The organism is Corynebacterium casei LMG S-19264, from assembly GCF_000550785.1.
Classification (GTDB): domain Bacteria; phylum Actinomycetota; class Actinomycetes; order Mycobacteriales; family Mycobacteriaceae; genus Corynebacterium; species Corynebacterium casei.
In genome coordinates this window covers 1091842-1149512 of record NZ_CP004350.1, presented here as the reverse complement: position 1 = coordinate 1149512, position 57671 = coordinate 1091842, and the positions used below count along the sequence as shown (strand labels likewise).

At 56.1% G+C, this 57671-nt stretch carries 47 protein-coding genes, 1 tRNA gene and 1 other RNA gene; 25 read left to right on the top strand and 24 right to left on the bottom strand.

Annotated features, from left to right (window positions below):
* The first annotated feature begins 93 nt into the window (after window positions 1–93).
* Both CCASEI_RS05295 and CCASEI_RS05290 read left to right on the top strand, forming a co-directional pair.
* Window positions 94–795 (top strand): DUF3043 domain-containing protein, encoded by a 702-nt coding sequence (locus CCASEI_RS05295; protein WP_025387386.1) that lies wholly within the window; start codon window positions 94–96, stop codon window positions 793–795.
* A gap of 9 nt (window positions 796–804) precedes the next feature.
* Window positions 805–1809: a nicotinate-nucleotide--dimethylbenzimidazole phosphoribosyltransferase gene (locus CCASEI_RS05290; RefSeq protein ID WP_025387385.1), complete on the top strand. Its 1005-nt coding sequence runs from the start codon at window positions 805–807 to the stop codon at window positions 1807–1809.
* A 96-nt stretch (window positions 1810–1905) separates the two neighbouring features.
* Here CCASEI_RS05290 and CCASEI_RS05285 read toward each other — a convergent pair whose 3' ends face one another.
* Window positions 1906–3009 (bottom strand): branched-chain amino acid aminotransferase, encoded by a 1104-nt coding sequence (locus CCASEI_RS05285; RefSeq protein WP_025387384.1) that lies wholly within the window; start codon window positions 3007–3009, stop codon window positions 1906–1908.
* An 84-nt stretch (window positions 3010–3093) separates the two neighbouring features.
* On the opposite strand from CCASEI_RS05285, the gene CCASEI_RS05280 reads away from it, so the two are divergent.
* Window positions 3094–4575: a leucyl aminopeptidase gene (locus tag CCASEI_RS05280; RefSeq protein WP_025387383.1), complete on the top strand. Its 1482-nt coding sequence runs from the start codon at window positions 3094–3096 to the stop codon at window positions 4573–4575.
* A gap of 86 nt (window positions 4576–4661) precedes the next feature.
* Here CCASEI_RS05280 and CCASEI_RS05275 read toward each other — a convergent pair whose 3' ends face one another.
* Window positions 4662–5072 carry a hypothetical protein gene (locus tag CCASEI_RS05275; RefSeq protein ID WP_025387382.1) on the bottom strand — a complete coding sequence of 137 codons (411 nt, stop codon included), beginning with the start codon at window positions 5070–5072 and terminating at the stop codon, window positions 4662–4664.
* A gap of 357 nt (window positions 5073–5429) precedes the next feature.
* On the opposite strand from CCASEI_RS05275, the gene sucB reads away from it, so the two are divergent.
* The 9 genes from sucB (at window position 5430) to CCASEI_RS05230 (ending at window position 17068) form a co-directional block, all read left to right on the top strand.
* The gene (sucB, locus tag CCASEI_RS05270; RefSeq protein WP_025387381.1) at window positions 5430–7196 is read left to right on the top strand and encodes a 2-oxoglutarate dehydrogenase, E2 component, dihydrolipoamide succinyltransferase; all 1767 of its coding nucleotides are present in this window, start codon (window positions 5430–5432) and stop codon (window positions 7194–7196) included.
* Between the two features lie 341 nt (window positions 7197–7537).
* Window positions 7538–10396, top strand: a complete 2859-nt coding sequence (gene gcvP / locus CCASEI_RS05265; RefSeq protein ID WP_025387380.1) for an aminomethyl-transferring glycine dehydrogenase — start codon at window positions 7538–7540, stop codon at window positions 10394–10396.
* A 3-nt stretch (window positions 10397–10399) separates the two neighbouring features.
* The gene (gcvT, locus tag CCASEI_RS05260) at window positions 10400–11503 is read left to right on the top strand and encodes a glycine cleavage system aminomethyltransferase GcvT (protein WP_025387379.1); all 1104 of its coding nucleotides are present in this window, start codon (window positions 10400–10402) and stop codon (window positions 11501–11503) included.
* A gap of 263 nt (window positions 11504–11766) precedes the next feature.
* Window positions 11767–12087, top strand: a complete 321-nt coding sequence (locus CCASEI_RS05255; RefSeq protein ID WP_025387378.1) for an antibiotic biosynthesis monooxygenase family protein — start codon at window positions 11767–11769, stop codon at window positions 12085–12087.
* A gap of 91 nt (window positions 12088–12178) precedes the next feature.
* Window positions 12179–13333, top strand: a complete 1155-nt coding sequence (locus CCASEI_RS05250) for an NAD(P)-binding domain-containing protein (RefSeq protein WP_025387377.1) — start codon at window positions 12179–12181, stop codon at window positions 13331–13333.
* Between the two features lie 214 nt (window positions 13334–13547).
* On the top strand, window positions 13548–13937 hold the full coding sequence (gene gcvH, locus CCASEI_RS05245) for a glycine cleavage system protein GcvH (protein ID WP_025387376.1): 390 nt from the start codon (window positions 13548–13550) through the stop codon (window positions 13935–13937).
* A 66-nt stretch (window positions 13938–14003) separates the two neighbouring features.
* Window positions 14004–14816: a lipoyl(octanoyl) transferase LipB gene (gene lipB / locus CCASEI_RS05240; protein ID WP_025387375.1), complete on the top strand. Its 813-nt coding sequence runs from the start codon at window positions 14004–14006 to the stop codon at window positions 14814–14816.
* 262 nt (window positions 14817–15078) lie between these two features.
* The gene (lipA, locus tag CCASEI_RS05235) at window positions 15079–16140 is read left to right on the top strand and encodes a lipoyl synthase (RefSeq protein ID WP_035095828.1); all 1062 of its coding nucleotides are present in this window, start codon (window positions 15079–15081) and stop codon (window positions 16138–16140) included.
* Window positions 16141–16282: 142 nt separating this feature from the next.
* Window positions 16283–17068 carry a DUF4191 domain-containing protein gene (locus CCASEI_RS05230; RefSeq protein ID WP_025387374.1) on the top strand — a complete coding sequence of 262 codons (786 nt, stop codon included), beginning with the start codon at window positions 16283–16285 and terminating at the stop codon, window positions 17066–17068.
* Window positions 17069–17223: 155 nt separating this feature from the next.
* Here the strand turns inward: CCASEI_RS05230 and CCASEI_RS05225 are convergent, their stop codons facing one another.
* Window positions 17224–17694, bottom strand: a complete 471-nt coding sequence (locus CCASEI_RS05225; protein ID WP_025387373.1) for an RDD family protein — start codon at window positions 17692–17694, stop codon at window positions 17224–17226.
* Window positions 17695–17967: 273 nt separating this feature from the next.
* Here CCASEI_RS05225 and glnA point away from each other — a divergent pair, with 273 nt between their 5' ends.
* Window positions 17968–19404 (top strand): type I glutamate--ammonia ligase, encoded by a 1437-nt coding sequence (glnA, locus tag CCASEI_RS05220; protein WP_006823461.1) that lies wholly within the window; start codon window positions 17968–17970, stop codon window positions 19402–19404.
* A 922-nt stretch (window positions 19405–20326) separates the two neighbouring features.
* Here the strand turns inward: glnA and CCASEI_RS15010 are convergent.
* A complete protein-coding gene (locus tag CCASEI_RS15010; RefSeq protein ID WP_155894822.1) occupies window positions 20327–20500 on the bottom strand; it encodes a hypothetical protein in 174 nt (57 codons plus the stop codon).
* A gap of 207 nt (window positions 20501–20707) precedes the next feature.
* On the opposite strand from CCASEI_RS15010, the gene CCASEI_RS05210 reads away from it, so the two are divergent.
* Window positions 20708–22228, top strand: a complete 1521-nt coding sequence (locus CCASEI_RS05210; protein ID WP_025387371.1) for an MFS transporter — start codon at window positions 20708–20710, stop codon at window positions 22226–22228.
* Here the strand turns inward: CCASEI_RS05210 and CCASEI_RS05205 are convergent.
* The 5 genes from CCASEI_RS05205 to thrC all read right to left on the bottom strand — a co-directional run bounded on the left by CCASEI_RS05205 (window position 22225) and on the right by thrC (window position 26377).
* Complete coding sequence (locus CCASEI_RS05205; protein WP_025387370.1) at window positions 22225–23151, bottom strand: cation diffusion facilitator family transporter; 927 nt, start codon at window positions 23149–23151, stop codon at window positions 22225–22227. The two genes, CCASEI_RS05210 and CCASEI_RS05205, sit on opposite strands and share 4 nt — an antisense overlap.
* Before the next feature lie 88 nt (window positions 23152–23239).
* Entirely contained in the window at window positions 23240–23773 is a 534-nt protein-coding gene (locus tag CCASEI_RS05200; RefSeq protein ID WP_025387369.1) for an NUDIX hydrolase, read from the bottom strand.
* A 3-nt stretch (window positions 23774–23776) separates the two neighbouring features.
* Complete coding sequence (locus CCASEI_RS05195) at window positions 23777–24721, bottom strand: trypsin-like serine protease (RefSeq protein WP_025387368.1); 945 nt, start codon at window positions 24719–24721, stop codon at window positions 23777–23779.
* 36 nt (window positions 24722–24757) lie between these two features.
* Entirely contained in the window at window positions 24758–24913 is a 156-nt protein-coding gene (locus CCASEI_RS05190) for a hypothetical protein (protein ID WP_025387367.1), read from the bottom strand.
* A 9-nt stretch (window positions 24914–24922) separates the two neighbouring features.
* Window positions 24923–26377, bottom strand: coding sequence for a threonine synthase (gene thrC / locus CCASEI_RS05185; RefSeq protein WP_025387366.1), 1455 nt, complete (start codon window positions 26375–26377; stop codon window positions 24923–24925).
* 38 nt (window positions 26378–26415) lie between these two features.
* On the opposite strand from thrC, the gene CCASEI_RS05180 reads away from it, so the two are divergent.
* Window positions 26416–27738 carry an MFS transporter gene (locus tag CCASEI_RS05180; protein WP_025387365.1) on the top strand — a complete coding sequence of 441 codons (1323 nt, stop codon included), beginning with the start codon at window positions 26416–26418 and terminating at the stop codon, window positions 27736–27738.
* Here CCASEI_RS05180 and CCASEI_RS05175 read toward each other — a convergent pair.
* The 5 genes from CCASEI_RS05175 to CCASEI_RS05155 all read right to left on the bottom strand — a co-directional run bounded on the left by CCASEI_RS05175 (window position 27634) and on the right by CCASEI_RS05155 (window position 35427).
* On the bottom strand, window positions 27634–28611 hold the full coding sequence (locus CCASEI_RS05175; RefSeq protein ID WP_025387364.1) for an AAA family ATPase: 978 nt from the start codon (window positions 28609–28611) through the stop codon (window positions 27634–27636). The genes CCASEI_RS05180 and CCASEI_RS05175 overlap by 105 nt on opposite strands.
* A gap of 35 nt (window positions 28612–28646) precedes the next feature.
* Window positions 28647–29231, bottom strand: coding sequence for a hypothetical protein (locus tag CCASEI_RS05170; protein ID WP_025387363.1), 585 nt, complete (start codon window positions 29229–29231; stop codon window positions 28647–28649).
* Between the two features lie 160 nt (window positions 29232–29391).
* Window positions 29392–30756 carry a hypothetical protein gene (locus CCASEI_RS05165; RefSeq protein ID WP_025387362.1) on the bottom strand — a complete coding sequence of 455 codons (1365 nt, stop codon included), beginning with the start codon at window positions 30754–30756 and terminating at the stop codon, window positions 29392–29394.
* 189 nt (window positions 30757–30945) lie between these two features.
* Entirely contained in the window at window positions 30946–34077 is a 3132-nt protein-coding gene (locus CCASEI_RS05160; protein ID WP_025387361.1) for a bifunctional [glutamine synthetase] adenylyltransferase/[glutamine synthetase]-adenylyl-L-tyrosine phosphorylase, read from the bottom strand.
* Window positions 34078–34089: 12 nt separating this feature from the next.
* Window positions 34090–35427: a glutamine synthetase family protein gene (locus CCASEI_RS05155; RefSeq protein ID WP_025387360.1), complete on the bottom strand. Its 1338-nt coding sequence runs from the start codon at window positions 35425–35427 to the stop codon at window positions 34090–34092.
* Window positions 35428–35620: 193 nt separating this feature from the next.
* Here CCASEI_RS05155 and CCASEI_RS05150 point away from each other — a divergent pair, with 193 nt between their 5' ends.
* Both CCASEI_RS05150 and CCASEI_RS05145 read left to right on the top strand, forming a co-directional pair.
* Window positions 35621–36736: a DUF2786 domain-containing protein gene (locus tag CCASEI_RS05150; protein WP_025387359.1), complete on the top strand. Its 1116-nt coding sequence runs from the start codon at window positions 35621–35623 to the stop codon at window positions 36734–36736.
* 129 nt (window positions 36737–36865) lie between these two features.
* Complete coding sequence (locus CCASEI_RS05145; RefSeq protein WP_025387358.1) at window positions 36866–38680, top strand: CYTH and CHAD domain-containing protein; 1815 nt, start codon at window positions 36866–36868, stop codon at window positions 38678–38680.
* A gap of 102 nt (window positions 38681–38782) precedes the next feature.
* Here the strand turns inward: CCASEI_RS05145 and CCASEI_RS05140 are convergent, their stop codons facing one another.
* Window positions 38783–38995 (bottom strand): hypothetical protein, encoded by a 213-nt coding sequence (locus CCASEI_RS05140; protein ID WP_025387357.1) that lies wholly within the window; start codon window positions 38993–38995, stop codon window positions 38783–38785.
* 160 nt (window positions 38996–39155) lie between these two features.
* Between CCASEI_RS05140 and CCASEI_RS05135 the strand changes: the two genes are divergently transcribed.
* The 3 genes from CCASEI_RS05135 (at window position 39156) to CCASEI_RS05125 (ending at window position 42212) form a co-directional block, all read left to right on the top strand.
* Window positions 39156–40439, top strand: coding sequence for a galactokinase family protein (locus tag CCASEI_RS05135; RefSeq protein WP_025387356.1), 1284 nt, complete (start codon window positions 39156–39158; stop codon window positions 40437–40439).
* Window positions 40440–40614: 175 nt separating this feature from the next.
* Entirely contained in the window at window positions 40615–40983 is a 369-nt protein-coding gene (locus CCASEI_RS05130) for a GNAT family N-acetyltransferase (protein ID WP_225868445.1), read from the top strand.
* 122 nt (window positions 40984–41105) lie between these two features.
* Window positions 41106–42212: an HNH endonuclease signature motif containing protein gene (locus CCASEI_RS05125; RefSeq protein ID WP_025387355.1), complete on the top strand. Its 1107-nt coding sequence runs from the start codon at window positions 41106–41108 to the stop codon at window positions 42210–42212.
* Between the two features lie 11 nt (window positions 42213–42223).
* On the opposite strand, the gene CCASEI_RS05120 is transcribed toward CCASEI_RS05125, so the two are convergent.
* The 5 genes from CCASEI_RS05120 to CCASEI_RS05105 form a co-directional block, all read right to left on the bottom strand.
* The gene (locus CCASEI_RS05120) at window positions 42224–43624 is read right to left on the bottom strand and encodes a ribonuclease catalytic domain-containing protein (protein WP_025387354.1); all 1401 of its coding nucleotides are present in this window, start codon (window positions 43622–43624) and stop codon (window positions 42224–42226) included.
* Window positions 43625–43675: 51 nt separating this feature from the next.
* An RNA gene (rnpB, locus tag CCASEI_RS14555) (RNase P RNA component class A) lies at window positions 43676–44084 on the bottom strand.
* 9 nt (window positions 44085–44093) lie between these two features.
* Window positions 44094–45269, bottom strand: coding sequence for a bifunctional RNase H/acid phosphatase (locus CCASEI_RS05115; protein WP_025387353.1), 1176 nt, complete (start codon window positions 45267–45269; stop codon window positions 44094–44096).
* A 36-nt stretch (window positions 45270–45305) separates the two neighbouring features.
* Window positions 45306–46031: a zinc ribbon domain-containing protein gene (locus CCASEI_RS05110; protein WP_025387352.1), complete on the bottom strand. Its 726-nt coding sequence runs from the start codon at window positions 46029–46031 to the stop codon at window positions 45306–45308.
* Window positions 46032–46084: 53 nt separating this feature from the next.
* Entirely contained in the window at window positions 46085–47239 is a 1155-nt protein-coding gene (locus tag CCASEI_RS05105; RefSeq protein WP_025387351.1) for a Nif3-like dinuclear metal center hexameric protein, read from the bottom strand.
* A gap of 66 nt (window positions 47240–47305) precedes the next feature.
* Between CCASEI_RS05105 and CCASEI_RS05100 the strand changes: the two genes are divergently transcribed.
* Together CCASEI_RS05100 and CCASEI_RS05095 are read left to right on the top strand one after the other, a co-directional pair.
* A complete protein-coding gene (locus tag CCASEI_RS05100) occupies window positions 47306–47839 on the top strand; it encodes a low molecular weight protein-tyrosine-phosphatase (RefSeq protein ID WP_006822053.1) in 534 nt (177 codons plus the stop codon).
* Between the two features lie 11 nt (window positions 47840–47850).
* Entirely contained in the window at window positions 47851–48906 is a 1056-nt protein-coding gene (locus CCASEI_RS05095; RefSeq protein WP_025387349.1) for an SURF1 family cytochrome oxidase biogenesis protein, read from the top strand.
* A gap of 128 nt (window positions 48907–49034) precedes the next feature.
* Here CCASEI_RS05095 and CCASEI_RS05090 read toward each other — a convergent pair whose 3' ends face one another.
* Together CCASEI_RS05090 and CCASEI_RS05085 are read right to left on the bottom strand one after the other, a co-directional pair.
* On the bottom strand, window positions 49035–50630 hold the full coding sequence (locus CCASEI_RS05090) for a PTS ascorbate transporter subunit IIC (protein WP_006822051.1): 1596 nt from the start codon (window positions 50628–50630) through the stop codon (window positions 49035–49037).
* 41 nt (window positions 50631–50671) lie between these two features.
* Entirely contained in the window at window positions 50672–51487 is an 816-nt protein-coding gene (locus CCASEI_RS05085; RefSeq protein WP_006822050.1) for a PTS sugar transporter subunit IIA, read from the bottom strand.
* A 247-nt stretch (window positions 51488–51734) separates the two neighbouring features.
* On the opposite strand from CCASEI_RS05085, the gene CCASEI_RS05080 reads away from it, so the two are divergent.
* The 3 genes from CCASEI_RS05080 to CCASEI_RS14400 are packed head-to-tail and all read left to right on the top strand — an operon-like array spanning window position 51735 to window position 56807.
* Entirely contained in the window at window positions 51735–55151 is a 3417-nt protein-coding gene (locus tag CCASEI_RS05080; RefSeq protein WP_025387348.1) for an exonuclease domain-containing protein, read from the top strand.
* A 44-nt stretch (window positions 55152–55195) separates the two neighbouring features.
* The gene (locus CCASEI_RS14405; RefSeq protein ID WP_025387347.1) at window positions 55196–56068 is read left to right on the top strand and encodes a hypothetical protein; all 873 of its coding nucleotides are present in this window, start codon (window positions 55196–55198) and stop codon (window positions 56066–56068) included.
* On the top strand, window positions 56055–56807 hold the full coding sequence (locus CCASEI_RS14400; protein ID WP_025387346.1) for a helix-turn-helix domain-containing protein: 753 nt from the start codon (window positions 56055–56057) through the stop codon (window positions 56805–56807). Before CCASEI_RS14405 ends, CCASEI_RS14400 begins: the two co-directional genes overlap by 14 nt.
* Window positions 56808–56926: 119 nt before the next feature.
* Here the strand turns inward: CCASEI_RS14400 and CCASEI_RS05065 are convergent.
* A tRNA-Val gene (locus tag CCASEI_RS05065) sits at window positions 56927–56999 on the bottom strand.
* 109 nt (window positions 57000–57108) lie between these two features.
* Window positions 57109–57528, bottom strand: coding sequence for a DUF3052 domain-containing protein (locus CCASEI_RS05060; RefSeq protein ID WP_006822046.1), 420 nt, complete (start codon window positions 57526–57528; stop codon window positions 57109–57111).
* Between the last annotated feature and the right edge of the window lie 143 nt (window positions 57529–57671).

The window sequence follows — 57671 nt, the reverse complement described above, 5'->3', positions numbered from 1 at the left end:
AATAATCCAGGTACGGCAAAGGTTATTCAACATAACGCTTCTTTGCTCGAGGCTATTCCCACCTTTGCGATAAAGCCTTGTAACCTAAGGAATGTGAAGTTACCGTGGCAAAAAAATTCTAAGTCAGATGATTCCTCCGTCTTCGAGAACAAAAACTCAGGCCAGGACGGAGTAGAAGTCGAGTTCTCTGAGTTCGAGGAGAACGTTCCTAAGGGCTACACCCCTCCGAAGGGCCGCCCTACTCCAAAGCGCAATGAGCAAGAGATTGCTAAGGGCGTTAGGCGCGATCCGCGCGGCATGTCTTCTGCGCAGTTCGCACAGAACCGCAAGAAGCTCAAGCAGTCCATGACCAAGGAAGAATGGAAGGACTACAAGAAGCAGGAGCGCGAGGAGCGCCGCGAGCAAAACCGCATCACGCAGGAGCGTATGGCGTCCGGCGATGAGCGTTACTTAATGCCGCGCGACAAGGGCGAGGTTCGTGCCTTTGTCCGTGACTGGGTTGACTCGCGTCGATTCATCAATGAGTGGGCTATGCCCGCAGCGCTGGTCATGTTGCTCATTATGTTCTTGGGCACCGTGGCACCGTCCTTCGCCAACATTTCCGCAATGGCCGCGATGGTCTTCATTGTCGTCTTGCTTGTTGAGGGCGTTTACCTGGGTCGTACTTCTAACAAGGCAGTGCGAAGGGCATTCCCTGGCACCACCGAAGCCGGTGTTTCCTTGGGCTTCTACGCGTACTCCCGCGCTACTCAGCCTTATAAGTGGCGTACGCCGCGTCCTCGCGTGAAGCGCTAACATTTACCCATGGTTGATTTTCCCGCTGTACCGGCGCCAGATACCCAGGCGCAAGCTGCTGTCGCTACCGCTTTGCAGGCCACCCCGCGGGGTTTGAGCTTCGGTGGGTTCGCAGCACCAGCAATGTGGTGGGCTGGTTGCCAAGCAGAAGTCCCAGCGCGGCCGCTGCAGCGCGCGCGGGTGATTGTCTTCGCTAGTGACAATGCCATCGCGCAGCGCACCTTCCAGGGCCATGGGCTTTCGGCTTATGCCTCAGAGGCGACGGCCGAGCAGATAGCAGAAGTAAAAGACAACGTGGGACCTATACATCGGTTAGCAATTGCTGCCGATGCCAGTGTGGAGCTTGTTGAAACCGGAATTACTTCCGGCGCTATCGATGTTGAGAACGGTCTGACGCAGTCTGATTTTGATGCCGCGATGACGCTCGGCATTAAGATAGCTGATAGGGAAATTGATGCTGGCACTGACCTTTTAATCCCGGCTGATCTTTCGGTAGCGAATACCACCATCGCGGCTGCGGTAATGGGTGTGCTCACCCGCACGGAGCCAGTCGCCATCGTTGGCCCTGGCTCAGGTACTACCGATGCAATGTGGAAGACCAAAGTCGCTGCTATTCGCGACGCCATGTTTAGGGCACGTAATTTTGCCACGAGCCCACATGAGCTTCTCCAAGTCATTGGTAACGCTGACTTGGCCGCGGAAGCTGCTCTGATTGCGCAGGCAGCCTCCCGCCGCACCCCAATCCTAATTTCCGGCATGTTCACGGCTGTCGCCGCGGCACTAGCTGAGCGTCTCGCTCCTGGCACGCAAGCGTGGTGCTTTGCAGCTGATGTCACTGCAGAACCAGCTCATATTCTAGCCTTACAGGATTTGAGCCTGACTCCCCTGTTGAACATGGACATGTCTACTGGCCAGGGCCTAGGCGCATTGGCGGCGTTGCCGCTGATTCGCTCCAGCATCGAGCTGGTAGCCGATGAAGTTGCGTCGGTCTCTCACGCGCTCAACCAGGAATAGGCATAAAAATTATCCCGTGAAGCCAGTGAAGTTCATTGTCGAACTCCTGCTTCACGGGACTATTTTCGCTTAACCGAGGGGCATCAACTGCCCTAGTTACTTGGTGAGCGTGTACAGCCAATCGTGGGAGTCTTCAACGCTGCCGCGCTGAATGCCGGTGAGGCGTTCACGCAATGCCATGGTGATATCGCCTGGCTCATTGTTATTGACCTGGAATTCAACATCGGTGCCCAGGACCTTGCCCACTGGGGTAATAACCGCTGCGGTACCAGCAGCAAAAGCTTCCGTCATTGCGCCGGACTCAGCATCCTTTTGCCATTCCTCAGCGGTGATGCGACGCTCTTCAACCTTCAGGCCCATGTCCTGTGCTACCTGCAGCAAGGAATCACGGGTGATGCCTGGCAGCAAGGAACCGGACAATGCTGGGGTCACCAGAGTGGCGTCGTCACCGGAACCGTAGACGAAGAACAGGTTCATGCCACCCATTTCTTCGATGTACTTGCGCTCAACACCGTCCAGCCAAACAACCTGATCGCAGCCCTTTTCTTCTGCCTGTGCCTGTGCGAGCAAGGAACCAGCGTAGTTGCCGGCAAATTTCGCGGCACCGGTGCCACCAGGTGCCGCACGAACGTAGTCGGTGGACAGCCAGACAGAAACCGGATTGATGCCGCCCTTGAAGTAAGCACCTACTGGGGAGGCGATAACAAAGTAGCGGTAGGCATTTGCTGGCTGAACGCCCAAGGAGACTTCGGTAGAAATCATGAACGGACGCAGGTACAGCGCTGCCTCACCGCCGGCTTCTGGAACCCACGCCTGATCAATGGCCAGAAGCTGCTCGAGGGACTTCACAAATTCATCGACAGGCAACTGCGGCATAGCCAAACGCTCTGCCGAGCGCATCATGCGCTCACCGTTCATCTCTGGACGGAAAGTAACCACCGAGTCATCCGCCTGGCGGTAGGCCTTGATGCCTTCGAAGATGGCTTGGCCGTAATGGAACACGGTGGAAGCTGGATCCATTGGGATTGCCTCATAAGGACGCACCTGCGCGTTGTGCCAGCCTTCAGAATCATTCCAATCAATGGTGACCATGTGATCAGTGAAGTACTTACCAAAACCCGGATCCGGCAGGATTTCTGCCAAACGTTCAGCGGAAGTGGGATTAGGGGTCTGATTTACGGAATATGTAAGCGAAGTCATGCATTCCAATCTACTCCTCACCCTTCTTTGGTTAAGCTTGGAGGTTAGGTAAATTTCATAAACCTACTCAAGGAGGACACTCACGTGACTGTCGTGGCATCGGCTTTGCCAACAGTAAAGCTAGAAAAGAAAGCTCCATCCAAGGCGAACGTACTGCTTATCGCCGTATTCCAAGGTGAGGAAGGTCTGGAGATCCCAGGCACTGAACTACTGGGAAATTCTGAATTGAAATCCACCCTCGAAGCACTGACCGCCGTTGGCGCAAAGGGCAAGACGGGCGAAATCACTCGCATTCCGGCACCGAAGGGTTCCAAGGCGCAGTCTGTTGTGGCTGTCGGTCTGGGCAATCCTGAAAAGTTGGAGGATGAAACCTTGCGTCGCGCGGCGGGTTCGGCTGCTCGCGCGCTGCGTGGTGAGAAGAATGTTGCCACCACCATCTCTGATTTCGGGCTCACCGCTGCTGTTGAGGGCCTGATTTTGGGTGGCTACTCCACCCGTGGCATCCGTTCCACAGAGGCAGAAGAGGATGAAGCTCCAGCCAAGATCACCCTTGTGTCCAAGGATGGCAAGGATGAATTCGAAGCAGCCGTCATCGGCGCGGAGGCCGTCGCCTTCGCACGCACTTTGACCAATACTCCTTCCAATGAGCTCTACCCAGAGTCTTATGCCAAGTACCTCAAGGAGCAAGCAACTGCTGCCGGCTTGGACGTTGAAATCCTGGATGAGAAGGAATTGAAGAAGCAGGGCTTCGGCGGCATCTTGTCCGTCGGTCAGGGCTCTGCACGTCCTCCACGCCTGGTGTGTTTGTCCTGGAAGCCAAAGAAGGCCAAGAAGTCAGTGGCTTTGGTGGGCAAGGGCATCACCTTTGACACCGGCGGCATTTCTTTGAAGCCAGGTGCTGGCATGTGGGACATGATTTCTGACATGGGCGGTTCCGCCGCCGTTGCGGGCGCTACCATTGCCGCTGCCAAGCTCAAGGTGGGCGTTGAAGTCACCGCGTACCTCCCGCTGGCAGAGAACATGCCTTCGGGTGAGGCCACCCGTCCGGGCGATGTCATCACCCACTACGGCGGGTTGACCTCAGAGGTACTCAACACCGATGCAGAGGGACGCCTTGTGCTTGCCGATGCCATTGCGCGCGCCTGCGAGGACAACCCTGATTACCTCATTGAGACCGCCACCCTCACCGGCGCGCAGGTAGTCGCATTGGGATCACGCACTGCGGGTGTCATGGGCTCGGATGAGTTCCGTGACCGTGTTGCTGAAATTGGCCGCGCTGTCGGCGAGAACGCTTGGGCTGTTCCACTGTTGGAAGAACATGATGAGGAGATCAAGTCCAAGGCTGCTGATATCCGCAACATCAACGCTAAGCGTGAAGGCGGCATGCAGTTCGCCGGCACTTACCTCTCTCAGTTCGTCACCGATGACGTTGAGTGGGCACACATTGACGTTGCTGGCCCATCCTGGAACGGTGGCGCTGCCCGCGGCTACACCACCCCGCGCGCAACCGGTGTTCCTGCCCGCACCATCATCGCGGCACTGCAATACATCGCAAACGAGAAGTAAGCCAAGGGGTGGTTAACAAAATTCGCTAACCTCACCCGTTGCCCGCGCCGCTACCCCCTCGGCGCGGGCTTTTGCTTTGCCCTGCGCTATTCGCTTTCTTCAGACTTGCGGCGGGCTTCCCGCTCTTCAAATTCTTTACGGCGCTGACGTTGTTCTTCACGCCGGCGCAGAATCCTCTCCCGCTCTAAACGCTCACGCATGCGCTGTGGATAGCCGGTATCTTCCACATCATAAATAGGACAACGCAGAAGCTTTGCCACGGCATCAATACCTTTGGGCCCACCAATGGGACGGCGGATGAACTCCCCTGATTCATCCACGAGCACCACTGACATTTCATTAACAACAGTTTCTGGTTCAACGAATGCCTCGACGAATGCCCTGCCATAAACCCACGCGCTTAATTCCTGCGCGTCCTGCTCGCGAATGGTATCGCCGGGGGCGCGCGGTGGCCTCAGAGTCGACTTCGACCTATTTCTGCGAAATGGGTTAAACACAATCGTCCATTCTAGTCATGAGTCTTTATGCAGGGTGCAACCTGACAAATTCCACAGCTATTCCCATACTCAATCGCAATAGTCTTCCCAACAACCCGCCGAGTACACCCGCGCGGGGTGATATCAAACTTTCGTACAACCAAAGCCATTCACCTTTGAAAACATTTGAAACTGAAACGGCTTACAATAAGCTGTTGAAAGCAACCCAATTCCCTTCATGCGGGGCTACATTCGGGGCTATCAGGAAAACACGTCAGAGATTTAAGTGGGATCCTGCGGGCGCTGTGATGAGCCACGCGGTAGTCTGGGCTAAAAGCTTCCGTAAATTCTTACAATGTTCAAGGAGTCTTATTACTCATGGCGTACTCCGTTGAGATGCCCGAGCTGGGCGAGTCCGTAACAGAGGGCACTATTACCCAGTGGCTGAAGTCTGTCGGCGACACCGTCGAAGTAGACGAACCGTTGCTCGAGGTTTCCACTGACAAGGTCGATACAGAGATTCCCTCTCCTGTAGCCGGTACCCTGTTGGAAATTAAGGCAGAAGAAGACGACACCATTGATGTCGGTGCTGTCATTGCAATCATTGGTGAGGAGGGTGAATCCGCAGGTTCCTCTGACGCTTCTCAAGAGAAGGACGAGCCAGCTGAGGAAGAGGCTCCGAAGGAAGAAGCAGCTGAAGCTGAGTCTGACTCCGATGACGCTCCTGCAGCATCCGGCGACGCAACCGATGTTGAGATGCCAGAACTCGGCGAGTCCGTCACCGAAGGCACCATCACTCAGTGGCTCAAGTCCGTCGGCGACACCGTCGAAGTAGACGAACCACTGCTCGAGGTCTCCACCGACAAGGTCGACACCGAGATCCCATCCCCTGTCGCAGGCACCCTGGTAGAAGTCCTCGCTGACGAAGACGACACCATCGACGTCGGCGCAGTCATCGCCCGTATCGGCGACGGCAACGCCAAGCCAGCAGCTTCCGACAAGAAGGAAGATCCAAAGGAAGAACCTAAGGCCGAAAAGAAGGAAGAGCCTAAGGCCGAAAAGAAGGAAGAGCCTAAGAAGGAGGAGCCAAAGCAGGAAGAGCCAAAGCAGGAGGCTCCTAAGGCTGAGCCAAAGGAAGAACCAAAGAAGGACGAGCCTGCAAAGGCTGAGAAGTCCGCTCCTAAGTCTTCCGCTAAGGTCAACTCCGGCGACAACGTTCCTTACGTAACCCCACTGGTACGCAAGTTGGCTGACAAGCACGGCATTGATCTCAACACCATTGAGGGCACCGGCGTTGGCGGACGTATCCGCAAGCAGGATGTCCTGGCTGCGGCTACCGGTGAAGCACCAGCTTCCGAGTCTGCTGCACCAGCTGGTGAGCGCGCTAATTGGTCCACCAAGTCTGTTGATCCTGAAAAGCAGGAACTGATTGGTACCACCACCAAGGTCAACCGCATCCGCGAGATCACCGCTACCAAGATGGTGGAGTCGCTGCAGATCACTGCACAGCTGACCCACGTCCAGGAAGTCGATATGACCACGGTTGCGGCGCTGCGTAAGAAGGCAAAGCCTGCGTTCGTAGACAAGTACAACGCTAACCTGTCCTTCCTGCCAATCATTGTGAAGGCCACCGTTGAGGCTCTGGTTTCCCACCCGAACGTCAACGCGTCTTACAACCCTGAGACCAAGGAAATGACCTACCACTCTGATGTCAACGTTGCTATTGCAGTTGACACCCCACGTGGTCTGCTCACTCCAGTCATCCACAAGGCTCAGGAACTGACCCTGCCTGAGATTGCCCAGACAATCGCAGACTTGGCTGACCGCGCACGCAACAACAAGCTGAAGCCAAATGACCTGACCGGCGCAACCTTCACCGTGACCAACATTGGTTCCGAAGGTGCACTGCTGGATACCCCAGTTCTGGTTCCACCACAGGCAGGTATCTTGGGCACCGCTGTTATTGAGAAGCGCCCAGTAGTCATCACCGAAGATGGCCAGGATGCAATTGCTATCCGCCAGATGTGCTACCTGCCATTCACCTACGACCACCAGGTGGTTGACGGTGCAGATGCTGGTCGCTTCATCACCACCATCAAGGACCGTCTGGAAACCGGCAACTTCGAATCTGACCTGGCTCTGTAATAGCTCAGAAACGAACGCGCTGTAGCGTTTAGCTCACTAGTCACCGTGTGGAATTATCCACACGGTGACTTTGTGGTTTTCCACCCCCGCGATTTGGCATTTTCGGGGGTGCGCAAACATAACAATTTCCCCTAGCAGGCTTTACACAGTTGCTTATTCCTCTATTGCTGCAGGTACGCGTTGTTGTGCGAATAACCACATGCCTTCAGTCGGAGATGTGGGGGTGAAAAAGGTAATGGAAAACCGGGTCAAACCATATAATGAGGTGCGTTGACCGCTCTTAGCGGTCGCTTTAGCAAGCCTGGACAAATGTTAGTTTCCTCAAAAGGAGTTTGACACTTATGGATTTCATTGCCCGCCACCTTGGGCCAGATGCCGCAGAATCTAAGGACATGCTGGCGCGAGTTGGTTATGACAGCGTCGAGGCGCTCGTCAACGCAGCAATCCCACAGTCCATCCGTATGGATGAAGCGCTCAATATGCCAGCGGCATTGAGCGAGACCGACGCACAGGCAAAGCTTCGCTCTTATGCCGATAAGAACGTTGTGCTGAAGTCTTTTTATGGCCAGGGCTACTCTGACACCATTACCCCAGCGGTTATTCGCCGCGGCCTGGTTGAAGACGCTGGTTGGTACACCGCTTACACCCCTTATCAGCCAGAAATTTCCCAGGGCCGCCTCGAGGCTCTGCTGAATTACCAGACCATGGTCCAGGACCTGACTGGCCTGCCAATCGCGAACGCTTCCCTTCTGGATGAAGCTTCCGCTGTTGCTGAGGCAGTTGGTTTGATGTCCCGCGCAGTCAAGAAGGGCCGTAGGGTTCTGCTTGACTCGCGTCTGCACCCACAGATTCTGACTGTCGCTGCAGAGCGTGCACGCGCTATTGACCTTGAGGTTGAAATCGCTGACATCACCGACGGTGTGGTTGGTGAAGACCTGGTTGGTGCGGTTGTTGCTTACACCGGTACCGAGGGCGATATTTTTGACCCACGTGCAGTAATTGAAGAGCTCCACGGCCGCGGCGGACTAGTTTCCGTAGCGGCTGATTTGCTGTCGCTGCTTCTTTTGGAAGGCCCAGGCGGCTTTGGTGCCGATATTGTTATCGGTTCTTCCCAGCGCTTTGGTGTTCCACTGTTCTTCGGTGGCCCGCACGCAGCGTACATGGCGGTTTCTGACAAGCTGAAGCGCCAGATGCCAGGCCGTTTGGTTGGTGTCTCCGTTGATGCTGAGGGCCGTCCTGCTTACCGCTTGGCGCTGCAGACTCGTGAGCAGCACATCCGCCGCGAGCGCGCGACGTCCAATATTTGTACCGCACAGGCTCTTTTAGCCAATGTTGCTTGCATGTACGCCGTCTACCACGGCCCAGCTGGCCTGACCGAGATTGCAAAGCATGCTCACGGCCTAGCAGAGTCTTTCGCTGCTGCAGTTGAAGCACAGGGCTTGAAGATTTCTTCCAAGGACTTCTTCGACACCGTCACTGTTAATGGTGTGGATGCAGCAAGCATCAAGTCTTCCTTGGAGTCCGCTGGCTACTTGGTTCGCGCCATTGGTGAGGATAAGGTTTCGGTTTCCTTCGGCGAATCTGCCACCGAGGGTGATGTTGCAGTGCTTGCCGATGCCTTCGGTGCAGCAACCGTTGATTCCGCCGAGTACTCACTGCCTGGGGCAGTACAGCGCACCACTGAGGTTCTCACCCACGAGATCTTCAACTCCATCCACTCTGAGACCCAGATGATGCGCTATCTGCGCAAGCTGGCGGATAAGGACTTGGCGCTGGATCGCACCATGATTCCTTTGGGTTCTTGCACCATGAAGCTCAACCCAACCGCAGCTATGGAGCCAATTACCTGGCCAGAGTTTGCCAACATCCACCCTTACTCCCCTGAGGCTGCTACCGCTGGTTGGCGCGAGCTCATCGAAGAGCTCGAGGGCTGGTTGGCTGAGCTGACCGGTTATGCCAAGGTCTCCATCCAGCCAAACGCTGGTTCCCAGGGTGAGCTTGCTGGTCTGCTGGCTATCCGCCGCTACCACGTGGCAAATGGTGATGAGAACCGCGATGTTGTGCTGATTCCAGCATCCGCTCACGGCACCAACGCAGCTTCTGCTACCTTGGCTAACCTGCGCGTAGCAGTGGTCAAGACCGCTGAAGATGGCTCTATTGACTTGGCTGATTTGGATGAGAAGATTGCCAAGCACGGCGAGAACATGGCCGGCATCATGATCACCTACCCATCTACCCACGGTGTGTTTGACCCTGAGGTCCGCGAGGTCTGCGAGAAGGTCCACGCTGCTGGCGGCCAGGTCTACATCGATGGCGCGAACATGAACGCACTGACCGGCTGGGCACAGCCAGGAAAGTTCGGTGGCGACGTATCCCACCTGAATCTGCACAAGACTTTCACCATCCCTCACGGCGGTGGCGGTCCTGGTGTTGGCCCAATCGGCGTTGCAGAGCACCTCATCCCATTTCTGCCAACTGATGCGGCATCCGATGAGCTTGATGCAGCTAACCCAACTCCAGTGGGCAAGGGCGTGCCAATCACCGCATCCCAGTTCGGTTCCGCTGGTGTTCTTCCGATTACCTGGGCATACATTGCTATGACCGGTGGCGAGGGTCTATCTGATGCAACCGCATACGCCATCTTGGGCGCTAACTACCTTGCGCGCGAGCTCAATGATTCCTTCCCAGTTCTCTACACGGGCAATGAGAACCTGGTTGCACATGAGTGCATCCTGGACCTGCGTGCTTTGATCGATGCTTCTGGTGTCACCGCAGCAGACGTTGCTAAGCGCCTAATTGACTTCGGCTTCCACGCTCCTACCTTGGCCTTCCCAGTGGCCGGCACCTTGATGGTGGAGCCAACCGAGTCTGAAGACATCGCTGAGCTGGACCGCTTCATTGAAGCTATGCGCACCATCCGCGCTGAGATTCAGGAAATCATTGATGGCAAGGTCGAGTACGAAGAATCCGTCATCCACAACGCGCCTTACACCGCGCTGTCTGTATCCAGTGATGACTGGGAGTACACCTTCAGCCGCGAGAAGGCAGCATGGCCTGTGTCTTCCCTGCGTCTGAACAAGTACTTCCCACCGGTACGCCGCCTGGATGAGGCTTATGGCGACCGCAACCTGGTGTGCTCCTGCCCACCACCAGAGGCATTCGAATTCGATGCTGAAACTGAATCCACCGAGGAGGCTTAAGTCATGTCTGAACTTCGTCAATCCCCACTGCACGCTGAGCACGAGAAGCTCGGCGCAAGTTTTACCGCATTCGGCCCTTGGAACATGCCACTGAAGTACGGCAAGGAGCTCGACGAGCACCACGCTGTACGCAACGCGGCCGGCATGTTTGATCTCTCCCACATGGGCGAGATTTGGGTCAATGGCCCAGATGCCGCTGCATTCTTGTCCTATGCCCTGATTTCCAACATGGATATTGTCAAAGTCGGCAAGGCCAAGTACTCCATGATCGTCGCTGAAGACGGCGGCATCATCGATGACCTGATTTCTTACCGATTCTCCGACACCAAGTTCTTGGTTGTTCCCAACGCTGGTAACACCGACGCCGTGTGGGAAGCATTCAACGCCCGCACCGACGGCTTCGATGTTGAGCTCAACAACGAGTCCCTCGATGTTGCGATGATTGCTCTACAGGGCCCTGATTCTGCCAAGATTCTGGTGGAACAAGTCGCTGAAGAGTCCAAGGAAAAAGTAGAAAACCTCTCCTACTACGCCGCTACCCAGGCTAAGGTCGCGGGTATTGACACCATCGTTGCCCGCACCGGCTACACCGGTGAAGACGGCTTCGAGCTGATGATCTACAACGCTGACGCTACGGCCCTGTGGGAGACCTTTGCCGCGGTTGAAGGCGTTACTCCATGTGGCCTCGCATCACGCGATTCACTCCGTCTGGAAGCTGGCATGCCACTCTACGGCAACGAGCTCTCCCGCGAGATCACCCCAGTCGAAGCTGGAATGGGCATGGCATTTAAGAAGAAAACCGCTGACTTCGTCGGCGGTGAAGTTCTTCGCCAGCGCTTCGAAGAAGGTCCTCAGAAGGTCATCACCGCTTTGACCTCCTCCGAGCGTCGTGCAGCGCGCACCGGCGCTGAGGTCTACGTTGGTGACAACCTCGTTGGCACCGTGACCTCCGGTCAGCCATCCCCTACCCTGGGCCACCCAATTGCTTTGGCTCTCATCAAAACTGAGGCCAACTTGGAAGAAGGCGCTGCCGTCGAGGTGGACATCCGCGGCAAGCGATACCCCTTCACCGTGACCAAGACTCCGTTCTACAAGCGCGGTGAATAATCCACTCGCTTTAGCTCGTGGATTATTCACGAAGTAGAAGTCGATTGAAGGATCACCGGGATTAGTCACGGAGTAGAGAATTACTCTCCGAGTGAACCATATGGCCGCACTTTGCAGGCTCTTCATTGAGCTGCGGAGTGCGGCCATTTTCACACCTTTATCCGTGTATATTCCTCTCTACTCTCGGTAGGATGTTAGTGAAGCTTAAGTTTGGGTTTCCCACTGGAAGATATTTGAAGGTATTCGCACTAAGGAGTGTGTTCATGTCTGTTATCAAGATCAACGCCATTGAAGTCCCTGAAGGTCAGGGTACAGAGCTGGAGTCCCGCTTCGCGGCACGCAAGCACTCCGTCGACAACGCTCCTGGATTCAAGGGCTTCCAGCTTCTCCGCCCAACCAAGGGCGAGGACCGCTACTTTGTAGTCACCGAGTGGGAAACCGAAGAAGACTTCGAGCAGTGGCGCTCCAACCGCGTTTCCTCCCATGAGGCAACCGGACGCAAGCCAGTCGCCACCGGTTCCTCCCTCCTGGAGTTCGAAGTAGTCAACCTCGATGAGGTTGAGCCAGCGCCACCGGTGCAGTAAACCCAGCACAGTAAACCCTGCCGCATTCATCCCAGTCACCCACACCGCATTTAGATGACACGTCACCTAAATGTCGGATAGGCTGGAATTTATGAATCTCAACGCAACTGTCGCGGTTATCGGCGCCGGTCAGGCCGGTCTTTCCGCCGCTTATCATCTGGCTCGGCGCGGCTTCGTCAGTGCGCTCGATGCTTCAGCCTCCTCCAATGACTCCGGTGCGACCAATGCGCCGGGGGCTTTCATCGTCTTTGACGCAGAAGACTCAGCCGGCGGGGCGTGGCGTCACCGCCAAGAATCATTAACCATGGCGACCGTCAACGGCATTTTTGATTTACCCGGCATGGAACAAACCGAAGTTAACAAGACCACCCCTGCACGCGACGCAGTGCCCGATTACTTCACTGAATACGAAGCGAAGATGAACCTACCCATCGTGCGCCCGGTTAACATTGCGCGCGTTAGCGAGGCATCGGCAAGCAATGGCGATAACAACGGCGGCTACATCATCGAAGTCGCTGATGAAGTCCTGTGTGATTACGCCGGCACCACCTGGCATGTTGATGCCGTTATCAATGCAACCGGCACGTGGAACAACCCCAACTCGCCCGACTACCCGGGCATTGAAAAATTCCAGGGCCGGCAGCTTCACTCCAAAGACTATGTCCGCATGGACGGCTTCGCAGGCGAGCGCGTCGCGGTTGTTGGCGGTGGCATCTCCGCGATTCAGCAACTAGCGGAAGTCTCTGATGTCGCGGAGAAAACCTACTGGTACACCCGCACCAAGCCGTGGTTTCGCACCAAGTTCACCTCAGAAGAAGGCGGACGTGAAACAATAGAGAAAGTCACCGCGCATACCGAAGCCGGCAACGCACCGCGCTCCATCGTGTCTTATACCGGCCTGCTGTATAACCAAGACACGGAGAAGGCGTACAACAACGGCGCTTTGAAACGCCGCCCCATTTTCAAAGAACTCTTCGAACACGGCGTCGTGGAAGAAGACGGCACCAAGGTCGAACTAGACACCATCATTTGGGCCATTGGCTTTCGCCCCAGCCTCGCACACCTTGACCCGCTGGATCTGTACAACGAGAAGGGCGGAATCAATATTAAGGGCACCGGCGTTATCGGCAAGCCCAATCTGCACCTCATCGGCTACGGACCGTCCCAATCCACTGTCGGCGCGAACCGTGCTGGCCGCGATGCCGTATTGAGCATTGTTCGCAGCATGAAAGCATCCAAGGTTTAGCCCGGTTTCGGTCCATTTACGGTCCGGTTACGGTCTGGTTTGACTGGCGCATAGGGTAAGAAATGCCTGGCTACACCCCCATCTAGGCAATATTGCTACCCAATAGTCCACTGTTTGGTGCTTCACTAGGCTAAAGTAAAAGCGAAACTTCAACCCTTGCATCTATCTGCTGCGTATCGGGCGGATGGGGCACGTCGATGAAAGGATAGTTCCTATGGCTAACCTACCTGCAGAATTTACTTACTCCGAGGATCACGAGTGGATCAACGCCGCTCAGGACGCAATCGTTGGCAAGACCGTACGTATCGGCATCACCTCTGTTGCAGCAGACCGCCTCGGCGAGGTTGTCTTTGCTGAACATCCAGCAGTCGGCGACACCGTCACCGCTGGTGACACCTGTGGTGAGGTTGAGTCCACCAAGTCTGTCTCCGACCTGTACTCCCCTGTTACCGGCACCGTGACCGCTGTTAACGAGGCAATCCATGATGACTACGAGGTCATCAACAATGATCCATTCGGCGAAGGCTGGCTGTTCGAGGTTGAGGTTGAAGAACTCGGCGAGGTTATGACCGCTGAAGAATACGCTGAAGAAAACGGCGTCTAAGAAATCTTTTCTTAATAAACTATTATCGCGCGGTGCGCTCTACCCCAAGTACTACACTTGGAAGGCATGACTGCACCGCGCAACCCGTTTTTCCCTGCTGACCGTTCCATCCGTGCCTCCGAAAAACCCATTGAGGTGCACAACTTGGGGCTGATGGATTACCAGGAAGCTTGGGACTATCAAGCCGATATCGCCGCCAAGCGTGCGCGCGATGAAGTAGCTGACACCATCTTGGTGGTTGAACATCCAGCCGTGTACACCGCCGGCAAGCGCACTCAACCAGAGGATATGCCAACCAATGGCCTGCCGGTTATTGACGTTGACCGCGGTGGGCGTATTACCTGGCACGGCGAGGGCCAGCTGGTGGTCTACCCCATCATTAAGTTGGCAGAGCCAGTCGATGTCGTGGATTATGTCCGCCGTCTGGAAGAGGCCATCATTCACACCGTGCGACAGATGGGCATGACCACCGCTGGGCGTATCGATGGCCGCTCCGGCGTGTGGGTACCTTCCACAACGCAAGCAGCCGATCCTGCTGCGTCACAGCGCGACCGCAAGATTGCGGCCCTGGGCATCCGCATCACCCGTGGTGTAACCATGCACGGTCTGGCATTGAACTGCAACAACGTGTTGGGATACTACGACCACATCATCGCCTGCGGTATCGATGACGCTGACATCACTACCCTGGCATTGGAACTTGGCCAAGAGGTCACGCCCAAGGATGCTGAGCAGCCACTGCTTATTGCTCTCGATGACGCTTTGTCTGGACGCATGGTGGTAGCCGACCACACCTTTGGCTCCGCACCAGATCCCATCAAACTGGCCAATGAAAAAGCCCGCAAGGCACGTGCCCAGTCCTCACTTTCACAGGCCTAGAACCGGGCAAAACAAGGCTAAAAATGCGCAAAATCAGAGCTAACGGTGGGAGAATTTTCGACTAGTGCTTTGTGATGACCCCATTTGGGAATGTGGAGTTTCGGATGGAATATTCCGCCAATGCGTGGGATTGAATGGACTAAGGCCTTAAACACACCCAACAACGGGGTCAATAGTGCAAGGTCAGTATCATAATTGTTGAATTTAAAATCACACAACACGTAGGGTGGAATTTGTGACTATTAAGCCTGAAGGACGCAAGATGCTCCGCATTGAGAAGAAGAATGCGGAGTCACCCATCGAGCAGAAGCCGAGGTGGATCCGTAACCAGGTCCGCACCGGCCCTGGCTATGAGGACATGAAAAAGCGTGTTGCCGGCGCTGGCCTGCACACCGTCTGCCAGGAGGCAGGTTGCCCAAATATCCACGAGTGTTGGGAGTCCCGAGAAGCTACCTTCCTCATCGGCGGTGACCGTTGTACCCGCCGATGTGACTTCTGCGATATCGCAACCGGTAAACCAGACGCACTGGATACTGATGAGCCACGCCGCGTAGCAGAAAACATCCAAGAGATGGACCTGAACTACGCCACCATCACCGGCGTTACCCGTGATGACCTTCCAGATGAGGGTGCATGGCTTTACGCTGAGGTTGTTCGCAAGATCCATGAGCTCAACCCGCACACCGGTGTCGAGAACCTCACCCCTGACTTCTCAGGCAAGCCTGACTTGCTGCAGGAAGTCTTTGAGGCTCGCCCAGAAGTCTTCGCGCACAACCTGGAGACCGTTCCACGTATTTTCAAGCGCATCCGCCCAGCATTCCGTTACGAGCGTTCCTTGGATGTTCTGCAGCAGGCACACGACTTTGGCCTGATCACCAAGTCCAACCTGATTCTGGGCATGGGTGAAACTGAAGAAGAAGTACAGGAGGCTCTGCGCGATATGCGCTCTGTTGGCACTGACATCATCACCATTACTCAGTACCTACGCCCTGGTCCACGTTTCCACCCAATTGAGCGCTGGGTGCGCCCAGAGGAGTTCATTGCGCATTCCAAGTTCGCTAAGGAACTAGGCTTCACCGTTATGTCCGGTCCACTGGTTCGTTCTTCTTACCGTGCGGGCAAGCTCTACACCCAAGCTATGAAGGCCCGCGGCTGGGAGCTTCCAGAAAACCTCAAGCACCTGGAAGAAACCTCCGACGGCGCTACTGCTCAGGAAGCATCCTCCCTGCTGCAGAAGTACGGCCCATCCCAGGAAACCCCAGTTACCTCCCGCATGGGCAAGTTCCCAGCTGGTGCAGACAAGGTTTCTGCTTCTATCCGCTAAGCACTTTTCGCCGATAGAAAGCTCGTGGTTCAATCTGATTATTGAACCCGAAGTCTGCGGTGGCCACCGCCCCTAAATACAATGGGTGGTCGGTCGCCGCAGATTTTTTTGTTTTCCAACAATCACCCCTAAAGTAGGAGCTATGGCACAAGGTCAAGATAAAGCAGCAGAAAAGGCTGCAAAGAAGGAACAGCGCGCAGCAAAGCGCGCACAGCGTAAGAACACTCGCAAGCAAATGTGGCAAGCGTTCCAGATGCAGCGCAAGCAGGATAAGGCTCTTATCCCGCTGATGTTGCTGGCCATCTTGGGCATGGGCTTGCTGTTCTTCCTCATTGGTCTGTTGTTCAACGGCCAATGGTTCATGATGATTCTTGGTTTGGGTATTGGTTTCCTCATCGCCATGATCATCTTCACCCGCCGTCTTGAGCGCGATATGTACAAGCGCGTTGAGGATCAGCCAGGTGTTTCTGGCTGGGCGTTGGATAACCAGTTGAAGAACACCATGGGTGTGGCGTGGAAGGTTGAGCAGGGCATTGCGATGACCCGCCAGCAGGACATTGTCCACCGCGTGATTGGTAACCCTGGCGTGGTCTTTGTTGCAGAGGGCAATAAGAACCGTCTGAAGCCAACCATGACTCAGCTTAAGCGCCGCGTGGATAAGCTCGCCGGCGGCGTCCCCATCTATGAGGTTTATGTAGGTGACGGCGAGGATGAGGTTGCAGTGGGTAAGCTGCGCAACCACATCATGCGTCTGCCTCGTAACTACTCCAAGAATGAAGTGTACGCCGTAGCCCGCAAGATTGAGGCTATGGACAACGCACCGGGCCAGATGCCAGGTGTGCCAAAGGGTCCAGTTCCTCACCAGGCTCAGAACATGGCTGGTATGAACCGCCGCATGCGCCGCGCTCAGGAACGCAAGGGCAAGTAAGAACCTCCCACACAACTAAATAAGCAGCATAGATAAAGCATCCCGCTGCACACACTCAAGACCTTGTGCCGAACTTCCACAAGGAAGTTTCAAGCCACAGTGTGTGCAGCGGGATGCTTTTTGTTGCGCCTAAATATTGTCTACTTCAGAGCCACTTAAGAACGAATGACCGCGGTACCAGTCGCGCGGTCGTGGATACCACGGCCGTCTGCGTCAACCATGGCTGCTGGGAACAGACACGCGGTAAGCAGGGTGCGAACGACACCGCGCCAGATACCCACCGTGGTACCTGGAACGTCAAGGCGAGCAACGCCCATGCCCAAAATAGCCATGCCGGGGGTACGCGCAAAGACGATGCCGCTGATAATGCCCAAAAGGACCCACAAGATAAAGGTCGCAGTCGACGTGCTGCCAAGAATGTGGGTGAAGCGGGTAAGAACGCTGGCGATGAGAAGGCACAGGAGCCAGTCGATGAGCACTCCGCCCGCGCGGCGGCTGACAGAAGCTAATGCACCAGGACCAGATGCCGGAAGGCCCAGGTTTTCGCCAGGGTAACGGCCTACTTCGCCAAAGTCGTTTTCGCCCGGAATATCAGGCCCATCCAGCCACGTTTTCTTATTCGCCATGCCCACTAATCTACGTGGCGTGACACAGAGTTGAAAGTTCCTTCACGTAAGACATGACCAACCCCACTGTTAGCAGTGCAGAGTATGAAAATCGGACAATTTTTCTGCCACACATGTGGGGAGAATTCTAGCGTGTGATAGATAGTCCGTTAAAATGAGGAACAGACACTTTTCTTAAGCCACACTGCGTTCGTTTTTCCACGATACACCGGTCGACGCGCGTAGACTTGTGAGGTAGAAATTACCACGCAAACAATCACTTTAGGAGCATCCATGGCATTTTCAAGCGTCTCGGAGATTGTTAAGTTCATCGCTGATGAAGACGTAAAGTTCGTTGACATCCGCTTTACTGACGTCCCGGGCACGGAACACCACTTCAGCATCCCAGCATCAGAGTTTGATGAGGACGCTGCTGAGGACGGTATGGCGTTTGACGGCTCCTCAATTCGTGGTTTCACCACCATTGATGAATCCGACATGACCTTGTTCCCGGATCCAAACTCGGCACATATTGATCCGTTCCGTACGGAAAAGACCTTGAACATCAAGTGCTTTGTGCATGATCCGTTTACCCATGAGCCTTTCTCCCGTGACCCACGCAATGTGGCACGCAAGGCTGAGGAGTACTTGATTTCTACTGGTATCGCAGATACCTGCCAGTTCGGTGCGGAAGCAGAGTTCTACCTGTTTGACTCCGTGAAGTACCAGGCTGATGCGCACCAGGCGTTCTACCACGTGGATTCCAACGAGGGTTGGTGGAACCGCGGCAAGGATCTGAACCTGGATGGCACCCCGAACTTTGGTTACAAGAACCGAGAAAAGGGCGGCTACTTCCCTACCCCTCCGTATGACCAGACCGTTGAGGTCCGTGACGCCATGGTTGGTGCGCTGCAGGAGGTTGGCTTCCAGATTGAGCGTTTCCACCGCGAGGTCGGCTCCGGCGGACAGCAGGAGATCAACTACCGCTTCAACACCATGTTGCACGCGGCAGATGACATTCAGACTTTCAAGTACGTCATCAAAAACACCGCGGTAGCGTTCAACAAGACCGCAACTTTCATGCCGAAGCCACTGGCTGGTGACAACGGTTCCGGTATGCACGCTCACCAGTCTTTGTGGAAGGACGGCAAGCCGCTGTTCCACGATGAGGCTGGCTACGCAGGTCTTTCTGACATCGCCCGCTACTACATTGGTGGCCTTCTACACCACGCTGGCGCGGTTTTGGCATTCACCAACCCAACCCTGAACTCTTACCACCGTCTGGTCAAGGGCTTTGAGGCACCAATCAACTTGGTCTACTCCCAGCGCAACCGTTCCGCTGCGGTACGTATCCCAATCACCGGTTCCAACCCGAAGGCGAAGCGCATTGAGTTCCGCGCACCGGACCCATCAGGCAACCCATACTTGGGCTTTGCTGCGATGATGATGGCTGGCATCGACGGTATCAAGAACCGCATTGAGCCTCACGCACCAGTGGACAAGGATCTCTACGAGTTGCCACCAGAGGAGGCAGCTTCCATCCCGCAGGCTCCTACTTCGCTTGAGGCTTCCTTGCAGGCACTTGCCGATGACAACGAGTTCCTCACCGAAGGCGACGTCTTCACCGAGGACTTGATTGACACCTACATCAAGTACAAGTACGAGAACGAGATTGAGCCAACTCGTCTGCGTCCTACCCCACTCGAGTTCGAGATGTACTTCGACTGCTAATCCAGTCATCTCTTGAGCAGATTCCATAAGACTAGGTGACCCTTTCCGAGAAGCTTTCGGCAAGGGTCACCATTGTACTTCGCCGCGCAGACCTTAAAGGAACCTGAAAAACTCAATCGCGCCACTTCTCGCAGTTTCCAATAATTTGTCTCGGTCGTATGCGGCGTCAGTAACGAAGTCACCCTGCAATCGAGTCAGCATCGTGTTTCATCCACGAGACCAATCTCAATCAGTGACACAGTAAATTGTTTGTCTTTATCCAAACCACGCATTATTTTTGCAGTGCAAGCGTCTATGGCGTCTAGGCAAATTGCGGTGAATTCTCCACCGCGAACTTGATGGGATCTAACCCGGTCCTGCCAACTTGTAGGAAGTACAGCACCTCCAATGTCCACGGTCTCTACATAAAACCCGTGCGCAGTATGCCATGGCGAATCTTCTCCTAGATGAAACTCTATAGCGCCAAGCATCTCATCCGAAATGTTCCTCCACTTTTCGTCATTAAGTCCCAGTGCCGTGTGAACTGTGGTCACGTCGACCTCGTTCGGCATTAGGACTTCTTTGGGAATTTCGCGCGCATTAGTCTGAGCTAGAACAGCTTGAGATCCAATGACGATCAGCCTATCTGTATTCGCAATTGCACAGGCGGCCGAAATGCACTCATCGAATTCGGGTAGCTGCAATGCCGTCCCTTTTATGCGAGCTGGACTTGATTCCGGGGTCGAGAGGCAACAATCTTCCGGATCTCGTCGGTAGAAAACTTACTCACAAGCGGGCTGAGAATTCGATATGGTTCGAACTCTTGATGCGGATTCAAAAGCAATGCTTCAAGCTGGTCAATATCGCCTAACTGAATCGTCTCTCGAATTTTCTCTTCTACAGCTACAAACTCGTCACCAAAACATCCAGATCTCTTTTTCTCCTAAAGAGTAAGCAAATCGGAGTGCCGAGAAATATCGATGTTCTCGGCACGAATTCGATCGATGACGAGCCGGTTCGCGAGGAGTTGCCTAAACGTCCGCGGAGATACAGGGATTTCCGGGGCAACGACAATATCAACGCTTCCATCACTCTTGTAAATAAACTTTACTGACATGGCCCCTCCTTCCCTGCTATCTACGTGGCCATTTGACCTTTGCTAATTAATCCACACACTGCGTCAATAGCGCCGAGACGGATAGAAGTCGGTTCAAAAATCTGAACCTAGCCCGGCTCGCGAGACCCGATTGCACGGCGCAAAAGTCCTGAATATAGCCATTTTCTGACTATACAAAGCGATTCTTTAAAGAGTATGGTGGAAAGAATGACTCAAGCACGGCCACCACACACCACGAAATCGGAAGCGAATACTACTAACTATCCACTGGGCCAGGATCCGGCACGGTGGCGGATCCTGGCTATCTTGCTGGTGGCAGTGTTCATGTCGCTCATTAGCGTTTCCATTGTCAACGTTGCCCTGCCTTCCATTCAGGCCGGGCTTGATGCTTCTAATTCCGATGTGCAATGGGTGCTTTCGGGCTATGCCTTAACCTTTGGCGTGGTGTTGGTCGCTGCCGGTCGCGCCGGCGACCTAGTCGGCCGTGGCGGCATGTTCATGATTGGTGTGGTGGTCTACACCTGCGCTTCCGTGCTCGCAGGTTTCGCACCATCTGCCGATGCTTTGAATATCGCCCGCTTTATCCAAGGCATCGGCGCTGGACTGCTTAACCCGCAAAGCGTGGGCATGATTCAGCAATACTTCCAAGGACCTGAGCGTGGCCGCGCCTTCGGTTATTTTGGCGCGACCGTTGGTATCGCGGTGGCGATCGGCCCAGTCTTTGGTGGTTTCCTCATTCAGCTCGGCGGCGCGGACCTTGGCTGGCGGTTGACCATGCTGGTCAATGTTCCAATTGGTTTGATTGCCATCATCTTGGCATTCATGTGGTTTCCGCGCCCACTGCTTTCCCGCGTACGCGACAAGACCACCGGCAGCAAGGTGGGGACTTGGAGCGCTATCAAAACTCTTGATCCCATCGGTGCGCTGTTGCTTGGCAGCGCCGTGTTCATGGTGCTCTTCCCCTTCGTCGAATCTACTGGCTCCGGCTGGTCTTGGGTTCTGCTCCCGCTTGGCTTAGCGGTGACGTGGCTGTGGGTGGCGTGGGAACGCCATCACCGTGCACGCGGCCACCAGCCCATGGTGGACCTAAAAATCTTCCGCGCCCCTAGCTTCCGCAACGGCACCCTCATCGCGGCTCTGTGGTTCATGGGCGCAACCAGCATCTGGGTTCTCGTGGCGCTGTACTTCCAGAATGGCCTGGGCTACTCCGCCCTGGTTGCCGGCTGCGTGGGCATCCCGTCTGCCCTGTTGAACTCAGTTTCTTCGACCGTGGCCGGACGCCTAGTGTCCAAGCATGGACGCAAGGTGGTCATCGGCGGCATGCTCATTGCCATCTTCGGCCTGGTTTCTTCCATCATCCTCATCTGGGCAACTACTCACTGGGGCATTTCCGAATGGTGGCTGGTGCTCACCCTCTCCTTCGCCGGCGCCGGCCAAGGCTCCGTCATCTCCCCTAACCAGACGCTTACCTTGGCAAAGGTTCCGCAGGAATACGCCGGATCTTCCGGCGCTGTGCTCCAAACCGGTCAGCGTATTGGCACCGCCATTGGCTTGGCGGTTGTCACCGCTGCCGTCTTCGCCACGTTGCACGGCATCTCGGCCGAATGGCCACACGCCATCATGGTTGGCTTTGGGATGATCGCTACCGTCTGCGTTATCTCATTGGGCTTCGGCCTCTTGGATCTGGCACAATCCGGAAGTAAAGAGGAAGCTGAAGCTAGCGCCTAGTCGCAGAATTCCTCGTGCTGAATGTGGTTTGGGTGCTCCAGCTGGATAGTGGAGTGTTCAATTCCAAACTCGCGCAGTGCTTCTTGGGCCAGGTCCAGCACGTGGTAGTCATGTTCTTGGACCACCAGGTGTGCGGTCGCGAGGACATCCACGCCATCGGTCGTCCACACATGCAAGTCATGCACCATCATCACCTGCGGCAGTGCATTAAGGGCCTTCTCAATTTCGTGCAGGTCCACACCGCGCGGCACGCGTTCGAGCAGTACTTCGATGGTCTTCCACAGCAAGCCCAGCGCACGTGGCAAAACGAACGCCACGATTAATAGCGATGCGATGGTATCGGCGAAGGTAAAGCCAGTGAAGCGAATAATCAAGCCAGCGATAATGACCGCAACTGAGCCCAAAAGGTCAGCCATCACGTGTAAGAACGCGCCCTTCACATTCAGACTGTTATCCTGCTGGCTGGACAGCACCCACGCCGAGATGGCATTAGCTACCAAACCAATGACAGCAACCACCAGCATCATGCCGGTATCAATCTCATAGTCACTGCCTAAGCGGCGAACCGCCTGGACCACGATGAACACCACCACGAGGGTGACTGCGACGGCATTAAATAGTGCCGCGAGAACTTCCACGCGACGATATCCGTACGTTGCTTTACTCGATGCCGCCTTGTTGCCCACCACCGCGGCGAAAAGGGCAATGATGAGCCCGGCGGCATCGGAAAGCATGTGCATCGCATCTGACAGCAATGCCAAAGACCCCGATACCAAGCCGCCGATAAGCTCAGCGAAGAAAATAACTCCCGTCACCGTCGCCGCGATGGCGAGGGCTTTGAGCGGGGTATTCACGTAGCTGTGATCATGGCCGTGCTCGTGGCCATGACCGTGAGTGTGCGTATGCGAGTGCCCGTGTGACATATTTTCAACAGTATCCTGTTAATGAAAACATGTCTACCCTGAACTGGGAATTTTTGATTAAGGGTACCGCCTGCGCACTGTGGTGGTATTAGGCGTTGCGCTTGCGGTATCCCATCCGCGGACGGAAGCCAGCTGGGTGCTTCATTTGCGCTACGGCATCTGCAATAAGCAAGCGATGCTGGCGGTTCACGGTATCCGGCAGATGCGCGACGGAGAACCACTGGACGTCGGTATTTTCTTCATCGCCAAGCACTGGCTCTGCATCCTCTGCAACCGAAAGGCGCATGGCGGTGTCCATGAACAGGCATTCATCCCCGTTTTCAAACGTGACCGGCCCAACCTGTCCAACACCAAGAAGTGCTTCAACCTTGGCATCCAAGCCAACTTCTTCCTTGACCTCACGCACGGCGGTCTGTGCGACCTCTTCACCTGGTTCACAAATGCCCGAAATCGGTGCCCAATTGCCGTTATCGGCACGGCGCGCGAGCAACACCTTCGGCACTTCCCAAATAGAAGATCCCGGCGGAACGGGACGCAGAACAATCATGGTGCAGGCGGGAAGGAAAAGCTGTTGGTGGCCGATATGCTTGCGCAGATTCACAATGAATTCAGGTGTGGACATGTCCTACAGTGTAGCGAGCTGCATGGGCGCGTCCAGAAGTTGGTCAAGCACTGCTTGAATGTCCAGGATGGACACAAAAGACAACTCCATGTTTTCCACATCGGCGCAGGTCTGTCCCTCATCCATGTGCTCCGTGGTGCCGGAAACCAAGCCGACGATGATGTCGCGGCCATCGACCATGGCGAAAACCGGGCCGCCGGAATCACCATTGCGGGCGCACACCTGCGCACGCGCTGCCGTGGAGCGAATCTCTTGCTCACCGAAGCGCAGAATCGACGACGCCGACTGATGCGTGAGATTGCCGCAGGTCTGATACGTCATCCGGCCCATCTTGCACACATAATCCGGCAGTGCTTCCATGCGGCCTGCAATGTGGGTTTCCATCTCCCGCGGCGCGTAGGCATTTGCCACACTGCCGTTAAGTTCAATCAGCCCGATATCCAGGTTCTCCGCGTTTTCGGTGTACAGACTGGAGTAGATGAACGTGCCAATCGGTTCTGCGGGGAACGCGAAAGTATTATCCGGCGTACCTGCCCACACCAGGTCGCCTTCTTTACCGCAGTGCGATGCCGTGACCGCAAAAGAACGGCCGTCTTCGGTGCTGAAAGAATAGGCCACGGTGCAGTAGCTGAAGTTGAAGTGCTGGCCCGGCACTGGATAATCCGCCGAAATATCAATCGCAGTTCCCGGCTGCAGCGGCGCGTAGGAAGGACTCAGAACTGAGTCCGCCAACTCCTGCGGCTCTTGCGGCACCTGGAGCTCTTCCTCATTGACGCCTTCAGCGGTTGCCGAATCCACGCCTGCCTGTTGCGAAAGCTCAGCATCGCCGTTTTCGGGCGCTTGCTGATCAGAAGACGCCGAGCACGAAACGATACCTGCCATCAAAAGCAGGCCCGTTAAAGCTACTGCAAGAAACTGCAGTACATTCGATGCTCGGCGCCTTGTCACGGGGCTTATACTACCCGCGATTTTCCTGCGGACTGTTTAGGACTCGTCAGAGTTCGCGTCCTTGTTTTCGCCCTTGTCCCCATCTGGGTTCTCATTCTTTTCAGCAGCAGCTTGCTCATGAAGTTTTTTCAAGAAAGCCTCCGGATCAAACTCCGTGTTGTAGTCCTCGGGCAATGATTGCTCTTGGGCCATGGTTTTCTCCTAAACCTCGGTTGTCTTAATCGAGCTAGTGATGAAGTCTTTGACGGCTCCAACATCATTGGGCAGGTCCGTGACAAAGCGGTCTGCTTCCATGATCTTGGCAAAGCGCTCTGGGGTCTCAGGGGCCTGACCGATCGCTTCTTCAATGGTTTCGGCGAATTTCACCGGCAATGCGGTTTCCAGGCAGATGATTGGCGTATCAACGCCGTACTCGTCTTGTACGTCGCGCGCAGCCTTGATGCCATCGGCAGTGTGTGGGTCCACCAGGTAGTTGTACTTGTCTTGAACATCCTTGATGGCCGCCAGACGGTCAGCGTGAGCAGACGTCGAAGAGACGAAACCGAATACTTCGCGTGCCTTGTCAATCAGTTCAGAATCAAGGACGAAGCCGCCTTCTTTGACCTTGGTGCCAAATAGGTCCGCGGCCTTCTCAGCGTCACGGTCAACCAGGTCGAAGACAAAACGCTCGAAATTAGATGCGCGGGAGATGTCCATGGAGGGTGACGAGGTCGCCATGGTTTCTTCGGCCGGGCGTGGGCGGTAGTTGCCGGTGCGGAAAAATTCATCCAGCACGTTGTTCTCATTGGTCGCAACGATGAGGCGGTCAATCGGAAGACCCATCTGACGCGCGATGTGGCCGGCGCAGATATCGCCAAAGTTACCGGTTGGAACGGAGAAGGAAACCTTCTGCTCATTGGTCTCGGTGACCTTGAGCCAGCAGTTGATGTAATAAACAATCTGCGCCATCAGACGTGCCCAGTTAATGGAGTTGACTGCACCAATGCGGTGCTCGGCCTTAAACTGCGCATCAGAAGATACGGCCTTGACCACGTCTTGGCAGTCATCAAAGACACCGTCGAGAGCAATGTTGAAAATATTAGGGTCATCCAGACCAAACATCTGGGCCTGCTGGAAAGCAGTCATGCGGCCCGCAGGGGTCAACATGAAGACGCGAATGCCCTTGCGTCCACGCATGGCGTACTCCGCCGAAGAACCGGTATCACCAGAGGTTGCGCCCAAGATATTCAAAGTAGCTTCACGGCGTGCGAGCTCATATTCAAAAAGTTCACCTAGAAGCTGCATCGCCATATCTTTAAACGCTGCGGTAGGCCCTTCCGAAAGGTGACCAATCAGCAAGGAATCACCGAGATCGGTAACAGGAACAATCTCCTGCGAGCTAAATTTCGGGTGTGTATAAGCCCGGGCAGCAATCGCTTCGATGTCCTTTGCCGGAATATCATCAATGAAAAGCTTCAGTACCTCAGCAGCTAGCTTGCCGTAGCCAGCTTCATCATCGCTTGTGACCAACTCGCGCCAAGATTCCAGGGTCTTGGCATCAAGTTGTGGGTACTCGGTGGGTAGGTACAGGCCTCCGTCAGCGGCCAATCCGCCGAGCAGGATATCAGTAAACTTCGCTGGGGTCGCTGTGCTATCGCGCGTTGAAATGTAGTCCACGTTCCTTATCTTACTTACTCGGAGTACACTTACCACACGTGTCTAACCCTGAATTTGAGAAAGATCCCCGCCCCAACCCTCGTGAAGTAGTAACGACTAAGGCTTTAACCGTTTGGATTGCCGCGCTAAGTGTGTATGTTGGCGCTATTTTTGGCCGTACATCCTTCGGTGTTGCAGGTGTTGAAGCTATTGAGCGTTTCGATGTCGACGCCTCCCGCATCGCGGTCTTTGCCTCAATGCAGATTGGTACTTATGCTCTCGCCCAAGTTCCGACAGGAATATTAATCGACCGCTTCGGCCCGCGCAGGCTGCTAGTTATCGGCGCCATCATCATGGGCATCGGCCAGCTAATCCTGGGCCTAACTACCTCTTATGGTGTTGCCATCGGCGCGCGTGTGCTCATCGGTGCCGGTGACGCAACCGCCTTCCTGTCGGTTATGCGGCTGTTGCCATTTTGGTTCCCACTGCATCGCACCCCGATGTTTACGGCCGTAACAGCAGCCTTTGGCCAGCTCGGCCAATTCCTGTCTGCCGTGCCATTTTTGTGGCTACTGCACGCTACTGGCTGGACCATTGCCTTTGTTTCTTTGGGCTCTGTTGTCATTCTTATTGCCATCGTGGCTGCGATTGCGGTGGCGGACTCGCCTGAATCTGCCGGCGTATATTCCGAACCATCGGTAGAAAAAGACGAGCCCGCACTGTCCATCGGCCAGCGCATGAAGCTGGCTTTAAGCTCGCGCGCGACGTGGCAAGGCTTTTTCATTCACTACGCCGGCCTGCACGCCAACCTCGTCTTCATCATGATGTGGGGCGTGCCGATGATGACCGAAGCCATGGGCTTTTCGTCGGCCCAAGCCGGCATGGTGTTGACCATTAACTCCATTGCGATGATCATCGTCAGCCCATTCCACGGTCGCTTGTCTTCACTGTCAGGCCGTCACCGCGATATCTCCGCGTTTGTCCTTTCCCTGCTGCACCTTCTGGCATGGCTGTGGTTCTTTTCCTCGCCAAGCCCACGCGGGCTCGCCGTTATCATCGCGATGATGATTCTGATGGCGCTGTCCTCGCCATCCTCGAACTATGGTTTCGACCAGATTCGCGAAACCTTGGACCGCAATGTCGTGGCAACAGCCACCGGTCTTGCCAATATGGGTGGATTTACCGCCGGCATGATTGCCGCGCAGATCTTCGGAATCATGCTGGATAAGCACTCCGGCGGCACGGCCTTTGTATGGGGGGATTTCCGCTACGCCGCGCTAGCTGTGCTTGTTGTGTGGACGATCGGTCTCCTCGGCATCTTGATAACGCGCGGCGGCACTCGCCCCCGGAAGATCCGGATGGAGACTGTCACCGAAGACTAAGTCCAACGCAGCGCGCGGGTTGGTGAAAAATTCCTTCGTCGCGCGCACAGCTTCGGTTTCTTCCCATGTGGGATAGCCGACGTGATCCTCCCCGATTTCAAGAATTTGAGCCTGGCGCGCTCCCAACAAAATCGGTGAATGGGTGGCAATAATAAATTGTCCACCGCGTGCTGCTGCCTGCTCAATCTCTGCGAGCAACGCCATCTGGCGAACGGCTGATAGGCCTGCTTCAGGCTCATCGAAGATGTACAAGCCCTTGCCATCGACATGCTCCCCGAGGATGTCAAAGATGGATTCCCCGTGTGAGCGGCTGTTCAAGTCGAAGCTGGGGTCAAGATGATTGCGCCCATTGGCAGCCTTCTCACCGCTTTCATTCTCTAACATCCCCATGTGCGTTTCCGAACGCAGATAAAAGCCGCGCAGAATCGGCTCATTGAGCTCACACAGCATGTACCAGCTCAGTGCGGGTTCGGTACCAGTGGTCTTCTTAGCATCTGAGTCACCATAGCGGCCACCCACCACGCTAAAGCCCAGGTTGAGCGCTACTGATTCCAGAAACGTGGATTTACCGGAGCCATTATCTCCCGCAATCAGCGTTACTGGTTCAGAAAAGCGCATGCCGCCACGGCTCTTAATGTATTTGACCAGCGGCAGTTTCCACGCCCATTCGGAGTCCACACGCTGACCCGACTCATCAGCTGGCACCACTTGGTCCAGCTTCCAGTCCAGTTCTTTTGCACCGCGCTCTTGTTCACGAATCAGCGCCCGACGAACTCCTGGGATGGTTGCGGCCCCGTCGAAGTACTGCGACGACTCTGCCACTTCCTGCGGCGAGCGTGGTCGGGAAAGAAACTTTATACTGCGCACGATCATGAAGTGTGACTTCCTTTTAGCCGCCGTTTTGCCGCTTAGTTGCTGCTTTCAATACTGGAGCCAACATCGCTGTTCTGGTCTTCTTCGGCATCTGATTGTGCTTGCTCATCATCCTCGGTGATGTTTACTGGAGCGGTGATGAGTCCGGCTTCGAATGCCTTGATCACCCCATCAGCTTCAACTGGGGTGAGAACTCCCTTGATCACCGCTTTGTTGACCAGTTCCATCAGATACACTCGGGCTTCATCCCGGTCCATACCAATCTCCATGGCACCGTCCGGAACTGCCCCATTCGGCAAGCCCAAGGCCGAAGCCAACTCAACCAAACGGTAACCAGGATTTTCTGGGACTCCAGTGCCAGACGCCGCTTCAGATTCTTCTGCTTCAGATGCCGGTTGGATACCCGACATGGCATCGCCCACGGTCACTTCGCCTTCCGCCGGACGGTTCGATGCCGCGTGCAGAGCCAGCGCGATAGCCAGGACAGTAATGACCACAACGCCGCCGAGCCACAGCCATACTGCTTGCACAACAATGCTGCGCTCGGTTTGGATGCCATGCTCCCCAGAGTGTTCTGGTTTGCTTGGCCGTCCTGATGGGGCTGTTGAGGTAAAGGCCATCTGGTGCCGCTGTCCTTTTCTAAAAAATTCTTAAAGTTCAGCCTTGAGGACTGATTACTGCATAAATGCCACAAGTGGCGCGAAGTTGAGTCTACTCCCGCGCCACCTGCTAACTCTAGCCCTGAGCAATATTCTCAGAGCCTTCTACGCTCACCCGAACTTACTTATCGTCCCGGTCCTCATTAGAATCATCCTCGGAATCATCGCGATCATCGCGGGAATCACCACGGGAATCATCCCCTGGGCTGTATTCGCCGTCTTTATCGCCTCCAGAACCAGCGGAGTCGTCGACATCCTTACCCAGATTTTCTAGGTCCTCGATGTCCCCCACGTTGTCATACCCGGAGAAGTCCGTGAACTCGCCCAACTTGTCCTCAGTGTCCTTGTCCTGACGTGAAGTACCTTCTGGATGCTCATCGCCCACGTCTGGGTTTCCAAAGGTTCCGTAACCATTCGCACGACCACCGGGACGGTTGCCGCTGCCATCGATGCGGCGGTCAACACGGTCATTGATAAAGTCCGACAGTCCCTTCAAGAAGCTCCCGCCGGCATCGCGCAGCTCACCGAAGTCGTTGCCAGAGCCTGGACCGAACGGATTCGCGGAGCCAAATGCTGAACCAAACGGGTTCTCATCACGACGGCGTTTTTCACGTGGGTGCTCACTACGTGGCTGTTCACCACGAGGTTTCTCAGAACGTGGCTCCTCGGAACGTGGCTTGTCAAAGTCGGGCTTTTCAAAGCTGGACTCATCGCTGTAGAAATCATCTTGCAAGGGCTCGTCGCGGCGGTGGTCATCGCGGTAGCGCTCGCCCCCGTGGCGGTTGTCGCCAGAGTGGTCACGGTAATTATCTCGGCGGGCATCCCGGCGGTCATCACCACGGTTGTTGTGTCTACGGTAGCCGTAGTCACGGAAGTAGTCTTCTGCTAGGCCATATAAATAGTCCGCTGGCGGGAAGCCGTTAGTGCCGCGTCCGCGGAATCCGCCGCGGCGCCCACCGCGGTTGCGGCGTCCCCCGAAGGAGAACTCAGAGGCAATATTTTCAATGAAGTCATTAATCGCACCGGAGATATCAAAAGGCTTGTTGCCGCTAAAGCCGCGCCCAAAATCGCGGCCAAAGCTCTGCGGCCCCTGCGGGCCGTGAGGCCCCCACGGCCCTTGTGGTCCCCATGGGCCACGAGGTTCACGGTGTTCACCGTATCCACCGAGGCCACCAAACCCGCGTGGGTCAGGACCGTAAAACTCAGTGGGGTCGGCAGAATCATCGATGAAGTCATCCACGAAGTCATCGGAATCATCATCAAAGCTTGGGTCATAGCCGTCATCAATCAAGGTGAACCCGGAGGGGTCACTGGTGTCCACATCGGGCGCGATGGGGTCTTCAATAATCACGCGCAGAACTTGTTCATTGTCATCGATTTCAATAACCGTGGAATCGTCGGCCCCGGCGGCGCCCGCGGTGGATACCAGGGTGGCGAGGTCTTCAAAGGTTGCGTTGCTGAGCTCTATGGAAAGTATGAGAGCCATGGTTACGGTGGTCCTTCCCTTGGGAGGTGGCAGTGGGTAGTGAGTATCGCTGCGTACACCGCCCAGCTTAAGCACATGGCTTGGAACTGGAAAGGGATCACCGTAAAGATCAGGGTAAAATCCGGGTAACTCTCAGGGTCAGATCAATGCTCTTCACAGCCGCCCGCAGGACGCTAGGTCCGAGGGCGGCTAGAAGTGCTCAAAGGACTCAGCTTCGCCCCAGAAAACTTCATCCACCACGCGGCGGGCATGTCGGGTGGCCTTCAGATAGGCATCCAGGAAGTACTGGTTTTCCTCCGGCTTCCATCCAGCGGCACCAGCTACTTGAGCAAGTTGCAGGCCCGGGGTGGGCAGTTGGTCCACGCGTTTGCCGCGCACCAGCACCAAGGCATTGCGGGCATCGGTGGCCATCAGCCACGCTTCGCGCAGGCTTTCAGCTTTCTTGGCCGGCAAGATGCCAGTTTCCTCCAGCGCATCGAGTGTGCCCAAGGTAGAAGGATTTTGCAGTTCAGGATGTTCATGCGCGTGCATCATGGTCAACAACTGCACGGTCCATTCCACATCGCTTAAGCCACCACGGCCGAGCTTGGTGTGAGTATTACGGTCGGCACCGCGCGGCAAACGTTCATTGTCCACGCGCGCTTTCATGCGCCGGATATCGCGAATGGTGGCATCAGAAACCCCGTCATCCGGGTAGCGGAATTTATCGATGACCTCCATGAACCGCTCGCCCACCTTTTCATCACCGGCGAAGAAAGCAGCGCGCAGCAAAGCTTGCATCTCCCAGGGCTCGCCCCATTTTTCGTAGTAGCGTTCATAGCTTTCAATGGTGCGCACTATCGCACCAGAGCGGCCTTCAGGGCGCAGGCCAAGGTCGACTTCCAGTGGTGGGTCGCCAGATGGTTTAGCTAGTCGAGTTCGCAGCTTGTCGATGATCCCTATCGCCCATTTAATCGCCTCCGTCTCTTCCACACCTGGTTCTGGTTCAGCGACAACCATGACATCAGCATCGGAGCCGAAGCCGAGCTCCATGCCGCCGAGACGGCCCATGCCGATAACGGCGATGCGCGCGAGAGGACGTGGTGTGGATTTTTCACTGTCTTGTTGGTGCAGCCAGCCACGGATTTCAGCGCGCAAGGCTGCTTCTAATACCGCTGCCCAAATGGTGGACAGCTCCCGGCACACTTGCTGCACGTCGAGGTAGCCCAGGAGGTCACCGGAGGCAATGCGCGCAAGTTCGACGCGTCGAAGCGATCGCGCGACACTCACGGCTTTGTCCGGATCGCGGTGGCGTTTTGTCGCATTAAGCAGCGCCGAAGATACCTGTTCCGTGGTGGTATCTAACAGCTTCGGGCCATCGGAGCCATCAGAGAGCATCTTGACCACTTCGGGCGCCGCGATAATCAGATCAGAGGTGTACGGCGAGGTACCCAAAATGCTCATGAGCCGCTTGCCGACGATGCCCTCATCACGCAGCATGCGCAGGAACCAGGTGCGGTCAAAAGCGGCATCGGAAAGCTTGCGATAGTTGAGCAGACCCGCATCCGGATCGGCGGTATCCGAGAGCCAATCCATCAATGTTGGCAACAAGATTGCCTGGATACGTGCCTTGCGCGACGTGCCCGACGCCAATGCGGTCAGGTGCTCGAATGCGCGGTCCGGGGCTTGATAGCCAAGGGCTGCCAGCTGCAGCTTCGCTGCCTCGGGAGTGAGCTTGAGCTCCGCTGGGCTCATAGACACAACGGAGTTCAACAGCGGGCGGTAGAACAGGCGCGAGTGCAGCTCAGAGATGCGCAAGCGAATCTTCTTCAGATGCTTGTTCATCATCGTCGACGCCGAATTCGAACCCTGCGCCGTAAAACCTGAGACATTAGCCAGCCACTCTAAGGTGTCTTTGTCATCTTCCGGCGGCATCGTGTGCGTGCGGCGGAAACGTTCCAACTGCAGGCGGTGCTCTAACAGGCGCAAAAACTCATAGGCCTCGATGAGCTGATCGCCATCATCGCGGCCCACATAGCCCGCTTGGACCAAAGCTTCTAGTGCATCCACCGTTGCCAGCGTGCGCAATGACTCATCAGAGCGGCCATGCACCAACTGCAGCAGCTGCACTGCGAATTCCACATCGCGCAGACCGCCCACGCCAAGTTTTAGCTCACGGGTGCGCAAGCTTTCTGGCACATTTTCCAACACGCGCCGGCGCATGGCCTGGATGTCTTCAACAAAGGATTCGCGCTTGGAAGCCTCCCATACCATCGGACCAATCGCCTCGGCATAACCATTGCCCAAAGGCATAAAACCTGTTTGCGGGCGGGCTTTCAGCTGCGCTTGAAATTCCCACGTCTCAGCCCAACGCTTGTAATACTGCACGTGCGAATCCAGGGTGCGCACCAGCGCACCTGACTTGCCCTCGGGGCGCAAGTTGGCATCGACTTCAAAGAAACAGCTGGTGCCAATCCGGTTGAATTCCGCGGCCACGTGTGTTGCCTTGCGCATCGCTTTTTGCCCGGCATCATCGCCGTCTTCCACCGGCTCACCAACAAAGATGACATCCACATCCGAGATGTAATTCAGCTCGCCGGCGCCACACTTGCCCATGGCGATAACAGCCAGACGCATGTTCAGATCATCATCACCAAAGACCATCCGCACGGCCAATGCGAGTGCGGATGTCAATGCGGCATCGGCAAGCGCTGTGGTGAGCGCTGTAACTTGCCGGAACTCTACTGTTGGCTGACCAACCGTTTGACCCTTGCGAGAGTAGAAACTGCCCGCCAAGTCATGCGCGGCCAAGCGCATCATCAACGTGCGGTAGGTGGATTTCAGTTGTGGCCGCGCCTCTGCCTCCTCCAGCCCGGCGCTATAGGTGCCGGGTGTGGACAGGTCTTCTGAGGCCGGATCCAAGTCCTCGGTGTTCTCTCTCGGCTCAATATATGTGGCCGGCACGGCGTTAATGACGCCGAGTAGTTGCTGCATCATCTCTGTCGGCTCAGGCAAAGGGAGCGCGAGTTGCTCCCACAATTCTGGGTGCGCGGCGAGGTGATCCCCTAGGGCCGTGGACCCGCCAAGAAGTGCGATAAGGCGCACGCGTAGCGCTTCATCATCGATAAGCGCTTGCGTGAGCTTGTCTCTTTCTGTCTCCCCGATGGCATCATAAATGCGCACCATGGTGTTGAGTGCCAGGTCTGGATCGCCGGCGGCAGCAATGCACCACACCAACGGCAGGGTTGCTTCAGTATCCCAGCCCAAATCTTTGAGATCCTGCGCCGCCGTGGGTCGCGATAGCCCCAGTGTTCCGGGTGAAGGCAAGTCGATGCGCGTCACGAATTCCTGCTCCTAGAGGTTGAGGTTATTGGCCAGCTCGAATTTGGTGATCTGCTTTTGGTAGTTGTGCCACTCATCCCACTTGGCGCGTAGGAAGAACTCGAAGACGTGCTCGCCGAGCACCTCAGCGACAAAATCAGACTGCTCCAGCGTGCGCAGACTGTGGTCCAATGAGGTCGGCAAATCCTTGTAGCCCATGGCGCGGCGCTCACGGCGGGTCAAAGAATGCACATCGTCTTCAGCCGGGTCCCCTAGCTCATAGCCCTCGCGGATGCCCTTGAGGCCTGCGGCCAACAGCACGGCGTAGCCCAAGTATGGGTTAACACCGGCGTCCACGGAACGAATCTCCACGCGGCGGGATTCTTCCTTGCCCAAACGGTACGTGGGCACGCGCACCATAGCGGAGCGGTTCGACACGCCCCAGGTCGCTGCACCCGGTGCTTCATTGCCGAATTGCAGGCGCTTATAGGAGTTCGACCACTGGTTAGTAATCGCGGTGAACTCCGGCGCGTGCTCCAAGATGCCGGCGATAAATTGCTTAGCGGTCTCCGACAAGGAGAACTCATCATCCGGGTCGTGGAATGCGTTGGACTCACCTTCAAACAGCGACAGGTGGGTGTGCATGCCGGAGCCGGACCACTGTTCAAAAGGCTTGGGCATAAACGTCGCGCGCACACCTTGGCGTACGGCGACCTGCTTGATGATGTAGCGGAAGGTCATGATGTTATCCGCCATCGACATCACGTCCGCGTGGCGCAGGTCAATCTCCTGCTGCCCCGGTGCGGTTTCATGGTGGGAAAATTCCGTGGCAATACCCATGGACTCCAGTGCCAAGATAGCTTCGCGCCTAAACAGCGGCACATCATTATGCGTTGCCTGGTCAAAGTAACCGCCGTTGTCTGTCGGCTGCAGGTTCTCCAAATCCTCGGTCTGCTTCAAAAGGAAGAACTCAATCTCAGGGGAGACCATGCACGTAAATCCATCACTAGCCGCGGCTTGGACTTGGCGGCGCAGAATATGCCGCGGGTCAATCATTGACGGCTGACCATCCGGCATGATCACATCACAGAACATGCGCGCTGCCTGCATATCCGGCATGTCTTGCTCAAAAGGCAGCACCTGGAACGTCGACGGATCGGGCAGCGCTATATTGTCCGATTCCGAAATACGAGAAAAGCCTTCAATGGAAGAACCGTCAAAGCCCACGCCTTCATCGAATGCGGATTCCAGTTCAGAGGGGCTCATCACTACTGATTTCAGCCCGCCCATGAGGTCTGTAAACCACAACCGGATGAAGCGGATATCGCGCTCTTCGACAGTGCGGAGGACAAATTCGTGTTGGCTGCTCATGGTTTTGACCTTAGTAGAAAGTGCATTACCAAGTCGCATAATTCTCGGTCGTGTTCGTGTCATTGACGAACCCCCGGACAGTCCACGAACTGGCCTTGAACTTCGAGCGAACCTTTCGCGGCCAACCGCAGTCTATATAGCTACCGACTGTAGAAATTTAAATTCTCGATACCTCGAAGCAAGGACAAACACTGTGAATCGCTTATCCCACCTAGACCCTTATTTGGTACATTCCCTTATCCACGACATCATCATTGTGGCTCAGCGCGGATGGGATCCTCATGACCTTCAGCATGTGCTCGGCCCGGCTTCGGCTGTCGTGCTAGAAAAGGCTGCTTTCCAAGTCCCGGCGCGCGTGCAAATGGATAAAGTCCGCAAGTCCTGGCTGAGCTACCGGCCGTCGGATTATGAGCTGTCATTGGCATCAACGCTCACTGAACGCACCGTGACTTCGTGGTTGGATAAGCTCTACCGCCTGCCTTTCCTGCGTGATGCCGAAGTTGTTGCTTCCCCGCAGCCGGAATTTACGGATCCGAAGCAGAAGAAGATGCACGAGAAAATCCAGGCGCTGCTGGCTAAGGCAGAGTCCACGCAGTTTGAGGATGAGGCAGATGCACTCATTGCCAAGGCCCAAAACCTGCGCCAGCAATATCGAATTGATTCAGTCCTGGAAGATTTAGAGAACTCAGCGGAAGAAATTGTTGCGCTTCGCGTACGGATTTCCGCGCCGTGGGTCAAGCACCAGCATTCGCTGTTGTGCTCAGTTGCTTATGCCAACGGCGGCACCGCAGTATTGCTTTCCGATTTCGGCATTTGCACCGTCATGGCCACCCGCGACGACGCCGAGCACATTATTGACTTGTTCACCTCGCTCAACCGCCAGCGCGCATGGTTTATGAAGAACTCCGAAGGCGCGAAGCTCGCAGCAGCAGACGGTGAGACGGCTTCCTATCGGCGCAGTTTCATCCTGGCTTATGCGACTAAGATTCGCGAGTTGCTTCATGATGCCAACGTCGAAGCCGCCAAAGCCCAGCAAAAAGCTAGCGATGCGGCTAAAGACGCAGGGGCTGACGAAGACATCGACAAGCAACGCGCCTATGAAATTGTCTCCCGCGCTCTCCCAGTCCTGGCCCGCCGACAAGCGGAGGCCGAGGACGCCTTGCACGACCTCTTCCCTAACCTGTCCAGTATGAACCTCTCGGCGAACCACATGCGCGGCATCATCGACGGTGTGGACGCCGCCGAACGCTCGCACCTAGGCGGTGACAAATCTGGCATCCACACCGGCCGCAACGAACTAGCCTCCTAAACCGCTGCTTTACCTGCACAAAGATTCCCAGCGAGTGTGCCATGAATGCCACCGGCGAGCGAAGCCCGTGCCAATAAGGCAAGCTAAGCTTAGGGAAAGTAACTGCGCAAAGAACAAGAAGGTGGGTCAATGTCAGCGAAATCAGCTAAGTCATTTTTGGAAGTTGAAGCTAAGTTCTCGGTATCGGAGTCTCTTCCTACCCCAGCGATAACTGAACTACCAGGGGTTGCCGCGGTGGGTGAGACCCGTTCGGAGTCACTGTCCGCTATCTATTACGACACCGAAGATCTTCGTCTGACTCGCGCCAAGGTGACCCTGCGCCGCCGTACCGGTGGCCACGATGATGGCTGGCATATCAAGCTGCCAAGCACACTCGGCCGCACCGAAATCCGCATGGAACTGAGCGAACCAGTGGATGGCGCTTATACCGTTCCGCAAGAGCTGCTAACTCATGTGCGCAGCATTATCCGCAACCACCCGGTGGAGCCCATCGCGCAGGTAGATAACCAGCGCACTGAGCAGGTCTTGGTCGATGCCGAGGGCAATCCGCGCGCAGAGTTCTGCGACGACAATGTCACCGCCTGGTCACTTCTTCCCGGTGGTGAGCAAACCTGCTGGCGTGAGTGGGAAGTTGAACTCAGCGGTGAGCTGCCTGGCACTGAGGAGGGCACTGCTTTTATCCGCACCGCAACCCGTCAGTTCATCACCGCCGGTGCACGGGTGTCCTCCTCCCCGTCCAAGCTGGCATCCGCTCTGGGCAACTCCATTAATAACGCACCGCTCCCACCATCGATGATTACTCCCGATGTGGATGAGCAATCCCCTGCCGCCGCCGTGGTGAAGGCCTTGGCCGCCAATCGCGACAAGCTTGTTCAGTATGACCCGAAGGTGCGGGCTGATGAATGGGATTCTGTTCACCAGATGCGCGTTGCCACGCGTGAGCTGCGCAGCCACATGGAAACTTTCCACGGGATTATCGGCGGGCCTGAGATTGCCCGCATTGAAGATGAGCTCAAGTTGCTTGCCAGCATCCTTGGCGTTGCCCGCGATGCCGAAGTTGTTGAAGAACGCTGGCAGTCACTGTTGGCTGCTGAAGATTCCGACACCTTAGATGACGCCACCCGCGAACACATTGCCAACGACATGGGCCGCGAATACTCCCGCGCGCACCGCAAAGTCGTTGCCGCCCTCGACTCCGACCGCTACCTCGAACTCCTCGACTCCCTGGATAATCTGCTAGCCAACCCACCAGTTGAGACTCCCGAGGCCGAGTTCCCCGAAGCAGTCCCAGAAGTTATCCCGGCAGATGCCGAACCGACTGAAGAACCACTTGCACTTGCCAACGCCGAAGCTGATGCCGTTGAAGCTGAAGCGGTAGAGACCGAATCCGACGAAGTCTCTGAAAAGGTTTCTGAAACAGTTTCTGATCCAGCACCGCTGAGCAAGAAGGAAGAAAAGGCTGCGGCGAAGCAAGCGGCAAAAGATGCGGCCAAGGAGATGGAGCAGGTCATGGCTGCTCACCTGGCCAAGGCTTATGAAAAGCTGCTCAAGCGCCACAAGAAGGCAGTCAAGAACTGGGACAATGAAGAGCTCACGCTGCATGAGCGTGAGGAGTACTACCACGACATGCGCAAGGCGGCGAAGAAGCTGCGCTACGCCGCCGAAGCTGCTGGTTCAGCAACCAAGCTCAAGACAAAGGGATTGTATGCCGCGTGCAAGGACATGCAATCCGTACTCGGTGACTTCCAAGATTCAGTGACTTCACGCGACAAGCTGCTGCACCTGGCACAAGCGGCTCGGCGTCGTGGTGAAGACACCTTCGGCTACGGTCTGCTCTACCAACGCGAGCGCACCATCGGCTTGGAAGCACTCGAGGATTATGAGCGTTCCATGAAGTCCATCAAGCAGGCGTTCAAGCCACTGAAGAAGCAGATTGAAAAGTAACTTTTCTCACGACTAAAACCAAAAGCAGTCCCTTGCTCGCCCTGTACGGATTCGATATTCCAGGGTGAGAAAGGGACTGCGCTGGTTTTCCAAAGTGTGAGGTTACTTCTCCCACGACGGGGTCTCGCCCCAGTCATCGTCTTTGTCATCCTCGTTGTCAGCTGACTTGTTGCGTGCCGCAGCAATGTTGAGTGCGGCGCGCGCTTCGGCCTCAGACGCATAAGGGCCCATGCGGTTTTCCCAACCAGATTCCTTTCCTTGGGAAACAGCGCCGGTAGATGGGTCGAAGTACCATTGGTTATCTTCAGTTGCCATGAGCATCTCCTTGAGAAGTTTATGGATAGATGAAAGCCGGTTGATGGCTTATGCTTTTCCACACTACCGGCGCGGTATTTATCCCGCCCGCTAAACTATTAAGATAGTTAGCTTGACCCAATCCGACTTATTGACACCACATGCAAGGAGCCCGATCAGCATGCCGATGTGGCCCGCACCCACTTCCCCAGCTTCCACCCGCGTCCACCAAGCGCACTCCGCACACGCAGGTGCTCCTGCCCAGGCGGTAGCTAGCGCACCGGGTACGTGGTCGATTGCTGGTGAGCACGCGGATCACTTCGGTGGCATCGTGGTCATGGGCATTTCTGAGCTGCGCGCAGCGGCCGCAGTATCGCCGCGTAACGATGGCACCATCAAGGTACGTTTCATTGAACACACCCACGAGGGTGAGAAGCAGACCGATGACTCCATCACGTTAGATGAGCTGCAGGAGCGGTTTATCCAGCAGCAGCCCCAGATTGATGAGCAGGGCCGCACGGTTATCCCGCCAGCGCCGGAGGGTTCTTTGGCGTCGCGTATCGGTGGCGTTATTTGGACCATGATTAACCGCCAGTTGCTCTCGCGTGAGACTGCCGGCGCGGATGTCACCATCGTTTGTGATGTTCCGATTGAAGCAGGCATGGGCGCATTCGCCGCTGCGGATGTGGCGGTAGCCTTGGCGATGTTGCCGGAAGATTCCGAGTTGGACCACCCCCTGCGCGCGCGTCTTGCTGAGGTGTGCACCCAGGCCGTGGATACCTTCTCTTCCCTGCCAGCATTGCGTGCCCGCCATACGGCGGCACTGCGTGCGGAAGAGGGCTACGTCAGCATCATTGACTATTCAGACAATTCCGTGACCAAGGCTGCCGCACCGATTTCCGGCATGCTGCGCGCCTTCGTGCTCTTCCCCGCTAATACCGAGGCACCGGCGCAGTCCACCCATATTCGTGGCCGCAATAACTTCGTTGATGCAGCCAGCCACGCATTCGGTGCAGAGTCGCTTCGCTTGCTTCCCGATGCCCCCGAGCGCGTCATCGACTGGCTCAACGCCGTGCACAAAGTCCACGGCTCCAAAGGCCAGCCGGCCGTTGCAGAAGCCTCCGGATGGCTGCACTTCTACGATGCCGAAACCGTTCGCGCTCACCAGGTCGCCCGCGCTTTGCGCTCCGGCGCATGGAACGAGCTCGGCAGCATTTTGGCCAGTTCCCAAAAGGACATGGTCACCCACTACGGACTCGACAACGCCGAAGCGCTCAGCGAGCTCGCCCTCGCCCGCGGCGCAACCGCCGCACGCGCCGCATCTGCTGGCACTTCGAACGCAGTACTCGCGTTCGTGCCAAGCGCTCGCGCCGAGAACTTCGCCGCTGACTTCGCCGCCGACGGCCTCGTTGTCGTGCCAGTCGTGCACGGCACCGAAGCTGCCATCGAATCTACCTCGAAATAGTTCGCTCAGGAGCAACCATGTCCACGCAGGTTAGCCCCGTACTCAATACAAACCGATTAGTTCTAGCAGTTCCAAGTGGATCCGCAGAATCGGCTATTTTTGAGATTCACTCTGATGCGCGGACCTACGAACACCGCCCAGACCTCACAATGAAACACGCGAGGAAGCCTCAGCATTGTGCAATGAATGGCAGCACAAATGGGCGGAAGACGGCATCGGATACTTCGTTGTTTCTCGCAAGGACGAGAAAGGCGCGGACACCTGCAACGTCATCGGCTTCTGTGGAGTTCGCAAATCGGTGGAACAAGGAAAAGACGTACTCAACGTCTACTACCGTTTCTCACCGGAGTCCCAGGGCAAAGACTTTGCCAAGGAAGCAACGACAGCGGATATCGAGTGGGGCCGCGAGAAATGCCCTGATCTGCCGGTTGTCGCAATCATCGACCCGGCCAATACTGCCTCAATTCGGCTTGCAGAAAAGTTGGGATTCACGCTCGATGCTGGCTCCGGAGTGCCCGGAGACTATGACGTATACCGGCTTTAGCCCTCTCCCAATGTCCCACCTGTGGATAACTTGGGCCTTTGGGTGACGTGTCAACGTAGTTATCCACAGGTTTTCGGGCTTGCTCTGGTGCGGGCTTGCGCAGTGGGTTTAGCGTCTGAGTTATGGAACTACTTCAGGCAATCAAACTCTACTTCAGCCAGGGCATAGGCATTCTCCGCATTGCTTACGAGCACTCTCCCTATGACTTGGAAAGCTTCGGCATTGTACTACCGAAAGCAAAGGAGTACGCCAAGCTCGCCGATGCACTCCTTGGTCCCGCCGACTCTCCGCGCCTGCAGCATGAATCAATAGCGCTGGCCGAACAACGCCAATTAAGCCTCGACCACCTAATAATGGTCAATAGACACGCTAAGAAGCTCAAACAGCGCGGCGCAGCCTGGAAACTGCGCGCCGAACTTATCGCCCATGAAGGCAGCTACAAAGAAGTCAATGCCTACGGCAACCGGCGGGTGAAAGAAATCCAGGGTGAGAAGCCGAAAGAGCCCGGTGTAAAGGTGAGCCAGGCTAAGAACGGCATGGTCACGATGACCGTGACGGATACCCAACGCCGCATCACTGATTTTACGAAGACCCTCGATGCGATAGAAACCACTGAGCAGCCGAGGAAGAAAGCACTGTTGGAGGCGTTCTGGAAACACATCGACAGCGGCGGTGGTCTGCTCCAACCTGAATACCGCACTGTTATTGCCATCGGCCTGGATCAATCCGCGACGATTGTCCGCGGCGAAGGCAACGAATCCATCATCGGTGCCTCCGACGGCACCACCATGACTGGTGCAGAAATCGTCAACGCGGCGATTTCTGGTGCCCTCGGTGACAAGATTTACGCCGGCCTGTTCCATCCGACTGCAGGGCCTGTCAACTTGTATGAGACTCGGTTCGCGTCGTTTAAGCAGCGGATATTAGCCAAGGCGGAGAATCTTGTGTGTCCGTGGCCGGACTGCGGCGTTCCTGCTGACAGGTGCCAGGTACACCACCTGGATGCGCATAAGAACGGTGGGCAGACCAACCCTTCGAATCTCAGCACGCTGTGCGCTTATCACAACGGTGTCAATGACGATGGTGATGTTCAGGGCAAGAACTTCACCAAACCAAAACGCGGGCGGATGGTCCGGCACCGCGGCAAGGTCAAGCTTTTAACGCCGGGTGGAAGGCTCGTGGACAACACACATGACCTGAGCACGATGGGAGCAATGGACCTGATTTAGTCGCTGAGTTGCTAATCGGCAGGCCAGGCGAATTTCACTTCGCGCTTGTCGGGGTCGGCGCTGATCAGCGACACGTGTGTGGATGAGCCCTGTGGTGGGGCGCCAACAGTATCGGCGAGCACCGGTGGATCAGCGACGAATACAGATGCCTTGTTCTTCTCTGGATCAGAAGAAAGGACAACGGCTTCAAAGTTATGCCCAATCCACGGCTGAAGCACGCGTGCCTCCAACCAGTTGAGCACGGCTTTGTCCACTTGCGATGCCAGTTGCGAGGTTCGGCGCATGGTGGAGATGACATCGTCGGCGTTATCGGTTACCCATGTAGGAATCTCTTCACCGGCACATAAAGCCAGGCAGACTTCCGAGGCAAAGCGGTCAACCAGGCGGCGCAGCGGTGCCGTCACATGCGCATAGTAGCCGCCGATTCCGGCGTGGATTTCGGCTTCGCCATCGCCGAGCCACACATAGTCCGCGCCGCGCAAAAGCCGCTGCGCCAAACGCATCGCGGCCATGCCGCGTGGCTCATCGGCGTTGATGGACAATAAGAATTCCGAGATGGAGTCCTCCCCTACCTCATAACCCAGTGCCGCGATACCTTCGAGGAATTCGCGCTCGGATTCTTCAGTCGCGGCAGGCAGGGTGCGCAAGAAACCAACCCCGTGCTTAGCCATCAGCTGCCCGGCACACATGCCGGTTAGCAACGAAATCTCTGAGTTGTAGTCCATGATTTCATGCCGTGGCTCGATAACCAGCTCAAACTGGCCGTCCTCATTTTCCACCACGCGCTGGGATGGCAGACGCAAAGAAATAGCATGCCTGCGCAGCGAGGATGCTTGGCGCAGCTTGCCCACTTCAGGCAATAATGCGATAGACGAGTGCAGCTCGCCATTGACCAGGTCCGCGTGCGCGCCATCGTAATCTAAACGCGCACGCGAGCGCACCAGCGCGCGCTCTACCTGGAAGTCCTCGACCTCCCCGGACGCATCCAGGTTGAGGGTCCATAAGACGGCGGGCCGGTCAACATCGGGAAGCAATGATGCTTCACCCTCCGAAAGCTCTGGCGGGTGAAGGCGTGCTGGTTCATCGGGAAGATAAATAGTCTGCCCGCGCTCCAAAGATTCACGCTCAATCGGCCCGCCTGGCTCCACAAATGCTGCGACATCCGCGATGGCGTAATACACCACATAGCCGGCGCCACCTGAAGCTTTATCAATAAACACCGCCTGGTCCAGGTCCATAGACCCTTCCGGATCAATGGTCACCAGTGGAATATCACGCTTGTCCGTACGCGTAGCCGCGAACTGATCGCGTGCCCGCGCGGCAGCGTGGGTGACCTCCTCATCGAAGGCGGTGGGTACCTTGAACTCCTTCGCAATAGAGCTCAAGTCCAGGTGCGCAGCATATAACTTCATGCCGCCCCATTGTTCCACAGATAAAGCGCTGCCACCGGTTAAAAGTTAATACGAATGAGTCAGCCTATAAGCCGGATTCTGTACCACGCGCAAAACCGCGCGGCGGTGAACATCCATCTGAACGTGCCGTTGCCAACACGCCTCAAGCAGCTACCTTCAGGTTCGAGCGAGCAGCTCTCAAACACCTGATCAAGCCCGCCATTAACGGGCCATGATGCCTTGCTCCCAGTGGGGTTTACCCAGCCGCCCTAATCACTTAGGACGCTGGTGCGCTCTTACCGCACCGTTTCACCCTTACCGCGCCAAAGACGCGGCGGTTTACTTTCTGTTGCACTTGCCCGCAGGTCGCCCCGGGTTGCCGTTAGCAATCACCGTGCTCTGTGGAGTCCGGACTTTCCTCGACTTTCGCCTACCCCGGCTGGCGGGGTGGTTCAATCGCCGCGTTCACCCGGCCGACTCATTCGCGGATTTATTCTAGCGCACCGAGGTGCCCAACATCATTTACGCAGCGTACAAGCGATCCATCGGACCAAAATTCCACATCGCTAATCGATGCCACGCCCAAGAACACCTTCTCAAACACCGCCGCGTTGCCGTCGAGTGCCTGGCGGATGAAGGATTTGATGGGATTGACGTGGGTGACCACCAATAGTGTCTTGCCGGCGTAGCGTTCCTGTAGTTCCTTGCGCACCTTGCGCACGCGTTTGTGCAGCTGCTGCAAGGATTCCCCATCCGGGCAGGACACGGAACTATCAGTCATCCATTCCTGCAAACGGTCGCTGTCACGCTTGCCCACCTCGTCGAAGGATTCGCCCTCCCATTTGCCAAAGTCCAGCTCAATGAGGTCTTCTACGGTTTCGACTTCATCAATGCCTAGGGCCTGCGCCGCTGCTTGTGCGGTTTGCTGGCAGCGTTTCAAGGGCGAGGACACGATGACATCAAATTCGATTCCGCGGTTCGCAATAGCTTGCGCCGCAGCAAGAGCCTGCTTCTGGCCGCGCTCGGTGAGCTCAATATCGGTGTGACCCGAGTACTGCTTGTCCACGCTCATCTGCGTTTGGCCATGGCGCAGCAGCACGAAGCGGGTGACATCCCCGCGGTCCCCCATCCAGTCTTGTGGCTGCAGGCTCGTGGACGAGCCTGCAGTTGTTTCGGCAGGCTCAGCGACAGCCTCGTCCTCTTGTTCTTCGGGGGCAACAGACTTACTGTTGCCGCGAACGATGCCGACGGGGTGGCCGGCGGCGCAGGCGTCCATGGCGTCGTTGGAGAGTTTGTCGGCCACGGAGTTTTTGGCACGGGCAACCCAGGAAAGCGAGAAAGAATCAAAAGTATTGATGTACTTCCGTGCCTCGACGGCAAGCTTTTGCATGTCGGGGTGCTTGATTTTCCAGCGCCCGTTGATCTGTTCCACCACGAGCTTGGAGTCCATGAAAAACTCCACTTCGGTGGCGCCGAGTTCAGCGGCGCGTTCAACTCCGCGCAGCAGACCGTAGTATTCGGCGACGTTGTTGGTGGACTTCTTTCCCACCACGTAGACGATTTCATCCAGGATGGTTTTCCCGTCGGCAGCGTAGATGACGGTGCCGGAACCGGCCGTGCCGGGGTTGCCGCGCGAGCCGCCGTCGGCGTAGATAATGACCTTCACTAAATTCAATCCTCTGTTGGAAATCCGGGGAAACGTTTAGGCAGGACGAACCAGGTAAGAGCCACAGTCAGAGCACTGTGGCATCTCATTTTTCGGCGCGTTTGCAATGGCGGCGCGCTCAGCTGGTGGAAGCACCATGGAGCAGCTTCCGCAGGTCTTGCCGGCTTTGAACTCTTCTACGCCAATGCCGTTTTCGGTGCGCTGGCGTTCAAACTCTGCCAAGGTCTGCTCATCGAGCTGGCCGCGCAACTCGGCGATTTCAGCATCAATATCGCGCTCTGGCGCGACCGGCGTGGCCTGCTGCGCAGTCTCAAATGCCCGGCGCGCGGTTTCTAGCTTGCGTGCTGCTTCATCCACGCGGGCACCGTGTACGTCGCGGTTGTTGCGCAGCGCGTGAATCTCATTGTGAGCTTCCTGCAGCTCACTCATGAGATCCCCAATGCGGGACTTCGCGGCGTAGCGGTCATGCTCGAGCTCGCGGCGCACATCCGGGTCAGTGGCAGCTGACAGCTGTGCCTTATCATCACGTTCGCGCTTGCGCAGCTTGCGCTCATCGGCTTGGATGCGCAGGATGTCATTTTCCACATCATCGACAGCCATCTGCGACGCCGCAGCAGCATCGAGCGCACGCTTGTGCTCCTTCTCAGCTTTTTCTAGCTCCAGCTTTTCTTCCAGCTCCGGTGCCTGCGCGCCCACCGCACTTAGGCGCAGGGTGCGAGAAAGCTCTAAGAGGGTTCGTTGTTTCTGTGCCTCAAGCTTCATGGATGCATTCTCCTTGTGTTCGTCTGTCTAGTTCTTCGGTGCCCAAAAGTTATCTATCCGCGGCCATTATCAGGATGCGCGGAGATAGTCCAGGGGTCAGTTCTTATGGAAATAATCTCACACTCCACATTAGCCCCCGCGGCAACTACTTCTGAAGCCTGCTGCGTCCACGGAAATTCGCTGGCCCAGTGCGCGGTGTCAATCACGGCTGGTCCGCCGGCACGCAGGTGTTCATCCACCGGATGGTGGCGTAGATCGGATGTGACGTAAACGTCGGCGCCGAGTGCGCGGGCATTATCCAAAAAGCTATCACCAGAGCCAGATGACACCGCGACGCGCTTGATCATGCGCTCCGGGTCACCGGCCGCGCGCACGCCCCACGCGGTTTCCGGCAGCGCGTTGGCAACTTGTTGAGTAAATTCCTTCAGGTTCATCGGCTCATCAAGTTCGCCAATCCGGCCCAGGCCGAACGCAGTGTCTAGGTCTGCAGTCGGGGCCATTTCCACAACATCAAAGGCAGGTTCTTCATAAGGGTGGGCACTTCGCAGCTTGTCGATGATCTCCGCGCGCCTTGATGACGGCGCCACAAATTCCACGCGCATCTCCGCGCTGGAATAAGGCTGACCGACCACTCCGGTATGCGGGTCCGCGCCCTCGCGTGGGGTGAACTGGCCCTCGCCTTCCCATTGGAAGGCGCACTCGGTGTAATCCCCAATGGCGCCGGCCCCTGCGGTAAAGAGGGCTTGTTTGACCTGCGGGAGGGCATCGGCAGGCACATGCACACCCCATTTGTCCATGACCTTGGGGTCTTTGGGCACGATGGGGCGACCTGGCTTAATGCCAACTAGCTCCGCGAGCTTGTCATTAACCCCTGGCCGTGCGGAATCCGCGTTGGTGTGCGCGGCGAAAAGCGCTACGCCGCCGCGAATAAGCGTGTGAATAACCTTGCCCTTCGGTGTATCCGCCGCAACGGTATTCACGCCGCGCATCAACAGCGGGTGGTGGATAACCAGCATGTCAGCACCCATCTCCACGGCGCGCTCAGCCACACCCTGAGTGCAATCCAACGCGAAGGCGACCTTGCGCACCTCTGCTTGCGGGTCCCCGCAGATTAGCCCCACGGCATCCCACTTCTCTGCCAGATAAGGCGGGTAGGCGGCTTCTAGAATCTGCCGAATATCTGCAACGGTTGTCTGGGAGGAATTCATAGCTTCCTATCCTATATGTCACTTCCGATTGCTTCTTGGCCGCTATTGCTGGTAAACACAGTCCATATGTCCGATACTTTCGTGTCCTCATCATCTCGAGTCCCTCACACCCCTACTGATGCTGCACCCAAACTCCACCTCTGCTTTGTGTGCACCGGCAACATTTGCCGCTCCCCGATGGCTGAAGTCATTATCCATGACGCCCTGGAAGCCGCCGGCTTGGATGATCTGACCATGACTTCTTCTTGCGGTCTGGGCGGCTGGCACGTCGGCCAAAAAGCCGATAAGCGCACCATTGCTGTGCTGCGCCGCGCGGGGCACGACGGTGATTGCCACCGTGCCGCGAAGCTTGGCGCGGAACACAAGGATGCGGACTTGTTCATCGTCATGGATGACGGCCACGTGGAAGGGCTCATCGATGCCGGCATTGCCCCGGACAGCATCCGCCTGATGCGCTCTTTCGACCCACACTCTGACTCTGGCGCGATTGTGGAAGATCCGTACTACGGATCACAGTCCGATTTTGAACGCACACGTCAAGAAATTGATGCCTGCGTTTCGGGCATCGTGGAATGGGTTAAAGCCGCCGTCGAGCGCTAGACTGGGGCATTATGCGCGGACAGGTTGAAAAGAAAAAATCTCGGTGGCCTAAGATTCTTCGGCCCGGCTGGATCCTCTTCATTCTTTTTGTCATCGCGTTTACCTACCTGTCCTTTACGGTGTTAGCACCGTGGCAGCTCAACAAGGATGATGACATTGTTGAGCGCAACCACCAGCTCGAAGCCGCGTTTGAAGCGGACCCCGTGCCTTATCAAGACGTGTTCAATGAAGACGGCTCTATTGACGCGGATAAAGAATGGACCCGCGTCAACCTCACCGGGCAATATCTCAATGAGTATGAGACGCTGCTGCGCATGCGCCCGGTGGCATCCGGTCCGTCCTATCAATCCCTGGTTCCGTTTGAAACCACCTCCGGTGATGTCATTTTGATCAATCGCGGCTGGATTGAAGCCGGTGACGGCAACGTGGTCCCTGATGACTTGGAACCCGCCCCCACCGGTGAGGTGCAGCTTTCCGGCATGGTCCGCACGGAAGAAGCCGTGCACCCTAATCCCCCGATTGAGCGCGACGGCTATGAGCAGGTCTACTCCATCAACTCCGAGACCGTCACTGAGGTCACCGGCGTGGAAGGCCTCGGCACCGCATTCGTGCAGCTTTCCGATGACCAACCAGGCGGCCTCAACTCCATCCCCATTCCTTCCATGGACCGCGGCAACCACCTGTCCTATGGCTACCAGTGGATTGCCTTCGGCATCCTCGCGCCCATCGGACTGGCCTGGTTTATCTTCTCCGAAATCCGCGAGCGTCGCCGCTCCGAAGAAGAGCAAGCGGAGCTCGAGTCCCTCGGCTCCGACTCCACTGCCGGCAAGACCCCCGACAGCAAGAACGGGCTCGAACCAGAAACCCCTGACGCCTCCGACGACACCACGGACAACACCCAGGTCGGCGACACCACCGCAAACAACGGCGATGCTTCAAAGGACGCCTCCGAAGCTGCTCCCGACGCTCCCGCTCAAGCTGCCTCGCGCCGCCGCCGTGCCCGCTACGGCGACGCGCACCCAGACCACTACGCCAAGTTCAACGAGCGCTCCCAGGACCGCGCGTAACCGTCCTCCCTTCGTTGCGGATGTTACGCAAGAAAACCCCGTCCTCACTGCGTTGCGGATGCTTTAAAAGCAAGAAGAACGTGCAGCCCAATAGCCCCGGGCTGCACGTTCTTTGTTTTCTGTTTACGCTAGTACTGCGGTGCCGGAGGAACCGGCGCGCCCTGTGGTGGGGTGACCTTTGGGTACTTCGCAGAGGCGGCGGTTAAACCAGCAGAGACGGACTTGTTGTTCTCGCCCGCTGCGGTTGGGTCGCCGGCGGCTTCGGCGGCGCCTTCTGGCGCGTCGCGCCAAGGGGTGGGGTCCCAGTTAGCATCGACAAGCTTGCGCTGCGACCACCAGCCGAGGGCGAAGACTGCGATACCGATGATGGCGCACAAGATGATGCCCAGTGCGCCACCAAGCTGAGCGGACCAGCCGATGAGGATGCCGAACCAGCCGAAGTCGGCGTCGCCGAAGGTGGTGTTCGCATCACCGAAGGTGCCCAGCACGCCGAGCAGGAAGGCCGGCAAGATGGTGATGATGAGGCCGTTGACGAACGCGCCGAGCATCGCGCCGCGGCGACCGCCGGTGGCGTTGCCGTAGACACCCGCGGCACCACCGGTGAAGAAGTGCGGAACCAGACCTGGCAGAATCAGCGCCACGCCAAACATGGGGTTGAGCCATACTGCCAGCAGCGCCAGGCCGGTGAGTCCACCGATGAAGGAAGAGATGAAACCAATCAGCACAGCGTTTTGTGCATATGGGAACACAATTGGGGCATCAAGAGCCGGGATGGCACCAGGTACGACCTTTGCGGCAATGCCCTGGAATGCGGGAACCAGCTCACCCAGGATGGTGCGCACACCGAAGAGGATGACGGCCACGGCGACGCCGAACTGCAGGCCCTGGGTTACGGACTGCATGATGAAGTTACCCACGTCGGTGGCGCCGCCTTCAAATGCGGTAAACGCTTCTTCTTTGCCAGCGCGAGCCAGAAACAGCAGCGCCAAAATGATGTACATGATAGCCATGGACAGCGCCGTGGAGACCATGGAATCACGCAGGAAGCGCAGGCCTTCCGGAAGCTTCAAATCCTCAGTGGATGGACTTTGCTTCGCCTTGTCTTTACCGCCCACGACCTTGCCGGTCGCCGCGGCGGCAACGTAGCCCAGGGTGCCGAAGTGTCCGATAGCGATAGAGTCATTGCCGGTGATGCGGCGGGTCCATGGGTGGGCGATGGCGGGCAGGGACACCATCAAAATGCCCAGCAGGATTGCACCGAGGATGACCACGACCCAGGTGCTGTAGCCGGTGGTCGCCAAAATAATGGTCAGCATGGTTGCCATAAACAGCACGTGGTGACCGGTCAGGAACACGTAGCTCAGCGGGGTAAACCGTGCCAGCAGCAGGGATACCGCGAAGCCCAAAATCATCAGCCAGGCCACTTGGCTGCCGTATTCGGCCTGCGCGATACCGGCGATGGCCTCGTTGGTTGGCACCACGCCGCGCATGCCGGTGGCACCTTCAATCATCACACCCAGCGGTTCCAATGACGCGGTGACAAGACCTGCGCCGGCACCGATGAGCAAGAAACCCAGGGTCGCTTTGATAGCGCTACCAAGGACCTGGCCCACGCCTTTGCCCATGGCTGCCATACCGATTGCGGTGATGATACCGATGAGGAACGCCGGCACGGCCAAGATTTCATTGACCAAAAATTGCGCGATGGAAAGTACTACATCCATTGTCGTTTCTTTCTACTTAGTTTCCAGCATGGTTTGCACGATTAGAGCGCATAGAGTTCGCGCAGCGCAGCATCGATTTCACTCAATGACGTGAAGTCTTTAATGACCCAGACGGGCACGCCGACATCGCCAAGCGTTGCGGCAATCTCACCGGACGTGAGGATGAAGTCGGCTTCCTTCGCGCGGCCCTTAGCCGAGATGGTGTCGGTCGCCTCAACGTTGACCAGTTTCGCCCAGCCCCAATCGCTTAAGACTTCATCAAGCGAATTCTTGAGAAACAGTGAGGTTCCCAGTCCGTTGCCGCACACGGTGAGCACCTTGCCCTTGGATTCCACAGTCTTCGCCGCGGAGGTACCTGCAGGTTGTGCACCGTCTGTTCCCGCACTACTTGCCGATGCTTTCTTCTTTACCGTCGTCTCAAGCACCTCACGCAGCTCCTCGACGCTGGACACAGAATCCAACCTGGCACGGGCATCTTTATTGCCCAAGAGCTTGGCCAAATCCTTCATAGACTGGGTGTGGGCCCTATCGTCTTTGGCAGCAAGGGCGACAACGAGGTTGACCGGGTCGTTGGAATCATGCCCGAACTCAATGGGTTCTTGCAGGCGCACCCAGGAAATTGCTGTCCGCTTAACCGCCGCCGATGGGCGCGCGTGCGCAAAGGCAAAGCCCGGCGCGACAACAATATAGGGACCGTTTTCCTCCACCGACGAGATCATGGCCGCGGTGTAATCGGCAGTAATCGCACCGCTAGTTTCTAGTAGCTTGCCCGCTCGGCTAATCGCATCGCGCCAGTCAGTCGCGCGGGCGTTAAGGTCCACTGCCTCAGAGGCGAGCAGAGTGTTCAATTGTGACATTGTGTTCCTTTCGGTCCGAATTGTCTGCTTCAAGCTTAAACTTAGTATTTCGGACTACCTAACTATTGTGACTAATGCCCTTTTGTTTCGTGTTCGAATAATTCCAATGGATGTTCTCTTGCGCTGACCAGGCGACAAACTAAGCTGAAGGAATCTCTTTTTCTCTGCCACCACCCCTGCCCGCACAAGTGGCTTAGTTCGCGTGCACTGCTAGGGCACTCTTGCTGTTTAACCCGGAGGTTTAACTATGTCTTCTCACAACAAGTACGCAGTCCTAGATTTTGAAACCACCGGTTTTGGCTCCATAGATCGCGTCGTCGAGGTCGGAGTAGTGCTCCTAGATGAACAGCTGCAGGTGGAGGAAACCTGGGACACGCTGATCCAGCCCGAACGAGAAATTCCCAATTCCTTTGTTCACAAGATCACGAATGAAGATGTGGTTGATGCCCCATTGTTTTCGGGGATTGCAGCGCGGTTGGCAACGATGTTGGCTGAGCGCACCATGGTTGCGCACAATGCTTCTTTTGAGCAGCGTTTCCTGCGCCAGGAGTTTGCCCGTTTGGGTGTGGTCTGGCCGGAGTACGGCAATTGGGTCATTGACACGAAGGAATTGAGCAAAAAGTTCTTCGGCAAGTCCAAGCTGCCGGAGGCCCTTGATACCGCCGGGATTTTAAATAGGCGCCCGCACGCCGCGCTCTCCGATGCCATGGCGACAGCATCGTTGCTGAAGTGGCTGGTTGAGCAGGAATCTGAGATTGTTCTCAATACCGGAGCGCTGCAGATTTTTCCTTCCGGCTTGCCTAAGCCGCAGAAGGAGCTCGCACGTTCTACCGCTATTAAGCAGGAAGAGCAGCGTCTGCTCATGCAGTTGGTGAAAAATCTTCCGCGGTTTACCAACCCGGCATTGCAGAGCTACCGGGATATGTTGTGCGAAGCTATCGCAGACAAAGAGCTTGACGATGAAGAGATAGCGAAACTTCACGCTGCCGCCCGCGCGGAGGAAATTGAGGACGCAGATATTCACTCCCTGCACCGGGAAGTTATCCGTCAGATTGCGTTGGAAGCGTGGATGGACGGCGTCGTTATTTCTGATGAGCTCAAAACGCTTAAGAAGGTAGCCGAGCAACTTGATGTTGATGGCTCAATTGTGGATGAGCTGCTGGAGCAAGGATCCCGTGCCGGGCGTGAGTCCATTCAGCTCAACACGGGTAACCGCATTGCGCTGACCGGCACCATGGAAATTCCGCGGGAAGAGTGGATGCACCGCGCGACCACTGCGGGACTTATCGTTGGCCAGGTCACGAAGAAGACCAAGGTTTTGGTGTCGTCTGACTTGAATTCGCGCAATGCCAAGATTGTGACGGCGCAGCAGTTGGGGATTCCGATTGTCACCGAGCCTGAGTTTGCCAGAATTTTGAGTTCTCAAACTGAAATTGACACTAACGCTGAGTTCGATGTTGATTTCATCAACAATGACGCTGACCCGCAGCAGCTGCATGTGGTTTTCCCGTGGTTTAAACAGGCCCCTCATCATATTCCGACGCCAACGTGTGTGGCCCAGGCGTGGACTGAGTCCCACCCGGACGTTGCGTTAAAGAGCATTTCTCCGTTCTTGGACGATTCTTCCATGGTGGATATTGACCGCGAGGGCGCACGCGTCATGCGTGAGATTGATGATCACTTCCCCAATGTCCTGCATGTCTCCGTCAATAAGCTCGCGGAATACCCTGGGGTTGGCAAGCTCAATCTGAACTCCATCGTCATCTCTGCGGTGTATGCAGCGCTCGATGCCAGCGAGCAGCCCACGGCGGCTTCCGAGGACGTGCGACACCTTGAAGATGGCCAGCCAAGTGGGCTTTCTGCCGGTGTCTACGCCCTCGAAGATGATCTAAACCCTGACTTCTATGCCGTCGAAGCTTATGCCGCGGAAGATTCCGCTGAGCGTGAGCAGGATAAGATGGAGGCTTATGCCAACCAGATTCTGCATGAGAAGTACAAGAAGATCAGCTTAGGCATGGGCTGGATTGCGCTGCAGAATGACTTGGTTCCCACCGCTGATACCATTTCCTTGCCTCCTGAGGTGTCCAAGCACTTTTATGAGGCTGCCAAGCTGTTTCAGGATTATCCCCCACTGCGCATGGTCTTCGCTGAAGCCACGGCGGAGCTCATTCGTGCTACCGAAGGTGATGAGCGCAAGATTGCCATTATCAATCAGCGCTGGGTGGGCAACGAAACTCTCGATGATGTTGGGGAGTGCTTTGGAATAACGCGCGAGCGGGTCCGTCAGCTCGAACTCGATCTGCGGCAAAACTTTAATGAGAACCGTTCTTTCTATGACGCCGTGCTTGCCAAGATTGAGCGCTTCATTGGCCACGCCACCCGCCTGGAGACCCTCCGGGATCGCTTCCCCAATCTGACCGAGCAGGCCGTGCCCTTTGACACCACCTACGGCAAACTATTTACTGCTGTCGACGGCGCCTGGGTAGTCCGCGATGGGTGGGTATTTTCTCCTTCCTTCGAGGATGACTTCCAGCAGCTGTTGGAGACGGAAAAAGATGAGTTCGGCGTTGTGTTCAAGCACGACATCATCGCTAAGGCTGGAATCAACGAGCGACTGCTGAACGAGTACCTCACTCGTGAGCTGGGTCAGAAGGTCATTACGATTAAGGACCATTTGATTGTGGATGCTGGCTCGCACAACTCACGCGCTGTGGCTCTGCTGTCGTTTTTTGGCGACCCAATGACCATGAAAGAAATCCAGAACCACCTGGGCACCATGAATATGCGCAGTGCCCGCAACCAGTACGCCTCCGATCCGCGCCTGATTAAAGTCTCCGGCGACCAATGGGCACTGGCTAGCTGGGGCATTCCAGAGTTTCGCACCATTGTTGACTGGATCGCTGAGCAAGTCGATGAAGAAGCCGCTATCTCCGCTGAAGCCGGCGAGGAGCCCCAAGGTGTGAGTCTGGCTTTCCTCATCTCCCAAGCTGACCGCTTGCGGATTACGGAAGGCTCTATCCGCGCTTATGCCGCCTCTGATGGTCTACAGCTTGTCAACGGGTATGTGCGTCGCTCTGAGTCTGACAATGCCACCGTCATCGGCGGCCCCATTTCGGAATCGAATGGTTTGTACTTCCGCGATGGCCAATGGCATCTGCTCTTGACGTTGAGCAAGGACCACATCCGCGGCAGCGGCTTCGGTGCTCCCCGCGGCATCGCCAATCATTTTGGCCTGCGCGTCGGCAACAAGATTGAACTAACTAGCCCGCTTGGACCAGTTCAAGTTGGCACCAACCGTCTGCGCAACCTCAACGTGTCTTCCATCCGCAGGTTCCTCGACGAACTCGGCTCCCAGGCCGGTGACCGCGTCTGGTTGAAGTTTGGTGACGACCGCACCTTCAACGTCACCGCTGCGCCCCCGCTGCAGCCGCACCTGGCTGGCCTCGCTCGCGTCTATAATCTCATCGGACTCGATATTGATACTGATGAAATGCAGGAGCTTATTAGTTATGCCGCCACCAGTAAAGAGGTCTGCAACCTCCGTCTTACTGCCCCTATCAACCAAGCCTTGGGCCTCGATCCTCAAACCCCGCGCCGGCGCACTGTTGCTCTGCTGCGCCACCGTAATCAGGAGGAGCTAGCAAACGCCATCCAGACCCTCTAGTCACATTTGACCTTGACGTAGCGTCATAGTTGATACTTCATATTATGACGTTGTCACGGCTCAAGGCTGCAAAAAGAATCTTCCTCATATTGCTCCTACTCACGGTTGGCGCAGTTCTGGTGCTTCGCATGCTCGGTGTAGTGTCCAACCGGACTGTCCTGCTCGTATTTTTGATGGTTGAGCTGCCCTCGCTGTTCATCGTCGTAGCCACAACGATCGTTGAATTGCGGCATATGCGGAAGTCACGCGGCTTGCGTGGTGAAGAATTCTTCGAAGCAGTTGCCGAAGGTCAACCCTTGCTGCGCTTAGCTTTCATGGAAGCTCGAACGCTGCTGGGGCTCATCCCGTATGTGCGTGGGCAAAGAGTTGGCGTGGGTCCCACCACCCGCGGTTTCAGCTATGCCAAAGGAACCTTGTCTGTCCCGATAGCGATGGGCATAGTCACTGTCATCGAGGCAGGCGTCATCCATGTGCTCATCCCTTGGGCCTGGCTGCGCATAGTACTTCTGGTGGCTTCGGTATACGCGCTTATTCTGATTACTGGAATCTTTGCCGCACGTATTACTCATCCTCACTTGGTAGGCTCTCAGTCCCTAACCCTGAAATGGGGCCATACAAAGGTGCTGGAAACACCATTGGACAATATTGCGAGCATTCGCCGGGCAAGAAATCACAAGCACACGGAGCCCGCAATTGATGAATCGCTGCTGGTTCTCACTTCGTTGACGAGCACCAACGTCCACCTCACGCTCAAAAAACCTGTCTCTGCGCAGCCCCCGATATCGAGAAAGCGGATTCCAGAAAACTACAGGGCACGTGAATTAGATATCTACGTTGCTGAGCCCGAAGAGTTCGTAGGATATGTAGAACATGCAATGAAGCTTGCTATGTGGGAGGGCGAAAATGACCGAGTTTAAAGATTTCGACGAAAGCATCCTGCGAAGCAAGGACCTCGCGGATCTGACCGGCACTACCCCGCGCGCAATCCGGCACTATTTACAGCTGGGGCTGTTGGAAGAGCCGTCTCGGGATTTAAACGGCTACCGCAATTTCACGGCCGCCCACGTGGTTCAGGTACTGCGCATCAAGATGTTCTCCGAGTCAGGTGCATCGCTTAAACACATCTCCCAAATCTTGGATTCCAACGGCATCCCAACCGCGGAAGACATCGATGCCATTGACAAAGAACTCGCCCGCAAAGAGGCACTCCTTCGCGCTCAGCGTTCCGCTCTAAAAAGTCTGAAGGACACTCACGCCGCAAATCCCCAACCAAGCAGGACCGCGCAGTTCGATGCCGACGTTGGCCTCATGATGGCGAATTCCGGGCAGGTGCCAGAAAAGACCCTGCGCCACATTCAGAACTTTCTCAACGACCCGGGGGTTCAACAACACACCGCTGAACTCATGTCGAAGTTCGAGGCCTTTGAGGATGAGAGCGAAGTCAGTGATGCTGCGACAGAGGCAATGGCTCAGGAATGGATGGAATTCTATGTGCTGGTTGCCGAAGAATTGCAATTTTCCGAGCCAGCTTCTGATGGCACGTTTATGGATTTGATCGAAGATCTCCGCCAGGAACAATTTAGCCCCGCCCAATCAGCGGTGTGGGAACGATTCCTCACACTCATTCAGAACTACGAGAATCTCAGTATTTCCTGAGCTGCGAATTCTGAAGCTTAATCAATCTGCGGAACCACAGTTTGAAAAATAGGGTTGAGTAAACAAAAGAAAGCAGGCCACTCGGGTTAAAATAACCTTTGTGACCTGCTAAAATGTTGTGCGGCCTGAGGGGATCGAACCCCCGACCTACTGGGTGTAAACCAGTTGCTCTTCCAGCTGAGCTAAAGCCGCATCATGCTCTCTTAAAAGCTTTTCGCTTCCTCATGAGCACTTGCATAATACTAGCCAACATCCCGCGTCATTAACAAATCGCCTGGTAACACGGGATTTTAGCTACGTATTACTTCTTCATTGCGCCGCGGCCAACAAGGCAGCTGCCCTGCCAATCGCCGAGGCGTTCCGCCTTGGTCTGGACCAAGCCTGCAAGCTGAGCAGACTCAGAGATTTCCCCCGGAGCAATGGTTCCCTGCTTGCCCGCGCCAGGCGTCAGCAGCCAAATGCGGCCACCTTCACTCAAAGGACGGAGGGCATCAACGAGGCCATCCACGAGATCGCCGTCTTCATCGCGCCACCACATCACCACTGCATCGACAAGCTCATCAGACTCTTCTTCTAGGAAGTCTTCCCCCAGAACAGACTCGATGGATTCTGAGATTGCAGAGTCGCAATCTTCGTCCCAGCCAGATTCGAGAGCGACCATGCCCTCAGAAATGCCGAGCACGGATGCATAGTCATTGGTTACGCCAGTAGCGTCCGCCACCGTGGTATTCCTCCTTTTATATTGAAAACAAGATACGAAGTGATTCGCAATTGCATTGCACCTTACCTTTTACGTTGCAAGATTTCTCACTTACACAAGCAAAAGTTAATCGATCAATGTGAATTTGGCTAGAGGTTGTCGCA

Bases quoted from the DNA above. Each gene is read 5' to 3' on its own strand.
- CCASEI_RS05290 (WP_025387385.1), top strand. From the start codon at position 805: ATGGTTGATTTTCCCGCTGTACCGGCGCCAGATACCCAGGCGCAAGCT.
- CCASEI_RS05285 (WP_025387384.1), bottom strand. From the start codon at position 3,009: ATGACTTCGCTTACATATTCCGTAAATCAGACCCCTAATCCCACTTCC.
- sucB (WP_025387381.1), top strand. From the start codon at position 5,430: ATGGCGTACTCCGTTGAGATGCCCGAGCTGGGCGAGTCCGTAACAGAG.
- gcvP (WP_025387380.1), top strand. From the start codon at position 7,538: ATGGATTTCATTGCCCGCCACCTTGGGCCAGATGCCGCAGAATCTAAG.
- gcvT (WP_025387379.1), top strand. From the start codon at position 10,400: ATGTCTGAACTTCGTCAATCCCCACTGCACGCTGAGCACGAGAAGCTC.
- CCASEI_RS05255 (WP_025387378.1), top strand. From the start codon at position 11,767: ATGTCTGTTATCAAGATCAACGCCATTGAAGTCCCTGAAGGTCAGGGT.
- CCASEI_RS05250 (WP_025387377.1), top strand. From the start codon at position 12,179: ATGAATCTCAACGCAACTGTCGCGGTTATCGGCGCCGGTCAGGCCGGT.
- gcvH (WP_025387376.1), top strand. From the start codon at position 13,548: ATGGCTAACCTACCTGCAGAATTTACTTACTCCGAGGATCACGAGTGG.
- lipB (WP_025387375.1), top strand. From the start codon at position 14,004: ATGACTGCACCGCGCAACCCGTTTTTCCCTGCTGACCGTTCCATCCGT.
- lipA (WP_035095828.1), top strand. From the start codon at position 15,079: ATGCTCCGCATTGAGAAGAAGAATGCGGAGTCACCCATCGAGCAGAAG.
- CCASEI_RS05230 (WP_025387374.1), top strand. From the start codon at position 16,283: ATGGCACAAGGTCAAGATAAAGCAGCAGAAAAGGCTGCAAAGAAGGAA.
- CCASEI_RS05225 (WP_025387373.1), bottom strand. From the start codon at position 17,694: ATGGCGAATAAGAAAACGTGGCTGGATGGGCCTGATATTCCGGGCGAA.
- glnA (WP_006823461.1), top strand. From the start codon at position 17,968: ATGGCATTTTCAAGCGTCTCGGAGATTGTTAAGTTCATCGCTGATGAA.
- CCASEI_RS15010 (WP_155894822.1), bottom strand. From the start codon at position 20,500: ATGTCAGTAAAGTTTATTTACAAGAGTGATGGAAGCGTTGATATTGTC.
- CCASEI_RS05210 (WP_025387371.1), top strand. From the start codon at position 20,708: ATGACTCAAGCACGGCCACCACACACCACGAAATCGGAAGCGAATACT.
- CCASEI_RS05205 (WP_025387370.1), bottom strand. From the start codon at position 23,151: ATGTCACACGGGCACTCGCATACGCACACTCACGGTCATGGCCACGAG.
- CCASEI_RS05200 (WP_025387369.1), bottom strand. From the start codon at position 23,773: ATGTCCACACCTGAATTCATTGTGAATCTGCGCAAGCATATCGGCCAC.
- CCASEI_RS05190 (WP_025387367.1), bottom strand. From the start codon at position 24,913: ATGGCCCAAGAGCAATCATTGCCCGAGGACTACAACACGGAGTTTGAT.
- CCASEI_RS05175 (WP_025387364.1), bottom strand. From the start codon at position 28,611: ATGATCGTGCGCAGTATAAAGTTTCTTTCCCGACCACGCTCGCCGCAG.
- CCASEI_RS05170 (WP_025387363.1), bottom strand. From the start codon at position 29,231: ATGGCCTTTACCTCAACAGCCCCATCAGGACGGCCAAGCAAACCAGAA.
- CCASEI_RS05165 (WP_025387362.1), bottom strand. From the start codon at position 30,756: ATGGCTCTCATACTTTCCATAGAGCTCAGCAACGCAACCTTTGAAGAC.
- CCASEI_RS05155 (WP_025387360.1), bottom strand. From the start codon at position 35,427: ATGAGCAGCCAACACGAATTTGTCCTCCGCACTGTCGAAGAGCGCGAT.
- CCASEI_RS05145 (WP_025387358.1), top strand. From the start codon at position 36,866: ATGTCAGCGAAATCAGCTAAGTCATTTTTGGAAGTTGAAGCTAAGTTC.
- CCASEI_RS05140 (WP_025387357.1), bottom strand. From the start codon at position 38,995: ATGGCAACTGAAGATAACCAATGGTACTTCGACCCATCTACCGGCGCT.
- CCASEI_RS05135 (WP_025387356.1), top strand. From the start codon at position 39,156: ATGCCGATGTGGCCCGCACCCACTTCCCCAGCTTCCACCCGCGTCCAC.
- CCASEI_RS05125 (WP_025387355.1), top strand. From the start codon at position 41,106: ATGGAACTACTTCAGGCAATCAAACTCTACTTCAGCCAGGGCATAGGC.
- CCASEI_RS05120 (WP_025387354.1), bottom strand. From the start codon at position 43,624: ATGAAGTTATATGCTGCGCACCTGGACTTGAGCTCTATTGCGAAGGAG.
- CCASEI_RS05110 (WP_025387352.1), bottom strand. From the start codon at position 46,031: ATGAAGCTTGAGGCACAGAAACAACGAACCCTCTTAGAGCTTTCTCGC.
- CCASEI_RS05105 (WP_025387351.1), bottom strand. From the start codon at position 47,239: ATGAATTCCTCCCAGACAACCGTTGCAGATATTCGGCAGATTCTAGAA.
- CCASEI_RS05100 (WP_006822053.1), top strand. From the start codon at position 47,306: ATGTCCGATACTTTCGTGTCCTCATCATCTCGAGTCCCTCACACCCCT.
- CCASEI_RS05095 (WP_025387349.1), top strand. From the start codon at position 47,851: ATGCGCGGACAGGTTGAAAAGAAAAAATCTCGGTGGCCTAAGATTCTT.
- CCASEI_RS05090 (WP_006822051.1), bottom strand. From the start codon at position 50,630: ATGGATGTAGTACTTTCCATCGCGCAATTTTTGGTCAATGAAATCTTG.
- CCASEI_RS05085 (WP_006822050.1), bottom strand. From the start codon at position 51,487: ATGTCACAATTGAACACTCTGCTCGCCTCTGAGGCAGTGGACCTTAAC.
- CCASEI_RS05080 (WP_025387348.1), top strand. From the start codon at position 51,735: ATGTCTTCTCACAACAAGTACGCAGTCCTAGATTTTGAAACCACCGGT.
- CCASEI_RS14405 (WP_025387347.1), top strand. From the start codon at position 55,196: ATGACGTTGTCACGGCTCAAGGCTGCAAAAAGAATCTTCCTCATATTG.
- CCASEI_RS14400 (WP_025387346.1), top strand. From the start codon at position 56,055: ATGACCGAGTTTAAAGATTTCGACGAAAGCATCCTGCGAAGCAAGGAC.